The sequence below is a fragment of the Pseudarthrobacter phenanthrenivorans genome, from assembly GCF_036455295.1.
Taxonomy (GTDB): Bacteria; Actinomycetota; Actinomycetes; order Actinomycetales; family Micrococcaceae; genus Arthrobacter; species Arthrobacter phenanthrenivorans_C.
In genome coordinates, this window is record NZ_JAYXNX010000016.1 from 1 (window position 1) to 57,671 (window position 57,671).

General features: G+C 65.9%; 51 protein-coding genes (1 of these 51 running past the window's edge). 15 read left to right on the top strand and 36 right to left on the bottom strand.

Annotated features, from left to right (window positions below; translation table 11 throughout):
* Positions 1-146 precede the first annotated feature (146 nt).
* Both VXJ37_RS17220 and VXJ37_RS17225 read left to right on the top strand, forming a co-directional pair.
* Positions 147-899, top strand: a complete 753-nt coding sequence (locus VXJ37_RS17220; protein ID WP_331324267.1) for a DUF4191 domain-containing protein — start codon at positions 147-149, stop codon at positions 897-899.
* 120 nt (positions 900-1,019) lie between these two features.
* Entirely contained in the window at positions 1,020-1,373 is a 354-nt protein-coding gene (locus VXJ37_RS17225) for a DUF3817 domain-containing protein (protein ID WP_331324268.1), read from the top strand.
* Between the two features lie 93 nt (positions 1,374-1,466).
* Here the strand turns inward: VXJ37_RS17225 and VXJ37_RS17230 are convergent, their stop codons facing one another.
* On the bottom strand, positions 1,467-1,904 hold the full coding sequence (locus VXJ37_RS17230; RefSeq protein ID WP_331324269.1) for an RDD family protein: 438 nt from the start codon (positions 1,902-1,904) through the stop codon (positions 1,467-1,469).
* A 283-nt stretch (positions 1,905-2,187) separates the two neighbouring features.
* Here VXJ37_RS17230 and glnA (VXJ37_RS17235) point away from each other — a divergent pair, with 283 nt between their 5' ends.
* Positions 2,188-3,612: a type I glutamate--ammonia ligase gene (glnA, locus tag VXJ37_RS17235; protein WP_018763577.1), complete on the top strand. Its 1,425-nt coding sequence runs from the start codon at positions 2,188-2,190 to the stop codon at positions 3,610-3,612.
* A 275-nt stretch (positions 3,613-3,887) separates the two neighbouring features.
* Here glnA (VXJ37_RS17235) and VXJ37_RS17240 read toward each other — a convergent pair whose 3' ends face one another.
* From VXJ37_RS17240 to glnA (VXJ37_RS17250), 3 genes are read right to left on the bottom strand one after another with little or no spacing between them, the layout of a single operon-like run.
* Positions 3,888-4,424 (bottom strand): GNAT family N-acetyltransferase, encoded by a 537-nt coding sequence (locus VXJ37_RS17240; RefSeq protein WP_331324270.1) that lies wholly within the window; start codon positions 4,422-4,424, stop codon positions 3,888-3,890.
* Positions 4,414-7,425 (bottom strand): bifunctional [glutamine synthetase] adenylyltransferase/[glutamine synthetase]-adenylyl-L-tyrosine phosphorylase, encoded by a 3,012-nt coding sequence (locus VXJ37_RS17245; protein WP_331324271.1) that lies wholly within the window; start codon positions 7,423-7,425, stop codon positions 4,414-4,416. Before VXJ37_RS17245 ends, VXJ37_RS17240 begins: the two co-directional genes overlap by 11 nt.
* A gap of 9 nt (positions 7,426-7,434) precedes the next feature.
* A complete protein-coding gene (glnA, locus tag VXJ37_RS17250) occupies positions 7,435-8,775 on the bottom strand; it encodes a type I glutamate--ammonia ligase (protein WP_141160830.1) in 1,341 nt (446 codons plus the stop codon).
* Between the two features lie 275 nt (positions 8,776-9,050).
* On the opposite strand from glnA (VXJ37_RS17250), the gene panB reads away from it, so the two are divergent.
* On the top strand, positions 9,051-9,941 hold the full coding sequence (gene panB, locus VXJ37_RS17255) for a 3-methyl-2-oxobutanoate hydroxymethyltransferase (RefSeq protein ID WP_331324272.1): 891 nt from the start codon (positions 9,051-9,053) through the stop codon (positions 9,939-9,941).
* Between the two features lie 177 nt (positions 9,942-10,118).
* On the opposite strand, the gene VXJ37_RS17260 is transcribed toward panB, so the two are convergent.
* A complete protein-coding gene (locus tag VXJ37_RS17260; RefSeq protein ID WP_331324273.1) occupies positions 10,119-10,283 on the bottom strand; it encodes an SPOR domain-containing protein in 165 nt (54 codons plus the stop codon).
* A 118-nt stretch (positions 10,284-10,401) separates the two neighbouring features.
* Here VXJ37_RS17260 and map point away from each other — a divergent pair, with 118 nt between their 5' ends.
* Positions 10,402-11,280 (top strand): type I methionyl aminopeptidase, encoded by an 879-nt coding sequence (gene map / locus VXJ37_RS17265; RefSeq protein WP_331324274.1) that lies wholly within the window; start codon positions 10,402-10,404, stop codon positions 11,278-11,280.
* A 106-nt stretch (positions 11,281-11,386) separates the two neighbouring features.
* Positions 11,387-12,190: a polyphosphate--glucose phosphotransferase gene (gene ppgK / locus VXJ37_RS17270; RefSeq protein ID WP_331324275.1), complete on the top strand. Its 804-nt coding sequence runs from the start codon at positions 11,387-11,389 to the stop codon at positions 12,188-12,190.
* Between the two features lie 51 nt (positions 12,191-12,241).
* Here the strand turns inward: ppgK and nrdR are convergent, their stop codons facing one another.
* The 3 genes from nrdR to VXJ37_RS17285 form a co-directional block, all read right to left on the bottom strand.
* The gene (gene nrdR, locus VXJ37_RS17275) at positions 12,242-12,745 is read right to left on the bottom strand and encodes a transcriptional regulator NrdR (RefSeq protein WP_331324276.1); all 504 of its coding nucleotides are present in this window, start codon (positions 12,743-12,745) and stop codon (positions 12,242-12,244) included.
* 138 nt (positions 12,746-12,883) lie between these two features.
* Positions 12,884-14,260 (bottom strand): histidinol dehydrogenase, encoded by a 1,377-nt coding sequence (hisD, locus tag VXJ37_RS17280; protein WP_331324277.1) that lies wholly within the window; start codon positions 14,258-14,260, stop codon positions 12,884-12,886.
* Between the two features lie 4 nt (positions 14,261-14,264).
* The gene (locus VXJ37_RS17285) at positions 14,265-14,798 is read right to left on the bottom strand and encodes a hypothetical protein (RefSeq protein ID WP_331324278.1); all 534 of its coding nucleotides are present in this window, start codon (positions 14,796-14,798) and stop codon (positions 14,265-14,267) included.
* A 127-nt stretch (positions 14,799-14,925) separates the two neighbouring features.
* Between VXJ37_RS17285 and VXJ37_RS17290 the strand changes: the two genes are divergently transcribed.
* Positions 14,926-15,426, top strand: a complete 501-nt coding sequence (locus tag VXJ37_RS17290) for a flavin reductase family protein (RefSeq protein WP_331324279.1) — start codon at positions 14,926-14,928, stop codon at positions 15,424-15,426.
* An 88-nt stretch (positions 15,427-15,514) separates the two neighbouring features.
* Here VXJ37_RS17290 and dnaE read toward each other — a convergent pair whose 3' ends face one another.
* From dnaE to dinB, 23 genes are all read right to left on the bottom strand, one after another.
* Positions 15,515-19,075: a DNA polymerase III subunit alpha gene (gene dnaE, locus VXJ37_RS17295; protein ID WP_331324280.1), complete on the bottom strand. Its 3,561-nt coding sequence runs from the start codon at positions 19,073-19,075 to the stop codon at positions 15,515-15,517.
* 49 nt (positions 19,076-19,124) lie between these two features.
* A complete protein-coding gene (locus VXJ37_RS17300) occupies positions 19,125-20,051 on the bottom strand; it encodes an RluA family pseudouridine synthase (RefSeq protein ID WP_331324281.1) in 927 nt (308 codons plus the stop codon).
* Complete coding sequence (lspA, locus tag VXJ37_RS17305; protein WP_331324282.1) at positions 20,044-20,616, bottom strand: signal peptidase II; 573 nt, start codon at positions 20,614-20,616, stop codon at positions 20,044-20,046. Before lspA ends, VXJ37_RS17300 begins: the two co-directional genes overlap by 8 nt.
* 93 nt (positions 20,617-20,709) lie before the next feature.
* Positions 20,710-21,396 carry a DivIVA domain-containing protein gene (locus VXJ37_RS17310; protein WP_331324283.1) on the bottom strand — a complete coding sequence of 229 codons (687 nt, stop codon included), beginning with the start codon at positions 21,394-21,396 and terminating at the stop codon, positions 20,710-20,712.
* Between the two features lie 176 nt (positions 21,397-21,572).
* Positions 21,573-21,860 carry a YggT family protein gene (locus VXJ37_RS17315; protein WP_331324284.1) on the bottom strand — a complete coding sequence of 96 codons (288 nt, stop codon included), beginning with the start codon at positions 21,858-21,860 and terminating at the stop codon, positions 21,573-21,575.
* Positions 21,861-21,993: 133 nt separating this feature from the next.
* On the bottom strand, positions 21,994-22,524 hold the full coding sequence (locus VXJ37_RS17320; protein WP_141940879.1) for a cell division protein SepF: 531 nt from the start codon (positions 22,522-22,524) through the stop codon (positions 21,994-21,996).
* 90 nt (positions 22,525-22,614) lie between these two features.
* Positions 22,615-23,367 carry a YggS family pyridoxal phosphate-dependent enzyme gene (locus VXJ37_RS17325; RefSeq protein WP_331324285.1) on the bottom strand — a complete coding sequence of 251 codons (753 nt, stop codon included), beginning with the start codon at positions 23,365-23,367 and terminating at the stop codon, positions 22,615-22,617.
* Positions 23,360-24,049 (bottom strand): peptidoglycan editing factor PgeF, encoded by a 690-nt coding sequence (gene pgeF, locus VXJ37_RS17330; RefSeq protein WP_331324286.1) that lies wholly within the window; start codon positions 24,047-24,049, stop codon positions 23,360-23,362. Before pgeF ends, VXJ37_RS17325 begins: the two co-directional genes overlap by 8 nt.
* An 8-nt stretch (positions 24,050-24,057) precedes the next feature.
* Complete coding sequence (gene ftsZ / locus VXJ37_RS17335; protein ID WP_141940876.1) at positions 24,058-25,311, bottom strand: cell division protein FtsZ; 1,254 nt, start codon at positions 25,309-25,311, stop codon at positions 24,058-24,060.
* 185 nt (positions 25,312-25,496) lie between these two features.
* Entirely contained in the window at positions 25,497-26,420 is a 924-nt protein-coding gene (locus tag VXJ37_RS17340) for a cell division protein FtsQ/DivIB (RefSeq protein WP_331324287.1), read from the bottom strand.
* The gene (gene murC / locus VXJ37_RS17345; RefSeq protein ID WP_331324288.1) at positions 26,413-27,792 is read right to left on the bottom strand and encodes a UDP-N-acetylmuramate--L-alanine ligase; all 1,380 of its coding nucleotides are present in this window, start codon (positions 27,790-27,792) and stop codon (positions 26,413-26,415) included. Before murC ends, VXJ37_RS17340 begins: the two co-directional genes overlap by 8 nt.
* The gene (gene murG / locus VXJ37_RS17350; protein ID WP_331324290.1) at positions 27,789-28,889 is read right to left on the bottom strand and encodes an undecaprenyldiphospho-muramoylpentapeptide beta-N-acetylglucosaminyltransferase; all 1,101 of its coding nucleotides are present in this window, start codon (positions 28,887-28,889) and stop codon (positions 27,789-27,791) included. Before murG ends, murC begins: the two co-directional genes overlap by 4 nt.
* 6 nt (positions 28,890-28,895) lie before the next feature.
* On the bottom strand, positions 28,896-30,218 hold the full coding sequence (gene ftsW / locus VXJ37_RS17355; RefSeq protein ID WP_331324291.1) for a putative lipid II flippase FtsW: 1,323 nt from the start codon (positions 30,216-30,218) through the stop codon (positions 28,896-28,898).
* 2 nt (positions 30,219-30,220) lie between these two features.
* Positions 30,221-31,798 (bottom strand): UDP-N-acetylmuramoyl-L-alanine--D-glutamate ligase, encoded by a 1,578-nt coding sequence (murD, locus tag VXJ37_RS17360; RefSeq protein WP_331324292.1) that lies wholly within the window; start codon positions 31,796-31,798, stop codon positions 30,221-30,223.
* Positions 31,780-32,889 (bottom strand): phospho-N-acetylmuramoyl-pentapeptide-transferase, encoded by a 1,110-nt coding sequence (gene mraY, locus VXJ37_RS17365; RefSeq protein WP_331324293.1) that lies wholly within the window; start codon positions 32,887-32,889, stop codon positions 31,780-31,782. Before mraY ends, murD begins: the two co-directional genes overlap by 19 nt.
* Positions 32,886-34,349 carry a UDP-N-acetylmuramoyl-tripeptide--D-alanyl-D-alanine ligase gene (locus VXJ37_RS17370; protein WP_331324294.1) on the bottom strand — a complete coding sequence of 488 codons (1,464 nt, stop codon included), beginning with the start codon at positions 34,347-34,349 and terminating at the stop codon, positions 32,886-32,888. Before VXJ37_RS17370 ends, mraY begins: the two co-directional genes overlap by 4 nt.
* A 6-nt stretch (positions 34,350-34,355) precedes the next feature.
* Complete coding sequence (locus VXJ37_RS17375) at positions 34,356-35,987, bottom strand: UDP-N-acetylmuramoyl-L-alanyl-D-glutamate--2,6-diaminopimelate ligase (RefSeq protein ID WP_331324296.1); 1,632 nt, start codon at positions 35,985-35,987, stop codon at positions 34,356-34,358.
* Positions 35,988-36,082: 95 nt separating this feature from the next.
* Complete coding sequence (locus tag VXJ37_RS17380) at positions 36,083-37,888, bottom strand: peptidoglycan D,D-transpeptidase FtsI family protein (protein ID WP_331324297.1); 1,806 nt, start codon at positions 37,886-37,888, stop codon at positions 36,083-36,085.
* Positions 37,889-37,935: 47 nt separating this feature from the next.
* Positions 37,936-38,646, bottom strand: coding sequence for a hypothetical protein (locus VXJ37_RS17385; protein ID WP_331324298.1), 711 nt, complete (start codon positions 38,644-38,646; stop codon positions 37,936-37,938).
* Positions 38,643-39,635, bottom strand: a complete 993-nt coding sequence (gene rsmH / locus VXJ37_RS17390; protein WP_331324299.1) for a 16S rRNA (cytosine(1402)-N(4))-methyltransferase RsmH — start codon at positions 39,633-39,635, stop codon at positions 38,643-38,645. The genes VXJ37_RS17385 and rsmH overlap by 4 nt, the downstream gene beginning before the upstream one ends.
* Positions 39,636-39,803: 168 nt before the next feature.
* The gene (mraZ, locus tag VXJ37_RS17395; RefSeq protein WP_018763545.1) at positions 39,804-40,232 is read right to left on the bottom strand and encodes a division/cell wall cluster transcriptional repressor MraZ; all 429 of its coding nucleotides are present in this window, start codon (positions 40,230-40,232) and stop codon (positions 39,804-39,806) included.
* A 353-nt stretch (positions 40,233-40,585) separates the two neighbouring features.
* Positions 40,586-40,957, bottom strand: coding sequence for a DUF3040 domain-containing protein (locus VXJ37_RS17400; protein WP_331324300.1), 372 nt, complete (start codon positions 40,955-40,957; stop codon positions 40,586-40,588).
* Between the two features lie 250 nt (positions 40,958-41,207).
* On the bottom strand, positions 41,208-42,389 hold the full coding sequence (gene dinB, locus VXJ37_RS17405; protein WP_440589832.1) for a DNA polymerase IV: 1,182 nt from the start codon (positions 42,387-42,389) through the stop codon (positions 41,208-41,210).
* Between the two features lie 156 nt (positions 42,390-42,545).
* Between dinB and VXJ37_RS17410 the strand changes: the two genes are divergently transcribed.
* The gene (locus VXJ37_RS17410) at positions 42,546-43,070 is read left to right on the top strand and encodes a hypothetical protein (protein WP_331324302.1); all 525 of its coding nucleotides are present in this window, start codon (positions 42,546-42,548) and stop codon (positions 43,068-43,070) included.
* Positions 43,067-44,161, top strand: a complete 1,095-nt coding sequence (locus VXJ37_RS17415) for a polyprenyl synthetase family protein (protein ID WP_331324303.1) — start codon at positions 43,067-43,069, stop codon at positions 44,159-44,161. Before VXJ37_RS17410 ends, VXJ37_RS17415 begins: the two co-directional genes overlap by 4 nt.
* Positions 44,162-44,173: 12 nt before the next feature.
* Here VXJ37_RS17415 and VXJ37_RS17420 read toward each other — a convergent pair whose 3' ends face one another.
* Positions 44,174-44,527 carry an Rv2175c family DNA-binding protein gene (locus tag VXJ37_RS17420; RefSeq protein ID WP_331324304.1) on the bottom strand — a complete coding sequence of 118 codons (354 nt, stop codon included), beginning with the start codon at positions 44,525-44,527 and terminating at the stop codon, positions 44,174-44,176.
* A gap of 248 nt (positions 44,528-44,775) precedes the next feature.
* Here VXJ37_RS17420 and VXJ37_RS17425 point away from each other — a divergent pair, with 248 nt between their 5' ends.
* Complete coding sequence (locus VXJ37_RS17425) at positions 44,776-46,158, top strand: LysM peptidoglycan-binding domain-containing protein (RefSeq protein ID WP_331324305.1); 1,383 nt, start codon at positions 44,776-44,778, stop codon at positions 46,156-46,158.
* Positions 46,159-46,258: 100 nt separating this feature from the next.
* Positions 46,259-48,352, top strand: a complete 2,094-nt coding sequence (pknB, locus tag VXJ37_RS17430; RefSeq protein ID WP_331324306.1) for a Stk1 family PASTA domain-containing Ser/Thr kinase — start codon at positions 46,259-46,261, stop codon at positions 48,350-48,352.
* A 65-nt stretch (positions 48,353-48,417) separates the two neighbouring features.
* Here pknB and VXJ37_RS17435 read toward each other — a convergent pair whose 3' ends face one another.
* A complete protein-coding gene (locus tag VXJ37_RS17435; protein ID WP_331324308.1) occupies positions 48,418-49,809 on the bottom strand; it encodes a class II 3-deoxy-7-phosphoheptulonate synthase in 1,392 nt (463 codons plus the stop codon).
* Between the two features lie 96 nt (positions 49,810-49,905).
* The gene (locus VXJ37_RS17440; RefSeq protein WP_331324309.1) at positions 49,906-50,736 is read right to left on the bottom strand and encodes a lysophospholipid acyltransferase family protein; all 831 of its coding nucleotides are present in this window, start codon (positions 50,734-50,736) and stop codon (positions 49,906-49,908) included.
* Between the two features lie 111 nt (positions 50,737-50,847).
* Between VXJ37_RS17440 and VXJ37_RS17445 the strand changes: the two genes are divergently transcribed.
* The 3 genes from VXJ37_RS17445 to VXJ37_RS17455 are packed head-to-tail and all read left to right on the top strand — an operon-like array spanning position 50,848 to position 52,998.
* Complete coding sequence (locus tag VXJ37_RS17445; RefSeq protein WP_331324310.1) at positions 50,848-51,636, top strand: alpha/beta hydrolase; 789 nt, start codon at positions 50,848-50,850, stop codon at positions 51,634-51,636.
* Entirely contained in the window at positions 51,633-52,439 is an 807-nt protein-coding gene (locus VXJ37_RS17450; RefSeq protein WP_331324311.1) for an alpha/beta hydrolase, read from the top strand. The genes VXJ37_RS17445 and VXJ37_RS17450 overlap by 4 nt, the downstream gene beginning before the upstream one ends.
* Positions 52,426-52,998 (top strand): hypothetical protein, encoded by a 573-nt coding sequence (locus VXJ37_RS17455; protein ID WP_331324312.1) that lies wholly within the window; start codon positions 52,426-52,428, stop codon positions 52,996-52,998. The genes VXJ37_RS17450 and VXJ37_RS17455 overlap by 14 nt, the downstream gene beginning before the upstream one ends.
* Before the next feature lie 25 nt (positions 52,999-53,023).
* Here VXJ37_RS17455 and VXJ37_RS17460 read toward each other — a convergent pair whose 3' ends face one another.
* A complete protein-coding gene (locus tag VXJ37_RS17460; RefSeq protein ID WP_331324313.1) occupies positions 53,024-54,112 on the bottom strand; it encodes an ROK family glucokinase in 1,089 nt (362 codons plus the stop codon).
* Positions 54,113-54,283: 171 nt separating this feature from the next.
* On the opposite strand from VXJ37_RS17460, the gene VXJ37_RS17465 reads away from it, so the two are divergent.
* Positions 54,284-56,092 carry an AMP-dependent synthetase/ligase gene (locus VXJ37_RS17465; protein ID WP_331324314.1) on the top strand — a complete coding sequence of 603 codons (1,809 nt, stop codon included), beginning with the start codon at positions 54,284-54,286 and terminating at the stop codon, positions 56,090-56,092.
* A gap of 62 nt (positions 56,093-56,154) precedes the next feature.
* Here the strand turns inward: VXJ37_RS17465 and VXJ37_RS17470 are convergent, their stop codons facing one another.
* A protein-coding gene (locus tag VXJ37_RS17470; protein WP_331324315.1) for a pyruvate carboxylase crosses the window boundary here: on the bottom strand, positions 56,155-57,671 show its 3' end. Its footprint extends 1,882 nt past the window's final position; 1,517 of the gene's 3,399 nt are visible here — the last part of the coding sequence; the start codon falls outside the window, past its right edge; the stop codon is at positions 56,155-56,157.

Sequence of the window (57,671 nt, forward strand, 5' to 3'; positions counted from 1 at the left end):
CCAGGACTCCGGCACCACCCGCCAGGAAGCAGCCACCCTCCTGGCAGCACACTCCTGAGCCTCAATCCGTGAAGTGCCCAAGGGCCGGACACCGGAAGATTCCGGCGTCCGGCCCTTGGGTTTAAGTCACGTAGAATTGAGTCACTATGGCGAAATCCCCTGACTCCAGCAATTCCTCCTCCGCGGGCTCAAGCGCGGTGAAGCGCAGCATGTTCACGCGCAAGCCGAAGGAAGCAAAAGCCAAGAAGCCCAGCAGGCTCAAGCAGATCGGCGAGGTCTTCACTATGACCCGCCGCCACGATCCCATGGTTCCGTGGCTGATGCTGCTGGTGTTCCTGGGTGTCGTGGCTGTGAGCTTCCTGGTGGGCTTCCTGCTGGACAACTGGATCACGGGCCTGATCATCGGCATTCCGCTGGGCTTGCTGGCGGCCACCTTCATCCTCTCCCGCCGTGCCGAGCGCGCCGCATTCGCCCAGATCGAAAACCAGCCGGGAGCTTCGGGCGCTGCCCTGGGCACGCTCCGCCGGGGTTGGATCACCGAGGAGCAGCCCGTCGCTGTGAACCCGCGCACGCAGGATGCCGTGTTCCGCGCCGTCGGCCGTCCCGGCGTCGTCCTTGTCAGCGAAGGCCCTACCCACCGGGTGAAGCCGCTGCTGGATGCCGAGCGCAAGCGCCTGGCGCGTATCCTGCCCAACGTTCCCGTCCACACCATCCAGACCGGGCGCGGCGAAGGCCAGGTACCCCTGAGCCAGGTGGCCAAGCAGATGGGCAAGATGAAGAACGAACTGACCAAGCTCGAGGTAAGCACGGTTTCCAAGCGCATCGCCTCCATGGGCACCAGGCTTCCCATCCCCAAGGGCATCGACCCGTACAAGGCCCGTCCCAACCGCGGGCGTTAGCCACCAGGACGCCCCGGTACCGGCACAGCCGGCCACCGGGGCGTTTTTCTTGCCTCCGGACAGCTCCCGGACGCACTTCCGGCACCCAAAACCGCCCACCGACAACGACGGGACGTGACCATGCCCTTGAAGACACCGACCATCCGCGCCTTCCGCATCCTCGCGGTGGCGGAGGCATGCAGCTGGGCCGCGCTCCTGGCAGGGATGTACCTGAAGTGGATTGCGGGCACCACGGAACTCGGCGTCCAGATTGCCGGGCCCGTCCACGGTGCACTGTTCATCGCCTACGGGGTGGCTGCACTGCTGCTTTGGCGCCTCCAGCGCTGGCCGTTCCTGGTGGCCGTGCTGGCTGGAGTCTCCGCCGTGTTTCCCTTCGCCACTATCCTCTTCGAGCGCTGGGCCGGGCGGCGGGGGCACCTGACTGCCTCCGGGGCAGAGAGCACCGAAGCCGACTTCGAACCCAGCCGGGCATAGGCCCTGCTGGCCTAAAGCCTCCTGCTGTATCTTGCGCTGGCGTCGCTTCGCACTGCCGGAAGTCCGCGCGGCACCTAAGTGCCGGTCCCGGCGCTAGCGGCGGATGAGGAGGGTGTTCATCGCCTTGTCGTGGAGGCCGCGCTGGTCGGGATCGAAAATCACGGCGGGAATGACCAGGCACAACAGAACCGCCCTGACCAGTGCCGCGAGCGGCCCCGGAGTGCCGCCGCCCGGCCTGATCACGGCCATGCCCATGACACGGTGGCCGATGCTGTAGCCCAACGTTCCCACCAGCAGGATCTGCTCGATGGCAAAGACCGCAAGGGTGGCCCAGGAGTCCCCGCCGAAGGCAAAGTTACTGATCAGCAGTGCGATGCCCCAGTCGATCATGATCGCCGCGATCCTGCGCCCTGCGCGGGCAATGGAGCCGGGGCCGGACTCGGGAAGGCCCAGCCGCTCACCGGGATATTTCGAAATGCCGGAAGTGTCCGGTCCGGTGAGCCAGGACCCGATATCTTTGCGATCTACCACTGTCCAAGCTTACCGAGCCGCCGGACGCCACGCGCCCACACTGTGGATGGGACTCGACCGCACTGTGGACGGAAGATAGCGTGGTCATAGCAGGGTGATCTGTAACCTGCCCGAAACAATGCGGACACGGACGGGAAATGCCGCATCCATAGTCTGTTAGCAGTTTCAAGCAATCCCCCGGCAGGTACACGCAGCAGGGAAAACGATCGTTCTCCCTGCTTTTGGATTGCGCTGGATCATGTGGCTTGCATGCCAGATATTTACATATGCGTTAGGAGCATAGATGTTCAAGACTGCGGACGAAGTCCTCAAGTTCATCAAGGACGAAGATGTAAAGTTCGTCGATATCCGCTTCACCGATCTTCCGGGCGTCCAGCAGCACTTCAACGTCCCCGCCAAGAGTGTTGACGCCGACTTCTTCGTCAACGGCCAGCTCTTCGACGGTTCCTCCATCCGCGGCTTCCAGGGCATCGCCGAATCCGACATGCAGCTGATCCCGGACGTCACCACCGCGTTCCTGGACACCTTCCGCATGGAGAAGACCCTCGCGCTGAACTTCTCCATCGTCAACCCGCGCACCGGTGACCCCTACCACCGCGACCCGCGCGGCGTGGCCGAGAAGGCCGAAGCCTACCTGGCCTCCACCGGCATCGCCGACACCGCATTCTTCGCCCCCGAGGCCGAGTTCTTCGTCTTCGACAACGTCCAGTACCAGTCCTCCCCGCAGGGCAGCTTCTACAAGATCGACTCCGAGGAAGCCCACTGGAACACCGGCCGCGAGGAAGAGGGCGGCAACCTGGGCTACAAGACCCCCGTCAAGGGCGGTTACTTCCCGGTCTCCCCCACGGACAAGCAGGCTGACCTGCGCGACGCCATGTGTGTCGCCCTGGACGAGGCCGGCCTTGAGGTTGAGCGCAGCCACCACGAAGTTGGATCCGCCGGCCAGGCCGAGATCAACTACAAGTTCACCACCCTGACCCACGCTGCCGATGACCTGCAGAAGTTCAAGTACGTCATCAAGAACACCGCCGACGCCTGGGGCAAGTCCGTGACCTTCATGCCGAAGCCGGTCTTCGGTGACAACGGCTCCGGCATGCACTGCCACCAGTCGCTGTGGAACGGCGGCGAGCCGCTGTTCTACGACGAGAAGGGCTACGCCGGCCTGTCCGACACCGCCCGCTGGTACATCGGCGGCCTGCTGAAGCACGCTTCCGCCGTCCTGGCGTTCACCAACCCCACGGTGAACTCCTACCGCCGCCTGGTCAAGGGCTTTGAGGCCCCGGTCAACATGGTGTACTCGCAGGGCAACCGCTCTGCCGGTATCCGTATCCCCATCACGGGCTCCAACCCGAAGGCCAAGCGCATCGAGTTCCGCGCACCGGACCCCTCCTCCAACCCGTACCTGGCCTTCGCTGCCCAGCTGATGGCCGGCATCGACGGCATCCGCAACCGCATCGAGCCCCCGGCTCCGATCGACAAGGACCTCTACGAGCTCCCCGCCGAGGAAGCCAAGGACATCCCCAAGGCTCCGGGCACGCTCGAGGAGGCCCTGGAGGCCCTGCGCGAGGACAACGAGTTCCTGCAGGCCGGCGGCGTCTTCACCCAGGACCTCATTGACACCTGGATCGAGTACAAGTACGAGAACGAGATCCGCCCGCTGTCCCTGCGCCCGAACCCCTACGAGTTCGAGCTCTACTACGGCGTCTAGTCTGCAGCCTGCCCCGCAGGACAGCTGATACAGCGAAAGGCGGCCACCGGATACATCCGGTGGCCGCCTTTTGCGTTGTCCGCAGGGCCGTCAGGCCACGGACGAAGGCCGTAGGTGGGGGCCCGCCTCCAGACGTGCTGAGACCGGGAGCCGGACCCCCTGACGAATGCCCCCCGAGACGAAGACTGTCCAGCCTTCCCCCCAACAAGGTTGGAGAACACCGCCACCCACATAATCGGGCAAACGCTTGCTAAGCGCAATGCCGGCCCGGCGCGTTACGGCGGCGGCAGGGTGGCGAAGCTCCGGAACAGGGTCCGCTGCGGCCCCGCGGACCCACCCAGGTAACGCCCCGCATCGAGAAACCCGGCGCTGCGGTAAGCGGCCACGCCCGCATGGTTTTCTTCGTTGACGGAAAGTACGACGCCGGACTCGCCGCCCCTGTGCCGGACGGTGAGCCTGTGCGCGGCCTCCACCGCGGCGGTGGCCGCAAGGGTACCCAGCCCCCTCCCCTGGTGCCGGCCGTCGATAAGGAAACCACGCAGCAGCCACGCTGTCCGGTCATCAGGCCACCCGGCGAGGGCGGCGGCTCCGCTCTGGAGAGTCAAGAGGCCCACGGCGGCACCGCCGGATTCCACCACGTAGGGCCGGCGTGATTCTTCTGCCAGTCCTGCCAGGGCCATGCGCAGGGGGTCGCCCACGAAACGTTCCTGGCCGGGCAGCAGCGAAAGGTCCGCGACGGCCCCCAGTTGGATGGCGCGGGCATCTTCGTCCAGGTCCCGCAGGGAAATGAGCCAAACCCAGTCAGTGGCCATAGAAGACGCGATCAAAGACTGCCCTGGCCCGGCGGCTCACCCGCAGGTAATCCTCCTCCAGCACACCGGCCTGTCCCGGCTCGTAGCCGCACCAGCGCGCTACGGCCTCAAGGTCGCGGCGTGAGGACGGCAGGAGGTCCGAGGCCTTGCCGCTCCAGATGACGTTGGCGGAACGGATCCGGCTGGCGAGCCGCCAGGCCTTTGCCAGGAGCCCGGCGTCGGCGCCGTCCAGCAGTCCCAGACCCGCCGCGGCTGCCAGCGCCTCCAGCGTCGATGTGGTGCGGAGCTCCGGATGTTTCCCGGCATGCTGGAGCTGCAACAGCTGGACCAGCCATTCGACGTCGCTCAAGCCGCCGCGCCCCAGTTTCAGGTGGCGGGCCGGGTCGGCGCCGCGGGGAAGCCGCTCGGATTCAACGCGGGCCTTGATACGCCTGATTTCGCGCACGTCGTGTTCGGCAACCGACTCCGGGTAGCGGATGGGGTCGATGAGCTCGAGGAAGTCAGCCGCCAGCGCGTCGTCGCCGGCCATGGGGCGTGCCCGCAGCAGCGCCTGGGCTTCCCAGATCAGGGACCACCGCCGGTAATACTCGGCGTAGGAGTCCAGGGAGCGCACCATGGCCCCGTTCTTGCCTTCGGGCCGGAGGTCGGCATCGACCTGCAGCACGCGTTCGGCCATGATGGCCGGCTTCAGCGGCTGGGTGAGCAGGCTGGACACCTTGGCCACGATGCGGGCAGCCTGCTCCTGGGCCTCCGCTTCAGAGAACCCGGGAAGGGCCCGGTGGACGTACATGACGTCCGCATCGGAGCCGTAGCCGATCTCGCGGCCGCCCTGCCGGCCCATGGCCACCACCAGCACCGAGGTCTTGAGTGGTCCGTCGGCCGGGACGATCCCTTCCGCCACGCGCAGGGCGCCCAAGACGGCAGCGCGGTCCGTGTCCGCCAGGGCCCTGCCTACGGCCTCCTGGTCCAGGAGGCCGGCTGAATCGGCGATGGCGATGCGCAGGATTTCCCGCCGCCGGATCAGCCGGATCAGGCGCATGGCACTCTCGGGATCCTCGTGGCGGGACATCTTGGCAGTGATCTCCTGCCACTGGGCTTCAAAGCCCACCGGCACCAGGTCCTTGTCCTGTCCCAGCCACGCCACAGACTCCGGCGAAACTTCCAGGAGGTCTGCGATCAGGCGGGAATTGGAGAGCATGTGGCAGAGACGTTCGGCGGCGGCGTTGGAGTCGCGGAGCAGGCCCAGGTACCAGTGCGTTGTGCCCAGCGCTTCACTGATCCGGCGGAACGCGAGGAGGCCGGCGTCCGGGTCAACGCCTTCGGCGAGCCAGTCAAGCAGGATGGGCAGGAGCTGGCGCTGCAGGGCGGCACGGCGGCTGACACCGGCGGTCAGCGCCTCGATGTGGCGCATGGCTCCCTGCGGGTCCCGGTAGCCGAGGGCGGCCAGCCGGCCCTGTGCTGCTTCCGGCGTCAGCTTGGCGTCCTCGCTGCTGAGCTTGGCTGCGGAATTCAGCAGCGGGCGGTAGAAGATGCGCTCGTGCAGTTCACGGACCGAGCGCTTGGTGCGCTGCCACGTGGAAAGCAGGGAGTCGGGCGTGGGGCGCTCGTTGGAGAAGGGCCCCAGCACTGCCTTGGCCAGGGAGCGCAGGGCCGGTTCGGCCACCGGCATGAGATGGGTGCGGCGCAGCTGGAACAGCTGGATCCGGTGCTCCAGGAGCCGCAGGTAACGGTAGGCGTTGTCAAAGGCAGCGGCGTCTGAACGGCCGATGTAACCTCCGGCTGACAGGGCGGCGATCGCCGAGGTGGTGTCCCGGCGTCGTAAGGATTCATCCGCCTTGCCGTGCACCAGCTGGAGCAGCTGCACGGTGAACTCAACATCACGCAGTCCGCCGCGCCCCAGCTTGATCTGGCGCTGCTCCTCAGCCGCCGGAATGTGCTCGGTCACCCTGCGCCGCATGGCCTGGACAGACTCCACGAAGCCCTCGCGGCCTGCCGAGTTCCAAATCAGCGGTGCCACGGCATCCTCGTAGGCCCTGCCCAGAGCGGCATCACCGGCGATGGTGCGTGCCTTCAGCAACGCCTGGAATTCCCAGCTCTCGGCCCACCTGGCGTAGTACGTCTGGTGGGAGGCAAGGGTGCGCACCAGGGGACCCGACTTGCCTTCGGGCCGCAGGTTGGCGTCCACCTCCCACAGGCCCGGTTCCCGGGCAACGGACGAGATGGCCCGTGAAATGCCGCTTGCCAGCGCCGTGCCGATGGTGTTGGCGTGCGCGTCCTCCAGGCTGCCTGGGTCCACCACGTAGATGACGTCGACGTCGGAAATGTAGTTCAGTTCCCGGGCTCCGCACTTGCCCATGCCGATCACCGCCAGGCCAACGTCGGCGACGTCGGCGGCGCTGTGCTGCTCCGTGGCCTCCGCCCGCGAAACGGCGAGGGCAGCTTCGATGGCCGCAGCAGCGAGGTCCGCCAGTTCACCGCCCACCGACGGGAGGAAATCCAGCGGATCCGCCGCGCACAGGTCCTTGACGGCTAGGTCCACCAGTCCGCGGCGGTAGGCCGTGCGCAGGGCGGCGTAGGCGTCCACACCAGTGGCGGCGGCCACGGGCCGGGCGGCGCGGGGGTCGGCGCCGACGGACTGCAGGAGCGTAGCGCGCAACCGTTGCGGATCGGCGGGCAGGGGTTCGGGGCTGGCACGGACCCGGAACGCCTCCAGGTGCTCGGGGTGCCGGATGAGGAACTCCCCCAAGGCCTCCGAGGCGCCCAGGACACGGTACATCGGTTCGCTGGTCTCCGGTTCGGCGGCCGCCAGGTCCCGCAGCTGCGGGTGTTTCTCGATCAGCCTGACCAGCGATTGGAGGGCAGTGTCCGGACTTGCGGCGAGCTGCAGCCCGGCAAAGAGCCTGTCCTGGTCCAGGCCTTCGAGTTCGCGCGCAGCCAGGAACCGTTCGCCCTTTTCCAGGTCGCTGAATCCGGCCGCGATGAGGCGGCGTGCCAGGCTCACGCCGGGCACCTAGAGGATGCCGAGGTTGCGCTGCAGCTCGTAGGGCGTCACCTGCAGGCGGTAGTCCTGCCACTCGGCGCGCTTGTTGCGCAGGAAGTGCTCGTAAACCTGTTCTCCCAGGATCTGCGGCATCAGCTCGGAGTCCTCCATCGAACGGATGGCGTCGTGCAGGCTGGCCGGGAGCGGATCGTGGCCCATGGCACGGCGTTCGGCCGAGCTCAGCGACCAGACGTCGTCCTCGGCGGCTGCCGGAAGGTCGTAGCCTTCCTCGATGCCCTTCAGGCCCGCACCGAGCAGGACCGCGTAGGCCAGGTAGGGGTTGGCCGCGGAGTCGATGCCGCGGTACTCGATCCGGGCGGACTGGCCCTTGCCCGGCTTGTACAGCGGAACACGGACCAGAGCGGAGCGGTTGTTGTGCCCCCAACTCAGGTAGCTGGGGGCCTCGCCGCCGCCCCACAGGCGCTTGTAGGAGTTGACGAACTGGTTGGTGACAGCCGTGAACTCGGGAGCGTGCTTGAGGATGCCGGCAATGAACTGCCGGGCGGTCTTGGAGAGCTGGAACTCAGCACCGGCCTCGAAGAACGCGTTGCTGTCGCCCTCGAAGAGCGAGAAGTGCGTGTGCATGCCGGACCCGGGGTGGTCGGTGAACGGCTTGGGCATGAACGTGGCGTACGTGCCCTGCTGCAGCGCCACCTCCTTGATGACGGTGCGGAACGTCATGATGTTGTCGGCGGTCTGCAGTGCGTCCGCGTAGCGGAGGTCGATTTCGTTCTGGCCGGGGCCGGCCTCGTGGTGGCTGAACTCAACGGAAATGCCCACGGACTCCAGCATGGTCACCGCCGTGCGGCGGAAGTCCTGGGCCACGCCGCCGGGAACGTGGTCGAAGTAGCCGCCCTCATCAACCGGCACAGGCGCGCCATTCGGACCCGGCTCGTGGGACTTGAGCAGGTAGAACTCGATCTCCGGGTGGGTGTAGCAGGTGAAGCCCATGTCCGCGGCCTTGGCCAGGGTGCGCTTGAGCACGTTGCGGGGGTCCGCCGCCGAGGGCTCGCCGTCGGGAGTAAGGATGTCGCAGAACATGCGCGAGGTCTGCTCGGTCTCGCCGCGCCACGGCAGGATCTGGAAGGTGGCCGGATCCGGCTGGGCCAGCATGTCCGATTCGAAGACGCGGGCCAGGCCCTCGATGGACGAGCCGTCGAAGCCCAGGCCTTCCTCGAACGCTCCCTCCACTTCTGCCGGTGCAAGCGCCACGGACTTCAGCGAACCCACGACGTCGGTGAACCACAGGCGCACGAAACGTACGTCGCGCTCTTCGATCGTGCGCAGGACAAACTCTTGCTGGCGGTCCATGATGGCCTCTTCTCCGGTCAACGTCCATGCTCCGGGTCCGCACAAGGGGAAAGCCGGCAGCAGTTCATCAACACTGTACTAATCATTCGCCGCTCATGCTGAAGCCTGGTGCCTGCGTAACACAGCATTAACCTGCCGCGCCCTTGTCAGGTGCCCCCGGCCCCGTTTCCGGCGGCCTGCGGCGCCCTTCGGCCGGCCTCCGTTATGACGCTAATCACCGGCCCCGATGCGGAGCGCGGTAGCTAGTACGGCGGGTACCGCATTACGCTCATCCCATGGCCTCCAGCAACAGCTCCGACTCCAGCGCGTCCGCAGAAGTACCCGCACCGTACGGCAGCGGGCCCGGCACACCGGCTGCAGCCGAACGGAAGCCGGCGAAGGTCCGCATCCACCACTTGCAGCAGGCCAAGCGCGACGGCACCAAATTCGCAATGCTCACCGCCTACGAGCAGTACACGGCCGAGATTTTCGACGCCGCCGGCATCGAGGTGCTCCTGGTGGGAGATTCCGCCTCGAACAACGTGTTTGGCAACGAGACCAGCCTTCCGGTCACCGTGGACGAACTCCTCCCCCTGTGCCGCGCCGTAGCCCGCACTGCCAAGCGGGCCCTGGTGGTGGCGGACCTGCCGTTCGGCAGCTACGAGGTCAGCGCCGAACAGGCCGTGGGCGCCGGGGTCAGGTTCCTCAAGGAAGGGCTGGCCCACGCGGTAAAGATCGAAGGCGGAAAGTATTACGCACCGACGGTCCGGGCCATGGTGCAGGCGGGCATTCCGGTCATGGCCCACATCGGCTTCACCCCGCAGAGCGAACACGCGCTGGGCGGATACCGCGTCCAGGGCCGCGGCGACGACGCCCAGCGGCTGATCGACGACGCCCGCGCCCTTGCCGACGCCGGGGCATTCTGCGTGCTGATGGAAATGGTGCCGGCGGAAACGGCAGCCGCGGTGGACGCCGCCGTACAGGTTCCCACCGTGGGCATCGGCGCGGGCAAGGCCACCACCGGGCAGGTACTGGTCTGGCAGGACATGGCCGGCTTGCGGGGCGGCCGGATGGCCAAGTTCGTCAAGCAGTACGCGGACCTGCGCAGCACCCTGCTCGACGCCGCCACTGCATATGGTGAAGACGTCCGGTCAGGCGAGTTCCCCGGCCCGGAGCACTCCTTCTAGCCCTCTTTACACCGCCCCGAGGGCCCTGGAACAGGCGACCTGCCCGCAACCGGACGCGCACCTGGACGGCGTTTTGACGGTATTCCGGAAGCGGACGTCAAGGTGAGGCCGCCAGCGGCCGAGGCAGTCCGCGGAGGAATGCCGTCAAAACGGCCTTGCGCCCTGACGCCAAACTGTTCAGTCGTCGTCGCCCTTTTCCCAGGCCTCGTTGCGCGCCTTCACCTTCTCCATGGCGTGCTCAGCCTCCGCGCGGGTCTTGTACGGCCCAATGAGCTGGCTCCAGTCCGACAGCCGGTCCTCTTCCACCTCGTGGGTCTTGATGTTGAACCAGTACTCAGTCATCGTTGCTCCTCGTTCCGGCGACAGCGCACGGGGGTGACCCACGTAACACAAACACTTACGCGTGCCCTCCCCGCTTGTCGGTTGTTAGGCGTTCTGTCGTGCCTTATATGATCAATCTATGCCTTCCCTTGCCTCGACTGCACCCATTGGCACCCTCACCCCGGGTACCCTGAGTCCGCAGCGTCCCGTTCCGGCGTCCATCCCCCGTCCGGAGTACGTCGGCAAGACAGCCCCCGCCAAATTCACCGGATCCGAAGTCAAATCCCCGGAGACCATAGAAAAGATCCGGGTCGCCGGAAAGATCGCCGCACAGGCCATCGTGGAAGTCGGCAAGCACATCCAGCCAGGTGTCACCACCGATGAGCTGGACAAGGTGGGCCACGAGTTCCTGCTGGACCACCACGCCTACCCGTCCACGCTCGGCTACCGCGGGTTCCCCAAGTCCCTGTGCTCCTCGCTGAACGAGGTCATCTGCCACGGCATCCCGGACAGCACCGTGGTCCAGGACGGCGATATCCTCAACATCGACATCACGGCCTACATCAACGGCGTCCACGGCGACACCAACTACACCTTCCTGGTGGGTGACGTGGATGAGGAATCCCGGCTGCTGGTGGAGCGCACCCAGGAGTCCCTGAACAGGGCCATCAAGGCCGTGGCGCCGGGGCGCGAAATCAATGTCATTGGCCGGGCCATCCAGTCCTACGCCAAACGGTTCGGCTACGGCGTGGTCCGCGATTTCACCGGCCACGGCGTCGGGGAGGCCTTCCACACCGGGCTCATCATCCCGCACTACGATGCCGCCCCTGCCTACAACACGGTGATCGAAACCGGCATGGTGTTCACCATCGAACCGATGCTCACCCTGGGCACCGTGGAGTGGGACATGTGGAACGATGACTGGACCGTCGTCACGCGGGACCACAAGCGCACCGCCCAGTTCGAGCACACCCTGCTGGTCACCGAGGCCGGCGCCGAGATCCTCACCCTCCCGTAGTTCATCCCATGCCCCTCAGGCATGGCCGCCGGTGCAGACCGGCCACCTGTTACGGGCCCAAGCCGGCCCCTTTTTCCTGCCCGCCCCTGTTAAGAACGGAATCCCATTGGCCAAGAAGGACGAGAAGTCGCACAAGAACGCACCGCTGATCGGTATCGACATCGGTGGTACGGGCATCAAGGGCGGCATTGTCGACCTGAAGAAGGGCAAGCTCCTGGGCGAACGCTTCCGCGTGCCCACCCCGCAGCCGGCCACCCCCGAGGCCGTCGCGGAGGCCGTGGCCCTGGTGGTGGCGGAGCTCTCGGCACGCCCTGAGGCCCCCGAGGCCGGCTCACCCGTGGGGGTGACCTTTCCCGGCATCATCCAGCACGGTGTGGTCCACTCCGCCGCCAACGTGGACAAGAGCTGGCTTGATACGGACATCGATGCCCTCCTTACCGCCCGTCTTGGCCGGCCCGTGGAGGTCATCAACGACGCCGATGCCGCCGGCCTGGCCGAAGCCCGCTACGGTGCCGGCGCGGGTGTGTCCGGCACGGTCCTGGTGATCACCCTGGGGACCGGCATCGGCTCAGCGTTCATCTTCGACGGCAAACTCGTTCCCAACGCAGAGCTCGGCCACCTGGAGGTTGACGGCTTCGACGCCGAATCGAAGGCATCCGCCGTTGCCCGTGAACGCGATGGACTGACCTGGGATGAGTACAGCGTGCTCCTGCAGCGCTACTTCTCGCACGTGGAGTTCCTGTTCTCACCGGAACTGTTCATCGTGGGCGGCGGCATCTCCAAGCGCGCCGACGAATATCTTCCCAACCTCAAGCTGCGCACCCCGATTGTCCCGGCAGTCCTGCGCAACGAGGCAGGCATTGTGGGTGCCGCGCTGGAAATTGCCATCAAGCACCAGCTGTCCAAATAGCAGTGGTGCCGGTGGCGGCTGCGGCTTCCCCTCCGCTGCCGCCACCGGAGTTTAGAGGGGGCTCTTCTCGGAGTTCCTGGCCCCGCCGGCTGTACCCTTGGCGTCTTCCTCGGCCTCGTGGCGCAGCAGTGCGATGGCGGTCTCAAAATCCTCGAGGGACTCGAACGCCTGATACACGCTGGCGAAGCGAAGGTACGCCACCTTGTCCAGCTTCTGCAGCGGCCCAAGGATCACCAGCCCCACTTCGTGGGCGTCTATTTCGGCGGCACCGGAGGAGCGGATCTGCTCTTCCACTTCCTGGGCCAGCATGGCGAGGTCATCCTCGCTCACAGGGCGGCCCTGGCAGGCTTTGCGCACGCCGTTAATGACCTTGCTGCGGCTGAAGGGCTCGCCGACGCCGGAGCGCTTGATCACCGACAGGCTGGTGGTCTCGACGGTGGTGAACCGCCGGCCGCATTCAGGACACTGCCGGCGGCGGCGGATGGCCGAACCGTCATCCGCCATCCTGCTGTCCACCACACGGGAGTCGGGGTTGCGGCAGAACGGACAGTACATGGCGTTCCCCCTTTTCGCTTGTAGCGTGCAGCATCATTGGATGCCACCAGCACCGCCGGGGGGCGATGCCGTGGCATCCTTCAGTTTACGGGCATATCTGGGGTAATAACAATCCTGTAATTACTACATGTAGTAGTTTCACCCGTTGCTGCCCGGGAAACGTGCCGTGACGGCGTCCCCGTGGGCAGGCAGGTCCTCGGCGCGGGACAGGCTCACGATGTGCCCGCTGACCTCGGCCAGTGCGTCCCGGCTGTAGTTGATGACCTGGATGGCGCGCAGGAAAGTGGTCACGTTCAGCCCGGACGAGAAAGCGGCCGTGCCGCTGGTCGGCAGGACGTGGTTGGAGCCCGCGCAGTAGTCCCCGAGGCTGACGGGGCTGTAGTCCCCCACGAAGATGGCGCCTGCGTTGCGGATGCGCGCTGCCACGGCTGCTGCGTCCCGGGTCATGATCTCCAGGTGCTCGGCGGCATAGGCGTCGCAGGCCGCAATCCCCTGCTCCAGGCCGTCCACCAGCACCACGCCGGACTGTGGACCGGACAATGCCTCCTGTACCCTGGCGGCATGCTTGGTGGCTGCGGCCTGCAGCGCCAGTTCGGCCCGTACAGCCGTGGCAAGGTCCTCGGAGTCGGTGATGAGGACTGACGCCGCCTTCGGATCATGCTCGGCCTGGCTGAGGAGGTCCGCGGCGACCAGCGCGGGCTGCGCGGAATCGTCGGCCAGGATGGCGATTTCCGTGGTCCCGGCCTCGGAATCGATTCCCACCACGCCCTTAACCAGGCGCTTGGCGGTGGCAACGAAGATGTTGCCCGGTCCGGTCACCACGTCCACCGGTTCCAGGGCCGGTCCGGCTGCACTGGCTTCGATGCCGTAGGCGAAGGCTGCGATGGCCTGTGCGCCGCCAATGGCGTAGACCTCGGTGATCCCCAGCAGTGCTGCCGCGGCAAGGATCGTGGGGTGCGGCAGCCCGCCATACTCCTTCTGCGGGGGCGACGCCAGGGCAATCGACTCCACCCCTGCGGCCAGTGCCGGCACCACGTTCATGATCACCGACGACGGGTACACGGCAAGGCCGCCGGGAACGTACAGTCCCACGCGCGCCACGGGCACCCAGTTCTGGCTGACCACGGCGCCGTCGCCAAGTTCCACGTCAACATTGCGCGGACGCTGCCCGTCGGCGAATTTCCGTGCCCGGCTGATGGACTCCTCCAGCGCGGCCCGCACAGCAGGATCCAGCTGGTCCAGGGCGGTGGTGAGCGCTTCTCCGGGGACCAGCGGGTGCTCCTGCGCCACGCCGTCGAACCTCTCTGCCAGCTCAGACAAGGCAGCGAAGCCCCGGCCGCGTACGGCCGAAATGATCTGGAGGACCTTGTCCTCGGCATCGGCCACAGTCTGGCCTTTGGCACGGGGGACGGCAGCGCGGAGTGCGGCAAGGGTCAGGTTGCGGCCCCGAAGGTCGATGGTGCGGAAGTCGACGGCGGCTGTCACGGGGGCGGGAAAGTCCGGGGAAGTGGTCACCGGACTATTTTACGGGGCCGAGCATGGCCGGAGTTCCGCCATCGCCGGCGCCGGACTTCGTGCTGCCCGTGCCCACCAGTTCCAGGACAAAGACCGACACGGCCGTGGCGGCCGGGCCGAGCAGCAGCACCGGCCACGCGCGCAAGGAGAAGGCAATGCTGGCACTGGCGGACGTATCGACGGCGGGACCGAAAAGCCGGGCGACGAGGATGCCAGTCCCCCATGCCACCAGGCTGCCGGCTAACGCTCCCGCAAGGCCCGCCAAGAGCGCCGCCTGCGGTGACGGGCGCTTGCCGTCCGCCAGGAACACGGCAAGCAGGCAGCCGCCGAGCAGCAGGATGCCTGCCAGGGTCAGGTCGCGGGGCAGCCACACCACGGGAACGGTGCCGGAAGCCAGCGCCGGATCCCGGGTGATCAGGTTCAACCCGCCCGGGGCAAGAAGCCACCACAGCACGCCGGCCGGGATGCCCGCAACCGCCGGAACCAGCAGCAGGGACCAAGGCAGCAGGCGCCGGGCAGGGCGGGCCAAGTTTGTCATGCAACACACCTTAACAAAGGTTCCTGCAAGGACATGGGCCGCGCTGCTGCCGCAGGCTGTTTTACCGAGGCCGCCGGGGACCAATACGCTTGGAGGGAGAATTACGCCACCTACTGCAGGAGTTCCGGTGACCGACAACAGCGAGCCCTATGAGCAGACGTTCAGGGAGATGTTCCGCCGTCACGCCGCGGGCGTCGCCATCATCACCGTGAACTACCAGGATGAGCCGTACGGGTTTACTGCTACCTCCGTGGCCTCCCTGTCCGCCAAGCCGCCGCGTTTTACCTTCAACATGGCGCGCAGCTCCCGATCGTGGCCCGCCGTGGCCAACACCCAGTACCTGGGCGTACACATGCTGGGGCTGGAAAACCAGGAGCTCGCCGCGCGCTTCGCCCGGCCCGGCAACCGTTTCGAAGGCAACCACTGGGACATCGGGCCGCACGGCGTGCCCATCCTGAAGGATGTTGCCGGCTGGCTGATCGGCGAGGTGCAAATGAGGCTCTCGTTCGAGAACAACGCGGTGGTGGTGGTCCAGGTGGTGGATGGCCAGGTGGGCGGCGAGGGATCGCCCCTGCTGTACCACGGCGGCGCCTACGGGCAGCCGGTGCCGCTCGACTACGAAATCTGACCCCGGCAACACCGGCCGGGCTGTGAGACGCGGACGACGGCGGGAGGTGCTTCCCGGCGTCGTCCGCGTCTTTGCCAGGCGTCCCGGTTCAGGCGTCCAGGCAAGCCGGGCCCAGCAGGACCTTCAGGTCGCCGAACAGTGACGGGCTGGGGTTGACCCGGAGGTGGACGGGCAGGCCCATGATTTCGGTGCGGGTGTCGCCCTGCAGGTGCAGCCGGACTTCGGAGTTGCCCCGGTGGGTACGCAGCACGTCGCCCAGCTCGGTGACCACTGCTTCGGTGGCCTTGAAGGTGGGCATGGTGATCACCAGGGGTCCGTGCAGCCCCTCGCTGAGGTCCGGGACGGACAGCTCCATGCAGTTCAGGGTGATGGCGCCGTCGTCGCGCTTTTGCAGCCTGCCCTTGACCACCACGATCAGGTCTTCGGCAAGGACCGAGGCGATGGGCCCGTAGACCTGGCCGAAGAACATGACTTCGATGGAACCGCCCAGGTCCTCCACCTCCGCCCGGGCGTAGGCGTTGCCGCTGGCTTTGGCGATGCGCCGGCTGAGCGACGTGATCATGCCTGCGATGGTGATGATGGCCCCGTCCTGCGGACCGTCCTCGCCGAGGATGGTGGTGATGCTCATCTCGGCGTGCTGGGCCAGGAGGCCCTCCAGGCCCTGCAGCGGGTGGTCGGAGACGTACAGGCCCAGCATGTCGCGTTCGAAGGAGAGCTTGTCCTTCTTTTCCCATTCCGGCAGGTCCGGAATCTCGATGCTCAGGGAAGACGATTCCTCCCCGGCATCCTCGAAACCGGCGAAGAGGTCGAACTGGCCGATGGCCTCGTTGCGCTTGAGCGTAATGACGGAGTCGATGGCCTCTTCGTGGACCATGGCCAGGGCGCGGCGGTGGTGGCCCAGCGAGTCGAAGGCGCCTGACTTGATCAGGGACTCGATGGTCCGCTTGTTGCAGACCACGGCCGGGACCTTCATCAGGTAGTCCTTGAACGAGGTGAACGCGCCCTCGCTTTCGCGGGCCGCCACCATGGCCTCCACGGCGTTGACGCCCACGTTGCGGATGGCGCCCATGCCAAAGCGGATGTCGTTGCCCACCGGGGTGAAGTTGAGCGCGGACTCGTTGACATCCGGCGGAAGAACTGTGATGCCCATGCGCCGGCACTCGTTGAGGTAGATCGCGGACTTGTCCTTGTCATCGCCCACCGAGGTCAGCAGCGCCGCCATGTATTCAGGCGCATAGTGTGCCTTCAGGTACGCGGTCCAGTAGGAGATTACCCCGTACGCAGCGGAGTGGGCCTTGTTGAAGGCGTAGTCGGAGAAGGGCAGCAGGATGTCCCACAGGGTCTGCACGGCCTCCATGGAGTAGCCGTTGTCCTGCATGCCCTGGGAGAAGCCGGCGAACTGCTTGTCCAGCTCGGATTTCTTCTTCTTGCCCATGGCCCGGCGGAGGATGTCTGCCTGGCCCAGCGAGTAGCCGGCCAGCTTCTGCGCCACGGCCATGACCTGCTCCTGGTACACGATCAGGCCATAGGTCCCGCCGAGGATTTCCTTGAGGGGCTCCTCCAGCTCCGGGTGGATGGGGATGACCTCCTGGATGCCGTTCTTGCGCAGCGCATAGTCGGTGTGGGCGTTGGCGCCCATGGGGCCCGGGCGGTACAGCGCCAGAACGGCGGAGATGTCTTCAAAGTTGTCAGGCTTCATCAGCTTGAGCAGCGACCGCATGGGACCGCCGTCGAGCTGGAACACGCCCAGGGTGTCGCCGCGGGCCAGGAGCTCGTAGGACGGGGCGTCGTCGAGCTCGAGGTTTTCCAGGTCCAGGTCGATGCCGCGGTTCATCTTGATGTTCTCGAGGGCGTCGGAAATGATCGTCAGGTTCCGCAGGCCCAGGAAGTCCATCTTGATCAGGCCCAGGCCTTCGGACGTCGGGTAATCGAACTGCGTGATCACCTGGCCGTCCTGGAAGCGGCGCATGATGGGGATGACGTCGATGATGGGGTCCGAGGACATGATCACGCCGGCCGCGTGCACGCCCCACTGCCGCTTCAGGCCCTCGATGCCCAGCGCCGTCTCGAAGACCTTGGCAGCCTCCGGGTCCGTGGCGATCAGCTGCCGGAAGTCCCCGGCCTCGCTGTAACGCTTGGCCTCCGGGTTCTGGATGTCCGCAAGCGGGATGTCCTTGGCCATCACCGCCGGTGGGAGGGCCTTGGTCAGCGTCTCCCCCATGCTGAAGGGGTAGCCCAGGACGCGGGAGGAGTCCTTCAGGGCCTGCTTGGTCTTGATGGTGCCGTACGTGACGATCATCGCCACACGCTCGTCGCCGTACTTGCGCGTCACATAGTCGATGACCTCGGACCGGCGCCGGTCATCGAAGTCGACGTCGAAGTCGGGCATGGAGACGCGGTCCGGGTTCAGGAACCGTTCGAAGATCAGCCCGTGGCGCAGCGGGTCCAGGTCGGTAATGCGCATGGCGTAGGCCACCATGGAGCCTGCACCCGAGCCACGGCCCGGACCCACGCGGATGCCGTTGTTCTTGGCCCAGTTGATGAAGTCGGCGACCACCAGGAAGTAGCCCGGGAAACCCATGGAGGTAATGACGCCGAGCTCGTAGTCGGCCTGCTTGCGGACCTCATCCGGGATGCCGCCGGGGTACCGGTATTGCAGTCCCTTGTCCACTTCCTTGACCAGCCAGGAGGTCTCGTCCTCGCCTGGCGGGCAGGGGAACCGAGGCATGAAGTTGGCGTTGGTGTTGAAGGACACTTCGCAGCGCTCAGCGATCAGCAGGGTGTTGTCGCAGGCATCGGGATGGTCGCGGAAAAGCTCCCTCATCTCCCGCGGGGACTTGAGGTAGTAGCCGCTGCCGGAGAACGCGAACCGGGAACCGCCATTGTCATAGGTGGGTTCCAGCAGGGTGGAGCCGGACTGGATGGCCAGCAGCGCCTCGTGCGCCTTGGCGTCATGTTCGTGGGTGTAGTGGAGGTCGTTCGTGGCCACCAGCGGAAGGTTCAGGTCCTTGGCCAGCCGCAGCAGGTCGCCGGTGACGCGCCGTTCAATGTCCAGCCCGTGGTCCATCAATTCGCAGAAGTAGTTGTCCGCCCCGAAAATATCGCGGAACTCCGCCGCGGCCTCAAGCGCCTCGCGGTACTGGCCCAGACGCAGGCGTGTCTGCACTTCACCGGACGGGCAGCCCGTCGTGGCGATCAGGCCCTCGGAATAGGTGTTGAGCAGTTCCCGGTCCAGCCGCGGCCACTTGCCGAACACCGAATCGAGGGAGGCAATGGACGAGGCACGGAAGAGGTTCCGCATGCCCACGTTGTTATAGCTCAGGAGCGTCATGTGGGTGTAGGAGCCACCGCCGGAGACGTCGTCCTTGCGCTGGGATTCATCGCCCCAGCGAACGCGCTCCTTGTCAGTGCGCGCCGTGCCCGGCGTTACATACGCTTCGACGCCGATGATCGGCTTGATGCCCTTGGCCTGGGCTTTTTGCCAGAAGTCGAAGGCGCCGAACAGGTAACCATGGTCGGTCGTGGCGAGGGCCGGCATGCCGAGTCGTTCGGTTTCGTCGAACAGCTCACCCAGGCGGGCGGCTCCATCCAGCATGGAATATTCGGTGTGGGTGTGCAGGTGGACAAACGAATCATTGCTGGAACTCACCGCACCATTCTAAGCGCTGACCCCTCGCAGACAGGCCAGCCCTCCCGTGTCAGGCCTGTCCCGACTCCAGCACTTCCAGTGCATAGGCCAGGTCCTGCGGGTAGCCACTGGTGACTGTCACGCGCTCCCCTGTGACCGGGTGGTCAAACGAGAGCTCCCGGGCATGCAGCCACTGACGGGTAAGCCCGAGGTTGGCGGCAAGCCGCGGGTCGGCGCCATACGTGAGGTCACCCGCGCACGGGTGCCGCAGTGCGGAAAAATGGACCCGGATCTGGTGCGTGCGGCCGGTTTCCAGGTGGACTTCCACCAGGCTGGCCTTGCCGAATGCTTCGAGGACTTCGTAATGCGTTACCGAGGGGCGTCCGTCCTCGATGACGGCAAAACGCCAGTCGTGGCCGGGGTGGCGGCCAATGGGGGCGTCGATGGTTCCAGCCAGGGGATCCGGGAGGCCCTGCACCACAGCGTGGTACACCTTATCCACGGTGCGCTCCTTGAAGGCCCGCTTCAGGGCTGTGTAGGCCCGTTCTGATTTGGCCACCACCATCACGCCGGAAGTCCCGACGTCGAGCCTGTGGACGATGCCTGCGCGCTCGGGAGCGCCGGAGGTAGAGATGCGGTACCCGGCGGCGGCGAGGCCGCCCACCACCGTGGGCCCCACCCAGCCGGGCGACGGGTGGGCTGCCACGCCCACCGGCTTGTCGACGACGACGAAATCGTCCTCATCGAGCAGGATATTCAGGCCTTCCACAACTTCCTCCACGACTTCCAGCGGGTCCCGCCGTTCCGGAACGGTGACGTCCAGGACGTCCCCGGCAGCGAGTTTTGCCGACTTTCCCAACGCCTTGCCACGGTTCAGCACGTGGCCTTCGGCCAGCAGGGCCGCGGCGACTGAACGGGATACCCCCAGGATGCCCGCCAGGCCGGCGTCGGCCCGCGTGCCGCCGAACTCCTCGGCGACGACGATGCGTTCAGTCATGGCCAGGTTTGTCCTTGTGCCCGCTCCCGAGCCGGGTTCCGTCCAGGGCGATCCCACGGACGGTCAGGATGCAGATAATGGCGACGGCGGACACCACGGCGGAGTCGGCAATGTTGAAGATTGCGAAGTTGGGGAGTTGGATGAAGTCCACAACGTGCCCCAGGCCGAAGGACGGCTCCCGGAAGAGCCTGTCCGTCAGGTTCCCCAGGGCGCCCCCAAGCAGCAGTCCCAGGGCCAGCGACCACCAGGCAGAGCCCAGCCTGCGGACCTGCAAAAGGATCGCGATGGCCACGCCGGCCATGATGATGGAAAACACCCAGGTGACATTCTCGCCAATGGAAAACGCCGCACCCGAATTGCGGATGAAGTACCAGTGCAGAAGGGGCGGCAGCACGGGAATGCGCTCCCCTTCAACCATCGTGGAAGTGACCCAGAGTTTTGTCAGCTGGTCCAGGACGTAGGCAAAGAGCGCGAACCCGGTGAAGAGGGACAGCAGGACTGCCCGGCGGGGGCGGTGCGGGGGTGGGACAGGGCGTGCCGCGTCGGCAGCAAGTTCGTCAGTCATGGTGCTTTCAATTCGTGGATCTGGGCGTCAATGCCAAAAGCCGGCGGCCGAGGAATCCTCAGCCACCGGCTTTCAGAATACGTGCTGCCAGACTTAGTTGGCTTCGCTGACTTCCGGCGTCGCGACGGAGCCACGGGCTTCCAGGTCGCGGAGCTGGCCCTCGATGTAAGCCTTGAGGCGTGAGCGGTAGTCGCGCTCGAAGCCGCGGAGCTGCTCCACCTTGCGTTCCAGGACGGACCGCTGCTGCTCGAGCGCACCGAGGATCTTGCGGGACTTCTCCTGGGCGTCGTTGACGAGGCTGCTGGCTTCGATCTGCGCCTCAGCGATGATCTTGTCCTTCTGGGCCTGGCCGTCAGCAACGTGGCGGTCGTGCATCTGCTGCGCCATGGCCAGCAGTCCGGCAGCGGACTCGGCCGAGGCGGTAGCGGCAGCTGCGGGAGCAGCCGGTGCGGCGGCAGCAGGCGCGGCCGGCTGGACGTCCTTCTTCTTGCTGGCTTCGGCAGCCTTGGCTTCGGCCTCTGCCTTCTCGCGGGCCTCGTCCTTGTCGGCCTTGACTGGCGCGGGGACCTTCTCCACTACAGGCGCGGCAGCAGAGCTTGCCGGCACGCTGGAACCGGCTTCGGCGAGCTTCTTGCGGAGCTCGTCGTTTTCCTGGTTCAGGCGGCGGAGTTCAACGACGATTTCGTCCAGGAAGTCGTCAACCTCGTCCTGGTCATAGCCCTCGCGGAACTTGGTGGGCTGAAAGCGCTTGTTGACAACGTCTTCTGGCGTCAAAGCCATCTGGTCACCTCACTGGTCTGGTTAGTCAGTAGGCCTTCCGGCCGTCAAAACTACGGTACCTAAATTTGGTCTGCTTACTCTAATTCAACACTGCGGTGTCAAACGGGAGGTTTCTTCGCTTTACAGTAGCCGTTCACGGGGGCAACAGCCTGCATCGCTGGGTCTAAATCGGTAAATCAGGCCAGGCTCCTGGTGACGTTCATGGCGATGCTGACACCGATGAACAGGATCAGGAAGCCCAGGTCCAGGGAGACGCCGCCGAGCCGGACCGGCGGAATCAGCCGCCGCAATCCCTTGAGCGGCGGGTCGGTGATGGAGTACACGGCGTGCGCCACCACCAGGGCCGCACCGCGGGGGCGCCAGTCCCTCGCAAACATCTGCACCCAGTCGAATACGAGGCGGATGATGAGGGCGACGAAGAACAACAGCAGGGCGAGATAGAGAAGTCCGAAAACAATTCCCATGACTTATTTCATATCTCCAGGGTTCGTGCGGCGGACCACCCGGGTCTTCCGCTGTTGCACAGCTGTCGTCTTGTCTATTTCAGCACAGATGCCAGACAGGTGTCCCTGCCTGGCATCTGCAAAGCCCTGATGCTCAGCTTTGGTTGAAGAAACTGGCCTGCGTGTCGCTGGCCTTTTTGTCGTCACCGATCACTTCAACGTAGGACGGTGAGAGCAGGAACACTTTATTGGTCACACGCTCGATGCTTCCCCGAAGGCCGAAAACGAGTCCGGCGGAGAAGTCCACCAGCCGCTTGGCGTCAGCCTCGCCCATGTCGGTGACGTTCATGATCACCGGAATGCCGTCCCGGAAACTCTCACCGATGAGCTTGGCGTCATTGTAGGAACGGGGATGGATGGTCGTGATCTGCCGGAGACCGGTGTTCTCCTCGCGGCTCGAGGCCGCACGCTTAATTGGGGTCACAGGGGCGCGGTATTCCTCTTCGGGGGCGTAGGACGCCTCGCGGCTGACTTCGCGGACCGGCGCCGGAGCACGGCGTTCCTCGCGGTCAACTTCCATCGGTTCGTCCTCATCCTTACGTGTGGTCTGTTGCTCGGGCTCGTGATACTCATCGCCGTCGGCGAGCCCAAGATAGATCATTGTCTTGCGCAGAGCGCCGGCCATGGTCGACTCCTAATCGTGTCCCGTAAGCGGGCCGCCCAATGATTTGACAGCACTGGAGTCCCCCGCCCATCACTTCCAATAGGTCCGACGCTACCCCACGGCGGGACGGGAACCGAGAATATCGGAGCCTATTCTCAGGTGTGTCGCCCCGAACCTGATGGCGGCTTCCAGGTCCTGGCTCATGCCCGCCGAAATTGCCGTGGCGGCGGGGTACGTCCCGGCCAGCCGGGTGGAAACTACGGCCAGCTTTTCGAATGCAGGCTCCGGGGGTGCCCCCAGCGGAGCGACTGCCATCACGCCCATCAGGTCCAGGCCCTCAGAGCCGGCGATCCGTTCTGCCAGGAGGGGAACGTCGGCAGGGGCGGCCCCGCCACGGTGCGCATCCCCGTCGTCTTCAAGGTTGACCTGGATGAAGCAGCCCAACGGCCCGCGTCCGCTTGAGGCCATCTCGTGGCGCATGGCTTTCGCCAGCGCATCGACAAGCTGCGGCCGGTCCACCGAATGTACCGTGGCCGCGTAACGTGCCACCGACTTGGCCTTCTTGGTCTGCAGCTGGCCTACAAAATGCCAGGTGAGGGCAAGGTCGGCGAGTTCGAGGGCCTTGGCCGCCGCCTCCTGGTCCCGGTTTTCGCCCACATCCCGAATCCCGAGGGCGGCCAGCCGGCGGATGTCGTCGGCTGGATGGAACTTGGTCACCACGATCAGTGCCGGCGGCCGGTCCGCGCGCCCGGCGCTTTCGGCCGCTGCACTGATCCGCTTCCGCACTGCCGCCAGCCGCTCGGCGAGTTCGGCGCTCCGTGCATCGCCGCCCTGTCCGCGGCCGGCACCCGGCACGTCAGTCATGGCACCAGACCAGCCCCGCGAAGCGGCCGGTGTTCCGGTCGCGGCGGTACGAATAGAGCGTTTCCGTCTCAAGGGTGCAAGGCCCGGAGTACTCCACCTCCACCCCAACAGCCTCAAGCTGGTTCCGGGCACCGGCAGGGAGGTCCAGGGCGGGCGTTCCCCAGGACGTCGTACTCCGGGTTGCCGGAACCAGCGCGGATACCTCATCTCGCAACGCTGCCGGTACCTCGTAGCAGGACCCGCAGATCGACGGCCCCATCCAGGCCCGGATCCGGGAGGCGCCCAGCGCCTTCATGCTGTCCACCGCAGCAGGGAGGACGCCGTTAGCCACGCCGGGCCGGCCGGCGTGGACTGCGGCAAGCACCGGCCCGCTTCCGGACTCCCCCGCAAGAAGCACCGGAATGCAGTCGGCCACCATGACCGCCAGAGGCAGGCCTCGGGACACCATGCCATCAGCCACGGGGACCGGCGACTGCGCGTCCATCAGGGCAACTGTGGTGCCGTGAACCTGGTTCATGAACCGCAGGGCCTGCGGCTCCAGGCCGATGGACTGCTCCAGGCGCTTGCGGCGTTCCTGGACTGCAGCAGGATCATCCCCCACATGCAGTGCCAGGTTTCCCGTGCCTTCATCCGTGAATGCGGCCGACACCCCGGGCAGGATGTCGGCACGCCAATGGAACAAGCCGCTGCCTACTTCAGGAAGTCGGGAACATCCAGGTCATCCGGGTGGGTACCGGTCAGGTCCGGCTCCACCACGGAGGGCAGGTCGACGTCGAAGCCCGAGTCAGCAGGGACGGCCGAGGGGCGCTGCTGGCCCCAGTTGCTCAGCCCGGCGGCACCGACGCCGGCGTGGATCGGCTGGACGTTCTGCTGGTGGTTGCCGTTGCCCTGGTGGTTGCCACCCTGCGGGTGGGCCGAGGCAGGAGCGGCAGCCGGGGCGGCAGGACGCTGCGGGGCGGCCTGCGGCTGGGACTGGTCCATGGACGGCGAGGTGGCCTTGACGTCGTCGAACCCGGCGGCGATGACCGTCACACGGGCTTCATCGCCAAGGGCGTCGTCAATGACGGCACCGAAGATGATGTTGGCTTCGGGGTGGGCCACTTCCTGGACCAGCCGCGCGGCCTCGTTGATTTCGAACAGGCCCAGGTCTGAACCACCCTGGATGGAGAGCAGGACGCCGTGGGCACCGTCGATGGAGGCTTCCAGCAGCGGCGAGGCGATGGCGAGTTCCGCTGCCTTGACGGCGCGGTCTTCGCCGCGGGCGGAGCCAATGCCCATGAGGGCCGAGCCCGCGCCCTGCATGACGGATTTAACGTCTGCGAAGTCCAGGTTGATCAGGCCCGGCGTGGTGATGAGGTCGGTGATGCCCTGGACACCGGACAGCAGGACCTGGTCCGCGGAGCGGAACGCGTCAAGGACGGAGACGTTGCGGTCACTGATGGACAGCAGCCGGTCATTGGGGATCACGATCAGGGTGTCCACCTCGTCCCGGAGGGCGTCGATGCCTGCCTCGGCAGAGCCGGCGCGGCGGCGGCCCTCGAAGGTGAACGGCCGGGTGACAACGCCAATGGTCAGGGCGCCGAGTGAGCGGGCGATCCGGGCCACGACGGGGGCGCCGCCGGTGCCCGTGCCGCCGCCTTCGCCGGCAGTGACGAAGACCATGTCGGCACCGCGCAGGACTTCCTCGATTTCGTCAGCGTGGTCTTCGGCGGCCTGCTTACCTACCTCGGGGTTGGCACCTGCGCCGAGGCCACGGGTCAGCTCGCGTCCGACGTCGAGCTTCACGTCGGCGTCGCTCATGAGCAGGGCCTGGGCGTCGGTGTTGATGGCGATGAATTCAACACCTCTGAGGCCGACCTCGATCATGCGGTTGACTGCGTTCACGCCACCGCCGCCGATGCCGACGACTTTGATGACGGCCAAGTAATTCTGCGGAGCTGCCACGTTACGTGTCCCTTGTTCGTGTCTTATTGCGAAAACTGATGAAGAGCTTGAAGGCTGCAACCTTAACCTTCGAGTTGAAGGTTATAGTTATGTCAAGTAACTCTTGTCTGTGACGGTATTTCCTCTGGTTCCCACATTCAATAACCGGGTCCGCGTGTCGGATTAATACCGGGAAAGAAAGGGTGTCAGCGAGTCACGGGGTGCCGGGGCACACTGACATCGTAGACCTTGACCGGGTTCTTCGGGTCCGCCGGAGCCTTGAGGAGGGCGGCCAGAACCTTGGCCTTGAGCTCCTTCTCCGAGGCGTTGCCCCACACGATGGTCTGGCCGTCCACAAGCTTCAGCTCCACGGCATCCACCGACTGCGCGGACGCGTTGGACAACTTCGCCAGCACATCGGGCGGCAATGCCCCCAGGACCGCCGCGGTAGCGCGGAACAGGTCCTGGCCGATCGCCCCGGCGCCGCCGTCAATCACCGGCAGCGACGCGGACGTCGGATCGTCGGTGGTGGCCAGTTGGACGCCGTCGACGTCCACCAACTGGTACTTCTCCCCCTGCTTCACCAAGGCAACCGGCACTCGTTCATGCACTGCCACGGTGAGCGTGGAGGGCGGCCGGGCCTCCACGGATACGGATTTGACCTGGACCAGGGAGCCGAGCAGGCCCCGGACATCGTCCTCGCTGATCTGCGGCAGCGGCTTGCCGCGCAGCGGTTCGAGTGCAGCCTGCACCTGGGCGGGGGTGAGCAGGCGGGTCCCCGTGACCGAGATGGTCTGCAGGGCCAGGACGGGAGAATAAACCGCGGCGGCCAGGAGCCCGGCCACCAGCACAAACACCGTTACGACGGCGAGGATGACCTTCTTCCTGCGGCGCCGTCCCTTGGGTTCGGGGAACGCCAGGACAGTGGCACCGGAAGGTTTTTCCTCCCGCACGGGTTTCGGCGCCGCCGGCTCCGGGACGCTGCGCGAGGCTGTGATGACGTCGCCGCGGGCGGCACCGCCGGCGTCTTCGGCAGCGTCCTTCGGGGACCGGTGGCCGTTCCCCGCCGTGGGAGCTGGCCGGGCGTCCCGCTTGGGCGGTGAGTACGTGGGGCGGCGGGAGCTAGGCACGCAGCGCCTCCACGATCCGGGGTCCGTAGGCTGTCACGTCGCCGGCGCCCACTGTAAGGACAACGTCTCCGTCCACCGCAGCTTCAACCAGGGACCTGACGGCATCCCCGGGCCCAACCAGCCGGCCGCCGCCCGTGAGGTGGTCGGCGATCAACTGGCTGGTAACTCCGGGAATAGGGTCTTCCCTGGCGGGGTAGATGTCCAGGACAAGTGCGGTGTCGGCGAGATTCAGGGCGTCGGCGAACTCTGCGGCGAACTCCCGGGTCCGCGAAAACAGGTGCGGCTGGAATAGGACGTGCACCTTGTGGTCCCCTGCCACGGAGCGGGCTGCGGTAAGCGCTGCCCGGACCTCGGTGGGGTGGTGCGCGTAGTCATCGAAGACCCGCACGCCCCGTACTGTGCCCTTGAGTTCAAAGCGGCGGGAGGCACCGGAGAAATGTGCCAGGCCGTCGGCCGCCGCCGCTGGGTCCACGCCGAGTTCGAGGGCAACGGCAAAGGCAGCCGCCGCATTCAGGGCGTTGTGGCGTCCGGGAACCTGCAGCGACAACCCATAGCGCGCACCATCCCTGGTTGACACAGCCACCTGTCCGGGGCCGCCGTCGTCAAGCCTGACATCTGACGCTTCGCCGGTGCCGTACAGGAGCACACGGGTGTTGCCCCGCGCCTTGGTCCGCTCGGCGAGTGCCAGCGCGCCGGCGTCATCAGCGCAGGCCACCAGCAGGCCATCCGCTGGGAGTAAAGCGGTAAACCGGTCGAAGGACTGGTAAACCGCTTCTGCCGTGCCGTAGTAGTCCAGATGGTCGGGCTCCACGTTGGTGACGACCTCGATACGCGGCCGGTAGTTCAGGAAGGAACCATCGGATTCATCTGCCTCGGCAACGAAGATCGCGGCGGAACCGTGTGCGGCGTTTACCCCGATCGCCGGGATGTTGGCGCCCACGGCAAAGGAAGGATCAAGTCCTGCCGCACGCAGCAGCACGGTGATCATCGACGTCGTGGTGGACTTGCCGTGTGTTCCGGCCACGGTCACCACCGTGTCATCGCCCATGGTGGCTGCCAGCGCCTGGGACCGGTGCAGCACAGGCAGCCCGGCCTCCCGCGCTGCCGCCAGCTCGGGGTTGTCCTCCCTGATGGCCGATCCGGCAACGATGGTCTGCGCGTCCGCCACGTTGACGGCCGCGTAACCAACAGCGATGCGGGCGCCGGCCGCCGCGAGGTCGGCCATGACCGGCAGGTCCTTCGCGTCCGACCCGCTGACCGGAACACCACGGGCCACCATGATGCGGGCAACGGCGGACATGCCTACTCCGCCGATGCCGATGAAGTGCACCTTTCCCAGCGACTCAAGGCGGGGGGCGTTGTGGGGACTCATGCAGATACCGCTTCCAGGACAAGACCAGCCATGCGCTGGTCGGCATTTCGGATACCGAGCCGGTAGGACTTGGCTTCCATTTCGGCGAGCCTCGCTTTATCGGTGATCAGCGGAATCAGCTCACGCTCAACCCATTCCGGGGTGAAGTCCCGGTCCGCCACCAGCAGCGCTCCCCCAGCGGACACCAGGCCCGCGGCATTGAGCGCCTGTTCACCGTTCCCAATTGGCAGGGGCACCAGGACTGCGGGGACGCCCACCGCTGCGACCTCAGATACGGTCGCAGCCCCCGACCTGGCCAGGAGCAGGTCCGCCGCGGCGTAGGCGAGTTCCATCCCGTCGATGTACTCCACCTGCCGGTAGCCCTCTGCGGCGAGGGGCCGTCCGGCCTGGTCCAGGACGGTTTTGCCGCGTCCGGTGATGTGCAGGGTCTGGATGCCGGCATCAGCCAGCTGCGCGACCGCTCCCGCGATCGTCCGGTTGATGCTCAGCGCCCCGGATGAACCGCCCGTGACGATCAGGGTGGGTTGCTGGGGATCGAGGCCAAGCGCTTCGCGGGCGGCAGTGCGGGCTGACTTCCGGTCCAGGCCGGAAATCTCCTTCCGCATGGGCATCCCCACGTGCACGGCGTCCCGGAGCGGGGTACCCTCGAAGGCCACGGCCACCCGGCCGCGCAGGAAGGCTCCCACGCGGTTGGCGAGTCCGGGGCGGGCGTTCGCCTCATGGATCACGATTGGCACCCGCCGCTTCCGTGCAGCCAGGTACATGGGCGTGCAAACGTATCCGCCGACCCCCACCAGCACGTCGGCCCCGGCCTGGTCCAGGATGGCGCCGGCCTGCCGTACGGCGCCCGCCAGCCTGCCGGGCAGGCGGAGCAGGTCTGCGGAGGGCCTGCGTGGAAAGGGCACACGGTCGATCGTGGCGAGCTCCACGCCTGCGGCCGGAACCAGCCTGGTTTCCATTCCGGAGGGCGTGCCAACGGCCAGGATGGCGGCGTTGGGCGCTTGGCTGCGGATGGCGGCGGCGATGGCAAGCAACGGGCTGATATGGCCGGCTGTTCCGCCGCCCGCCAGCACGATGGAGGGGTTAGTGGGAGTCATCTGGGGTCAGGCACGCTTTCTGGAAATTTTTGGTTGGCTTGTATTCCGTCCTGCCAGGAACGGGAACTTCAGCAGCTTCTTGGGACGCATGGCCGGCGCCATCTGTTCCCGCGCCAGGGACAGGACCACCCCGACGGCGCACAGCGACATCAACAGGGCCGAGCCGCCGTAGGAAATAAAGGGCAACGGCACCCCGATGACAGGCATCAGCCCCGCGACCACGGACATGTTCACGGTGGCCTGGCCCAGCAGCCACACCATGATGGTGCCGGCGAGGACCCGGTGGAACAGGTCCTCCTGGGCTACCACCACGCGGTAGATGGCAGCACCGAGGATGGCGAAAAGAACCAGGACGACGACGGTCCCCACCAGGCCGAGTTCCTCACCGATGATGGCGAAAATGAAGTCGTTGTGGGCTTCGGGGATCCAGCTGTACTTCTGCCTGCTCTGCCCCAGGCCCACCCCAAGCCAACCTCCCGAAGCAAGGCCGTACATGCCGTTGGTGGCCTGGTAGTTCGCGTCGACGCCGTCCGCGCAGGATTGCCCGGTCCACCAGGAGGTGATGCGGCACATGCGGTTGGAGCTGGTTACCGCCATGACTGCCGTGCCTGCGGCTGCAACGAGGCCGGCGATGCCGAAGAGGTACAACGGAACGCCAGCGAAGAACAGGGCCGCTGCGACGATCATCATGATGATCATGGCAGTGCCAAGGTCGTTGCCCACCAGGATGAGGACAATGACGACGGCCGCCATGGGCACGGCAGGGACCAGCACGTGCTGCCACCTGCCAAGCAGCTTCCCTTTCCGTGCCAGCACCGTCGCAAGCCACAGGGCGAGAGCCAGTTTGGCCGCCTCTGATGGCTGGAAGGTAATGCCGCCCACGTCGATCCAGTTCCGGTTGCCGTTGATCTCGGCACCGACCACCTGCACCAGGGCGAGGAGCGCCACGGCACCCGCGACGGCGGGCCACGCGAGCCGCTTCAGCCAGACCACGTTGATGCGCGAGAGCACGAACATGGTGGAGATCCCGAGGGCTGCGAATACTCCCTGTTTCAGGGCGTCTCCGTACGGGGACTTGCCGGCGGCGATTGATTCAACGCTGGAGGCGGAGAGGACCATCATGATTCCGATGGCCGTCAGGGCCAGCGTGGCGCCAAGGATGAGGTAATACGTCGAGCCGCTCCGGGATTTTCCCGTCCCCTCCAGCGCCGACCAGAAGCGGCGGTAGAGCGTGCGCAGCCCTGCGGCGGCAGCAATCCGGCGGCGGGCGGTGGCAGTGGAGCCGGGGCGCGTCCTGCCGCTCTCGGGCCGCGTGGGCGTGCTGGCCATTGTTACTCCTCGCCGGTCTGGGCCTGCCCTTCCACCAGCTCTCGGACAGCGTTGATAAAAGCACCACCACGGTGAGCATAGGAAGAGAACTGATCCATGGAAGCAGCTGCCGGAGCCATCAGGACGGTGTCGCCGGATTCGGCGACCCGTGCTGCTGACGCCACGGCCCAGGACATGACCTGTTCTCCGTTGCCGGAGGGACCGGCAGGGGTTCCACCGGGCGCCGAAGCAGTCTGCACCTTTTCAGTGTCACCTGCCCCGGGTTCGATCACGGGGACATCGGGCGCGTGTCGCTGGAGGGCTTCGCGCAGTGGCGCGGTGTCCGTTCCTATCAGGACCACAGCCTTGAACCGTGCCGCGTGCTCCCTCACCAGGTCCTCATAGCTCACGCCTTTGGACAGGCCGCCGGCAATCCAGACCACGTTGTTGAAGGCGGACAGGGAGGCAGAAGCTGCGTGGGGGTTGGTGGCCTTGGAGTCGTTCACCCAAAGGACACCGTTCAGGCGGGCCACGGGCTGGATCCGGTGGTCGCCGGGGACGTAGTCCACGATGCCCTGGCGCACAGCCTTCGCGTCCACGCCGTAAGCGCGCACCAGGCCTGCGGCGGCCAGGGCGTTGGCCACCATGTGGCGCGGTGCAAGCGGCCCAAGGTCTCCCATGGAGGCCAGTTCGGCAGCGCTGTTCCTGCGCTCCTCGATGAAAGCGCGGTCCACCAGCAGCCCTTCCACCACTCCAAGCATGCTGATGGCCGGCGTGACCGTAGTGAAGCCGACCGCCCGGCAGCCCTCCACGACGTCGGCCGCTTCCACCATGCGTTCGGTTTCCACCTGCTCGGCGTTGTAGATGCACGCCTTCTGCGTCCGTTCGTAGACTTTGGCCTTGTCAGCCAGGTACGAATCGTACGATTCGTGCCAGTCCACGTGGTCCTCGGCCACATTGAGGCACACGCTGGCGATGGGCGAGACGGATTCAGCCCAGTGCAGCTGAAAGCTGGAGAGTTCGACCGCGAAGACGTCGTACTCCACCGGATCGCGAAGGGCGTCCAGGATGGGAGTCCCCACGTTGCCCACGGCGATGGCTTTAAGGCCGGCGGCACGTAGCATCGATTCGGTCAGTCCCACCGTGGTGGTCTTCCCGTTCGTACCCGTAATGGCCAGCCAGTCTGCCGTCTTCCGGCCTTCCCGGACCCGCACGCGCCAGGCCAGTTCGACGTCGCCCCAGACCGGGATGTGCGCACGTGCAGCTGCTGCCAGCAGCGCCTGGTCCGGGCGCCATCCCGGCGAGGTAACGATCAGTTCAGGAAGTTCGCCGTCGATGCGCGGGATGTGCGTGACCGCGTCCGGGCCCAGCAGCACGTCCGCTGCGCCAACGATCTTCAAGGTGTCCGCGTGTGCCCGCGCTTTTTCGCTGGTGGCCGCATCAACCACCACGACGCGTGCGCCGAGCTCGATCAGGGTGTCTGCCGCCGCGAAGCCCGAGACACCGATTCCGGTGACGACAACGCGCAGGCCGGCCCAGTCGGAGTCCCAGGAGACGAGGTTTTCCAGGCGGTGGGAAACGGTCACAGCAGTACAACCCATTCAGCGTAGAAGATGCCCAGTCCGACGGCGACGAAGAGGCCGCCCAGGATCCAGAACCGGACTACGACCGTCACCTCGGCCCAGCCCTTGAGTTCGAAGTGGTGCTGCAGCGGAGCCATCTTGAAGACGCGCTTACCGCCCGTGGCCTTGAAGTAGCCCACCTGGATGATGACGGACAGGGTGATGAGCACGAACAGGCCACCCACGATCCCCAGCAGGAGTTCGGTGCGGGAGAGGATGGCGAAACCGGCAACGGCACCGCCGATGGCAAGGGAACCGGTGTCGCCCATGAAGATCTTTGCCGGCGAGGTGTTCCACCAAAGGAAGCCCACCAGCGCTGCACTGAGGATTGCGGCCAGGAGTGCCAGGTCCAGGGGGTCCCGCACGGAGTAACAGCCGCTGCCGGCTTCCCGCGGGGAACCGCAGGCCTGGTTGCTCTGCCATATTCCCATCAAGGTATATGCACCGAAAACCATGATGGACGCGCCGGCGGCTAGGCCGTCCAGGCCGTCGGTGAGATTCACGCCGTTCGTCGCGGCGGTGACGATCAGGTTGGACCAGATGACAAACAGGATGGCGCCCAGGACAGTGCCGCCAAAGGCCAGGTCGAGCCACGGCAGGTCCCGCACCAGGGAGATTTTCGTTGACGCCGGGGTCAGTCCGGCACCATTGGGGAAGTTCAAGGCCAGGATGGCGAAGATGATGCCCACGGCGGCCTGCAGGATGAGCTTGGCCTTCGCGTTGAGGCCCAGGCTCCGCTGGCGTGAGATTTTGATGAAGTCATCGAGGAAGCCCACCAGGCCCATGCCCACCATAAGGAACAGCAGGATGAGCGCCGATGCGGAAGGCCCGGGCGAGTCCGGGTTCATCATCAGCATGATGAGGTGGGTAAGCCCGTAGCTCAGCAGTACGGCCGCAACCACCACAGTCCCGCCCATAGTGGGCGTCCCCCGTTTGGTGTGGTGCGATGTTGGCCCGTCATCACGGATGAACTGGCCGTAGCCGCGGCGCACCAGGAGGCGGATGAAAAGCGGGGTGCCCACCAGGGCACACAGCAGGGCAAGGCCTGCGCCGATCAGCAGAGCAATCACAGCAGAGTGCTCCTTTCGTCGGCAGGGGTCGGGGCTGGGGGTAATGCTATCCGATCGCCCAAATGGCGAAGTCCAACGCTGTTGGAAGACTTGAACAGCACCAGGTCCCCGGGTTCGAGTTCTGCATCAAGGATGCCGTGGGCCTCATCCACCGTTTCCGCGAAGAGGCATTCGTCGCCCCAGGAGCCTTCCTGGACGGCGGAGACATAGAGGGCTCGGGCTTCCCGGCCCACTACCAGCAACCGGGAGATGTTTAGCCGGACCACCTGGGTCCCCACGGCAGTGTGCTCGCGGATGGAATCGTCGCCGAGTTCCAGCATGGCTCCCAGGACTGCCCAGGTACGGCGGCCGCGCCCAAGGTCGGCCAGGGTCCGAAGGGCTGCGCGCATGGATTCAGGGTTGGCGTTGTAGGCATCGTTGATGATGGTGACGCCGTCCGGACGTTCAGTCCGTTCCATCCGCCATCGGCTTGCCGCGGCCTGGTTGCTCAATGAAGCGGCGATGTCGTCGCCCGGCACTCCTGCGGCGCACGCGGCTGCTGCAGCTCCCAGCAGGTTACCTGTGTGGTGTGCTCCGATGAGCCGGCTGCTCACATGGCGGGGGGCAGAGCCGTCGGGGAGCAGGAGGTCGAATTCGGGACAGCCTGTGGCGTTGGTGTCGGCGTTCAGTGCCTGCACCTGGGCGTCGGGGCGTCCTTCCGCGGAGAAGCCGAGGACTGCAGCCGTGGTCCGGCTGCGCATGGCCGCGACGCGTTCGTCGTCGAGATTGATGACCGCGGTTCCGTGGGCGGTCAGGCCTTCCACCATCTCGCCCTTCGCCAGCGCGATGTTCTCCACTCCCCCGAACTCGCCGGCATGGGCGGTGCCTACTGCCAGGACCACTCCAATGTCCGGCTTGACCATCTCGGCGAGGTAGCGGATGTGCCCGATGCCGGTGGCCCCCATTTCGATGACCAGGTAGCGGGTGTCCGTGTCTGCACGGAAGACCGTGAGCGGGACGCCAACCTCACCGTTGTAGGAGCCCTGGGGCGCCACGGTGTTGCCCTGCGTGGAAAGGATTCCGGCGAGCAGGTCCTTGGTGGTGGTTTTGCCGGCGGAACCGGTGATGCCGACGCATGTCAGCTGGCTTCCGGCTTCTGCCCGGGCAGCACGGATGCGGCGCACGGCTTCTGCCGCGAGGTCCCCCATGGCCAGGACTGCGTCGGCAACCACGATCGAGGGGTAGGCGGTGCCGTCCGGTGCTGTGACGGGACGCTCCACGAGGGCCAGGACGGCACCCGCCGCAAATGCGGCGCCAACGAAGTCATGGCCATCGGCAAGCTCGCCGGGCTTTGCGACGTAAAGCGAGCCCTGGGTGGCTTCGCGTGAATCCGTCACCACCGAGAGGGGCGTAATTCCGGGATCGGCGTCCAGGCGCCCGCTGGTGATTTCGGCGATTTCCGCCGCAGTAAATGCAATCATCTCGGTCTAGGACTCTATCCGGTCGGCTGGGAGAACGTTGAATCCCCTGGCTGTCAAGGCGGTGCGCAGTTCCACCCGGTCGTCCAGGGCAAGGTTGACGCCCTTCACTTCCTGCCACACCTCATGGCCGCGGCCGGCGACCAGGATCGTGTCCTGCGGCCGGGCCAGGGCAACTGCGCGGCGGATCGCTTCGTCGCGCGGGAAGACCTCCAGCAGCTCCGCCGCCAGGGACTCCTCCTCGATGGCACGCCGGGCGCCCGCCAGGACGTCGGCGCGGATTGCTGCCGCGTCTTCGTCGTGCGGGTCGTCGTCGGTGATGATCACGGTGTCGGCGAGCCGGGCAGCGATGGCTCCCATCGCCGGCCGCTTGCCCTGGTCCCGCTGCCCGGTGGCTCCGAAGACCACGATCAGCCGGGAGTCCGGTTCGGCCGATCGGACGGCTTCCAGGGCCCGGGCCAGGGCGTCGGTGTTGTGGGCGAAGTCCACCACGGCGGCAGGTTGCCGCGCAATCAGTTCCATGCGTCCGGGTACGGCCACCGTGAAGGGGTCTGCGCTGTCCAGCGCCGCCTGGAGGTCACCCGGTTCGACTCCTGCAGCAAGCACCATGAGCGCCGCCAGGGCGGCGTTGGCCACATTGAAGCTGCCGGGCAGCCCGGTGTGGATGTCCAGGACAGTGCCGCCGGGTCCGGCCAGCGTAAAGCGGGTGCCAAGGCCCTCCGGTACCGCCCCGGTGACTGTCCAGTCCGCCGGGGTGCGCCCGCTGGTGCTGAGCGTGGTGATTGGCACCGCGCTGCTGCCGGCCAGGCGCTGGCCCCACTCGTCGTCGACCGTGACGACGGCCGTCCGGGCGCGTCCGGGCGTGAAGAGCTCCGCCTTTGTGGCGAAGTACTCCCCCATGGTGTTGTGAAGGTCCAGGTGGTCCTGGGTTAGGTTGGTGAAACCGGCGACGTCGAACAGCAGCCCATCAACACGCTGGTAGGAAATGGCGTGGGAGGAGACCTCCATGGCTGCGGCGTCCAGCCCGCGCTCTTTCATCAGGGCGAGCAGCCCATGGACCTCGGGTGACTCGGGCGTGGTGAGAAGGCTGGGGATGGCTTCCGCGCCGGCGAGGATCTCTATGGTCCCGATCAGGCCGGTCCGCTGGCCCAGCGCGCGCAGCAGCGAGGTGATGAAGTAGGTGGTGGTGGTCTTCCCGTTGGTCCCGGTGACACCGAAAAGCCGCAACGGGCGGTCGTCGGCCGCCTGGCTCTGGTAGATCATGGCCGACAGCGGTCCAACGTCGTTGCGTGGCCTGTCCACGACCAGCACGGGCACGGGGGTGTCCGCGGACAGGGCAAGCAGGCGCGCCCCGGCGTCGTCCGTGAGAACGGCAGCCGCGCCCGCGGCGACCGCGTCCGTCACGAAGTCCGCCCCGTGCCTCGTGGCGCCGGGAAGCGCGACATACAGGTCCCCGGGCTCAACCGTCCGGGAGTTGATGGAGATGCCGGTTATTTCCACGCCGGCGCCCGGGGCGGGGACGGCTACGCCCAGGGCCTGCCCGACGGCGGACAGCGGCACGGCCGCCACGACAGCGGGCCTGAAGCGGCCGGGGTTCTGGTTCCGGGCAGTGTCGCTTCCGGGCGTGGGTAATTCTGGCAAGGGGCTCTCCGATGGTGCTAGTACATGCCCGGCCTGGTTGGCGCCGGGCACTGTGGTGCGCTGGATGCTGCTGGTACTTCCGGCGAAGCGCGCGGCTACTTGGCGTACTGCGGCAACCTGACCGGCTCGCCGGTCGAAGGCTGGACGTTGTAGGTCCGCAGCGTCTGGCTCATGACCGACCGGAACACCGGCCCGTTGGTGATGCCGTAAATGCTGCCCTTCGGCCGCTGGAGCACCACCTCCACAATAAACCGCGGATCATCCATCGGCGCCATTCCCACGATGGAGGCCGTGTAGCCGCAGTAGCCCGGCTTCCCGTCGTCGCAGGGTGATTCCGACGTACCGGTCTTGGCTCCCACCCGATAACCATCGATGCCCGCGTCCTTGATTTCACCCTCGGTGACGGCGCTTTCCAGGATGTCCTTGACCTGGTGGGCCGTATTGTCGGAGACAACCCGCCGCGATGGCTGGGCCGGCACTTTCTCCTCGGTGCCGTCGGGGGAAATGTAGGAGTCAATCAAGCGTGGCTGCAGCATGACGCCGTCGTTGGCGATGGTTTGGTAGGCCCGGACGGTCTGCAGCGTGGACTGGGACACGCCCTGGCCGAAGAGCACCGTGTACTGCTGCCGTCCGTCCCACTGGTCAGGCGGCGACAGGATGCCTGAAGCCGTCGCGGGAAGTCCAATGTCCGGCGCCTCGCCGATTCCGAACTTCTTCAGCCAGTCGTAGCGCTGTTCCTTGCTCAGACGCTGTCCGGCCATCACCGTTCCGGTGTTCATGGAGTATCCGATGATGCCCGCCAGGGTCCGTTCCTCGGTCCCGTGCGTGAACGCGTCGCTGAAGGTCTGGCCGTCCACCGTGTAAGTGGGCGGAATGGTGAATTTGTCCAGGGGGCTGGCAAGGCCTTCATCGATGACCGACGCCGCGGTGATCATTTTTTCCACTGATCCCGGTTCGTAGGCTGCCGTGACCGAGCGGGTGCCGCGGTCCTTCGCTGCGACCAGTCCGGGGTTGTTGGGGTCCGGTGCGTTGGTGTCCGCCAAGGCCAGCAGGTTTCCCGTCTTGGCATCCATCACAATGATGACGCCCCATTCGGCGCTGAGTTTGTCCGTCTGGCTCTGGATGGCCTGCTGCGCGAAATACTGAAGATCGGAATTAAGGGTGAGCTTGACGTCCTTGCCGTTCTGGGGCGGGGTTAACTCGTCGAGGCCCACGGGAATGCGGAGCCCATCGGCGCCGATCTCAAAGACGCGCTTGCCGTCCTTGCCCTTCAGCTGGTCGTCCTGGGTCTGCTCAATGCCTGCCAGCCCAGTGGTGCCGTCCTGCAGGAAGCCCACCACGCCCCCGGCAACAGCACCGTTCGGGTATACCCGCTTGCTGACGCCTTCGGCGACGATGCCGGGCACCTGCAGCTTGGAGATGCGGTCCTCGACGTCCGGCTTTACTTCCTTGGCCACGATGAAGTAGGGCTGATCGCCGGTTACGGCGTTCCGGACAGCGTTCGTGTCCATGCCGAGCGCCGCGGCAAGTTCTGTGATGGCCTGGTCACGGCTCACGTCAACCAGTTTGTCGTGGCCGTCGGCCTGGGGTTCGTACCGCTTATAGGAGTCGGTCTTGGTGTTGACGCGCTGGTCCACGACGATGTTGTAGCGGATCACACTGTTGGCGAGGACGGTTCCGCGGGAATCAAGGATGCTGCCCCGCTCCGCAGGCAGGACTGCGGACGTCATCCGGCTGTTCAGTGCGGCTTCCGCCATGCCTCCGACGTCCAGCCCCTGGACCAGGAACAGTTTGCCGCCCACCACCAGCAACAGGGTGAGCATGAGGCCCAGTCCCAGGCGCAAGCGCTTCGTGGCGTTGGGTGCCTTGCTGTTTCCTGACTTGCCGGTCGTCTCCGCCACCGTGATATTCCTTGCTGCTCGACGCTGGTGCGTGTCCTGCCTGTGGTCTACTGACCCGGGGCCTTCTGCTGGGGTGCCGGTACGGAACCGCCGTGAAGTTCGGGGGCGTGAGCCGCCGCTGCGGCTGCGGCCTTATCAGCGGCCGCCTTCTGCGCAGCAGCAGCCTTATCGGCGGCCGCCTGGGCAGCGTCGGCCGGGCCGGCCGCGGGAGAAGCATTGCCTGCCCCCGAAGTGGCGGCCTTGTCCGCAGCTGCACTCGTGGACGCCGGCGGCACGTTGAGCTGGCCAGCAACCGCAGGTGACGGGATGACGGCTCCCGGTGCTGCGCCCTTGACTGCAGGGACCGCCTTTCCGGTCACCGACAGCGTGGACAGGTCGATCTGGCCCTTGACCGCCGACGGAACCATGCCCAGCTCAGTGGCCTTGGCCGCCAGGTTCTGCGGAGCCTGGAAATTCTGCACCTGCTGGGTGAGATCCTGGTTGGTCTTGGTCAGGCTGCTCTGTTTGGCGCGCAGCTCGACCAGCTGGTACTGCGAGGTGGAGACCGAGATATTGAGGACCAGCACCGCAACCAATGCCACCGCAAGCATGCCAAAGCACAGCACCACGAAAGGGGCGCGGCGTTTTCGCGGTGCCGTGCGGACTACGGAGAGCGGTGTACGGCCCTTCCGGGTGCCGCCCGGTTCGCCTGCCGGCCTGGGATCGGCCGCCGAACTGCCGGAAACGATGGGAAAGTTCTTGACGGCGGCGGTGCTCATGCAGCTCTCCTGGCTCTGATTCGTTCTGCCGCGCGCAGCCTGGCGGAGGCAGCGCGCGGGTTTTCGGCGATTTCGACGGCGGTGGGCACCTCGGTGCCCTTAGTCAGGGTCTTGAGTTCGGGCTTGTGTTCTTCCAGTTCGACGGGGAACCCGAGCGGAGCGGAAGATTTGGAACGAGCCTGGAAAACGCTTTTGACGATCTTGTCCTCCAGCGAGTGGTAGGACATGACCACGATGCGGCCGCCAAGGGCCAGGGAATCGACGGCGGCAGGCACTGCCCTTTCCAGGACGTCGAGTTCTTCATTGACTTCGATGCGAAGGGCCTGGAAGGTCCGTTTGGCCGGATGTCCGCCGGACTTTGCAGCAGAAGCGGGAACAACGGCGCGGATTTGCTCCACCAACTCGCCGGTAGTGGAGAATTTTTTGGCGGCACGCGCCGTGACAATCCTGTTGGCGATGCGTCCGGCGAACTTTTCCTCGCCCCACTTGCGGATGATCCGGACGAGGTCTTCTTCGCTGTAGGTGTTCACTACGTCGGCCGCAGTCTGGCCACGGCTGGTATCCATGCGCATGTCCAGCGGGGCATCGAACGAGTAGGCGAAACCACGCTCGCGCTCGTCAAGCTGCAGGGAGGAGACGCCGAGATCCATCAGGATCCCGTGTACCTCGGACACCCCCAGGTCTGCCAACACGTCCTGGATCTCGTCGTACACCGCGTGGACGAGGTCCGTCCGGGCGGCGAAAGGAGCCAGGCGCTCCCCTGCGAGGGCAAGCGCTTCCTCGTCACGGTCGATACCGATGAGGTGGAGGTCCGGAAACCTCTGGAGCATGGCTTCAGAGTGCCCACCCATGCCCAGGGTCGTGTCCACGGCAACAGGCGTCTCGCCACGCAGCCGTGCGGCTTCAAATCCCGGTGCCAACAAATTGATGCACCGGTCGCGGAGGACCGGCACATGGCGTTCGGACGTGGGCTTGGGTCGTTCGGTCATGCCTGGTCCTTTCCCGCCGTCGTTGTCACCTGCTGCGCTTCTGGGACCAGATCCCCATCCGCACCTACCGTCCCGCCTGCCTGGCTCCGGGGAAGGTGAGCCAGGTTGGCAGCCGATGGGCCGGCTGGAGATCTCGTCCAAGAAACCCCTGCCGCCCTACTCCGGGATTCAGAGAATGCCCGGAATGGGATCGTCAGTTTCGGAAAAGGCTGTTTCCTTCTCCGCGAGGTATTCATTCCAAGCCTGGGCGTCCCAGATCTCGGCGCGGGTACCGGCGCCGATCACGGCAAGTTCCCTTCCGAGTCCTGCATACTCCCGGAGCGCCGGTGGAATGGTCACGCGCCCCTGCTTGTCAGGTACCTCGTCAGAGGCTCCAGAGAGAAATACGCGGATATAGTCACGCGCCTGCTTGGAGGAAATTGGTGCCTCCCGCATCTGCTCGTGGACCCGTGCAAATTCCTTCTCACTGAAGACGTAGATGCAACGTTCCTGGCCCCTTGTGAGCACCAGTCCGCTGGCAAGCTCCTCCCGGAACTTAGCGGGGAGAATGATCCGTCCCTTTTCATCCAGACGCGGCGAGTGAGTGCCCAGAAACACTGGCCCACCGCCTGTCCGCCGTCAGGAACTGCACATCCCCTATGTTGCAACCACCCTCTTATGTCCTCCACATTACTCCACTTTCCACCACAGTCAACGCAATCGGGCCCCCACGCGCGCCTAAATGTGGGAAAAGATGCTGCAAACAGCCCGATTTTCCGCGGTGGTGGAAAGTGGAGGGATTTTTCCCAATAGGGGGTCCACTGGGGAGGCCACGAAACCCTGCGGGCGGGGCAACTCATCGTCAGAACGGGCTTAAACACGAAAAGACCCGCCGAAGCGGGTCTTTTCGCGCACTTCCCGATTACATGGGGAGCGGAATGGAGGAGCCGGGAACCTGGAGGCGCGGACGCTTAGGGCTCGCCCCTGCGGCGCTCGTCCCAACGCTCTTCAAGGCTGCTCATGAATGAGCTGCGCTGCTTGCCGGACTTTCCCCCGCCGCCCTTGGCGCCGGTTCTTCCGCGGGAACTTCGCAGGGTGGCAAAGTAGACTCCACCACCCATCACCACGAAGCCCAGTACGCCCACAAAGATGTTCTGGAGGGTGACACCGACCAGCAGCAGGAACACGCCGGCAAGTGCACACAGGACTCCAATGACCACATGCCTCGTGGACCATGAACGCCCCGGGTCCGAACCCATTGAGTTCGCAAATTTCGGGTCGTCCTCGTGAAGCTGCTTTTCAAGCTGCTCAAGCAGCTTCTGTTCGTGCTCCGACAGCGGCATCACGACCTCCTTTTGTAGGCCAACGTCCGGGCTGATCCCAGCCACTACTTCTACTCCGTAGAACGCCTGCTGTTGCTGGAAAGTTCCCGCTTTGCCGACGGTGGCCAAAGCAGATTCCAGCATGCGCCGCGGGAGCGGGAGCATGTCCAAGAGGGTCCGGCAGTAAGTCCATTCACTCGAAAACTATGTATCTCCAAGGATAGATTGTTGAGGGCTGAACTGAAAGACGGCAATGACTTGGGCGAAGGCCTCAGGCGGGCTGGTCGGCCCCGTCCCCGGCCCGGTTTTCCGGCTCCATCAGCCGTGCGGGCAGGACGGACTGGTTGCCGAACTTCCGCGTGACCAGGTCCAGCGCCTGTTCCGCCGCCCTCCAGTTCTCGTCCCTGCGGTCGATGCTGAGCTGAAGCGATGTCCGGGCCGCTTCCTCAAGCTGCTCCGCCCTTACCCCCACCAGCCGGACGGCCATGGCCCTGGGCCCCAGGGACTCGAGCAACTGAAGTGCCACTCCGTAGATCAGCTGGGCGCTGTCCACCGGCGTCTGCAGCGTCCTGCTGCGCGTGATGGTGGAAAAGTCGGCAAAGCGCAGTTTCAGGGCAACGGTCCGGGCCACCATGCCGGAACTGCGCAGCCGGCCCGCAGTACGGTGCGAAAGCCGCAGCAGTTCGCGGCGAAGAAGCCCGTCGTCATCCGTGTCCGTCGCAAAGGTCTCTTCTGCCCCGATGCTTTTTTCAAGACGCACCGGCGTCACCGGGCGGGGATCAATGCCCGAGGCAAGGCGGTACACATGTTCCCCCGCAGCTCCCAGCACCCTCTTTAAAGAGGACACGGGGGTGGCTGCCACATCCGCAACTGTCCTGATTCCCATCTTTGCCAAGACCTCCCCGGTCTTGGCGCCCACACCCCACAGGGCACCCACGGGAAGGCTGTGAAGATAGGGCACTGTTTCGTCCGGACCGATCATCAGCAGCCCGTCGGGCTTGCAGCGGGTGGAGGCAATCTTCGCAACGAACTTGGTTTCCGCGATTCCCACGGACGCGGTGATGCCCAGTTCTGCAGCCACGCGCCGCCGGACCAGCTCCCCAATTCCCCTGGGCGGCCCCAACCGCCGAATAGCGCCGGTGACGTCCAGGAAGGCCTCGTCCACGCTGAGCGGCTCGACCAGACCCGTGATGGACTCGAAAATGCCCATCAGCTGCCCGGACACCTCGTAGTACAGCTTGTGCCGGGGCTCAATGACCACTGCCTGCGGGCACATCCGCATCGCAACGGCCATAGGCATGGCGGACTTAACGCCGAAGGCGCGGGCCTCGTAAGATCCCGAGAGGACTACCGAGCGCTCACCCGGAAAGCCGACGATGACAGGCTTGCCGCGAAGCTCCGGCCGCGTCCGCAGCTCCACGGAAACAAAGAAGGCATCCATGTCCACGTGCATGATGCACGTGCGCCGCCCGCCGGTAAGGCGCGCGGCGGATGACTGGTTTGTACCTGCGGGCCCCACGACTGCAATCCTAGCCGTTTGGCAGGACCCCGCAGGAGGCTGGCTAAACTGGAGGCTGGTTCCGCCAACAACACCAGGAGGAAAGTCTCTGTGACGGCTATTGGAAACTACAAGCCAGCTGGCCTGGCCGCGCTTGCCGCCGTCGTGGCGATGGCTCTGGCCGCATGCAGCCAGGCCCCGTCCGGGCAGGCAGAGCCATCCCAGCCGGCGTCAGTCGCCGCCACCCAATCCACGCTCACGGCATCCCCAAGCCCCTCGGCATCGCCCAACACGTCAGCAACCGTGGGCGCGGTGGTGCAAGGCTTTCCGCAGCAGCTCCTGCCCCTGATGACCGGAGCAACTGTGGTTTCCAGCAGCTTCGACAAAGCCTCATCGCCCGCTACGGCCGCGCTCGTGGGGACGGTGAAGGCCCCCACCGCCTCCGTCATCGATTTCTACACCAAAACGTTGGAAGGGGAAGGGTTCAAAGCCGTTCCCGGTGACAAGGTGGGGACGCTGGCCTCCAAGGATTTCGTCCGCGGAGACGCCGAGACCGTTAACCTGTCCGTGGTTGAAACGGATGGCGTGTCCACATTCACCATTGGCGCCAATGTGGCAGCTGAGTCAGCCAAGTGACGGCCGCGGAGCAACTGCGCAATGAACAAGCCGACTTCGTAGCGGGGGTGGCCGGCGAGCTGACCGGCTTCCTGACTACGCGGCAGTCCGTGATGGCCGGCATTTCCCCGGACATCGAACCCATCATGGGCTCCATCTCCAACCTGGTCACCGGCGGAAAGCGCCTCCGTGCACTGATGTGCTACTGGGGCTGGCGCGGCGCCGGCGGCGGGGCGGGGGCAAGCGAAGTGGTCACTGCCGGTGCCGCGCTCGAGCTGTTCCAGGCTGCAGCACTCATCCATGACGACATCATCGACCGTTCTGACACCAGGCGGGGCGGTCCAAGCGTGCACCGCAGGTTCACCCAGCTGCACACTTCCCAGGGATGGGCGCTGGACAGTGAACGGTTCGGGCAGGCGGCGGCCATCCTCGCCGGTGATCTGTGCCTGTCCTTCAGCGAGGAGGCCTTTACCGACATCGGTGAACGGGCTGCCTCGGGAAGCAGGGCGCGGCTGATATTCAACCTCATGCGTGCCGAGGTTATGGCCGGCCAATACCTGGACATCCTCGAAGAAGTGGCCGGCCCGGTCCGGGACCGGGCCGGCGCCGTCAGCAGGGCACAATCCATCATCCGCTTCAAGAGCGCAAAGTACTCCACCGAGCACCCTCTGGCTTTGGGCGGTGCCCTCGCCGGCGCTTCGAATGATCTGCTCCGCGGCTATTCGGCATTCGCCCTTCCCCTCGGCGAAGCCTTCCAGCTCCGCGATGACGTCCTCGGCGTCTTTGGTGATCCCCTGACGACCGGCAAGCCGGCCGGCGATGACCTGAGGGAAGGAAAGCGCACCGTACTGGTGGCCCTTGCCCTGGACCAGGCCTCGCCGGAAGAATCTGCATTCATTGATGCCAGCCTGGGCAGCCCCGACTTGTCGGAGGCTGACATCCTTGAGATCCGGCGCATTATCGAAGATTCGGGAGCCCTGCAGGCCACCGAGGTGCTGATCAGCGAATTCGGTGCTGCCGCGTTCGATGCCCTTGAAGGACTTCCTTTGGACGAGCTGCCCAAAACAGCTCTGAAGCGGCTGGCCGAAGCAACGGTCAGCCGCACCTCCTGAGAGCCGGGTGGCTCACCAGGCCAGCGTTTGGGCCCTTCTCCGGATTTCGGTCTTGCGGCCTTCCCGCAGTGCGTCGATGGGGCGCCCGCGCAGGGACTCGTCTTCGGTGAACAGCCACACGATCAGGTCCTCATCGGAGTAGCCCGCATCCGCGAGCACCACGATCGTCCCCTTAAGACTGTCCACAACCTGGCCGTCCTGGATGAATTCCGCAGGAACCGACCGAATTTTCCGTTCCCCGACCCTTAATGCCGCCAAGGCACGTTCATCGATAAGGCTGTGCACTTTGGTGACTGAAACATCCAATAAACGGGCGACGTCGGGCAGCGGCAACCACTCGCCCACCAGGTTTTCTACATTACTCACGGATCAAGGGTGCCACGCTGGCCGTCCCGGCGCCTAGCCGGGTTAATTCAACCGGCCCCCGACCTGCGGACACTCCCGGAAAGAGGGCATTACAGGGAATCCCAAAATTCTTGTGCTAATCGCAAATTCGTGAGAGATTCTCATTGATCACAGTTGTAACACGAATAACTTAAGTCACAGTAGTATCAAGAACGACAGCGGCCTCCCCGTCCGCTCCGCACCCGCAGTTGAGAAGAGGATCTTTTCCGATGACGATGTCCCGCTCGCCCAAGCAGCCCCCCAAGCCGAGTCTGCCGATGATCGCCGCCACCACTGCGGCGCTGCCAGCGGTCGTTATGTCCTCCCTCGCCCTGGCCCAGCCTGCCCTGGCCGTACAGCCGGCGCGGAGCATTCCCAGCAGCCTGGCAGCGGCAATGAAAGCCCAGGCCGCTGCTGAGGCGGCGGGCTCAGTGATACCTGCCGCTTTCGTCTCAACGACTATTCCCGCAGCGTTCCAGCCGGCGCAGCCGGCTGCACCTGCGGAGTACACAATTGTCCGCGGTGATACGGTGAGCGCGATTGCCGGCCGTTTCGGCCTGGACACCGGGGAGATCCTCAAGCTGAACAACCTGCAGTCGAACACCATCATCTACCCGGGACAGAAGATCAAGCTGTCCGGCTCACCCGCCCCCGCGGCCCCTGCTCCGGCGCCCGCCCCGGCAGCGCCGGCTCCGGCGCCCTCAGGCGATGCCAGCTACACCGTGAAGCCCGGCGACACCCTGGGCGCCATCGCGGCACGGCACAACGTGGCACTTTCGGACGTCTTTGCGTGGAACAACCTCTCAATGCGTTCCATCATCTACCCGGGACAGAAGATCAAGGTGGGCGCCGGCGATTCCACTCCCCCAGCCCCAGCCGCGGCCCCTGCACCTGCACCTGCTCCGGCACCCGCCCTGGCAAACACCTCAGCGCCCGCGGCCGGCTCTTACACCATCAAGGCCGGTGACACGCTTTCCGCCATTGCATCCCGCAATGGGGTCAAGCTCGCCGACCTGCTGGCGGCCAACAAGCTGAGCATGTCGACGATCATCTACCCCGGCAGCAAGCTGGTGATTCCCGGCGGCTCCGCGCAGCCGGCAGCAGCGCCGCAGCCGGCAGCCGCTCCCCTGGTGCCCAGTACCTTCCTCGGATTCAGCTACCCCGCCGCCGTTGTCAGCTCGGCCAATGCGAACAAGGCACTGCTGAACGCTTCGCCTGTTCCCTCACGGGATGAAATGAAGAACATCGTCGCCGACACAGCGCGGCGCATGGGCGTGGATCCGTCGCTGGCACTGGCATTTGCGTACCAGGAATCCGGCTTCAACCAGCGGTCCGTCTCACCCGCCAATGCAATCGGCACCATGCAGATCATCCCGAGCTCCGGCCAGTGGGCATCGGACTTGGTGGGACGGAAGCTGAACCTCCTGGATCCCTATGACAACGCCACCGCCGGCGTGGCCATCATCCGCCAGCTTCTGGCAACCAGCAAGGACCAGGACACCGCCCTTGCCGGTTATTACCAGGGCCAGTACTCGGTGAGCAAGTACGGCATGTACGACGACACCAAGGCATATGTCGCCGCCATCAAGGCGCACCAGAAGAACTTCCAATAGCCTCTTCCACTGGCCACGCCAGTGCGGCGGGTCCGAACCGTTACCGGTTCGGACCCGTTTTCGTTTCGGACGCCTTTTGCTGCGGGATTAGGATCGTAAGGTGCAGGAAGACGTGTCAGACCCAGTTGCAGGGACGCTGGTGGACAGCCGCTATGCAGTCACTTCCAGGCTTGCCCGAGGCGGCATGTCCACCGTCTACCTCGCCGTGGACCAGAGGCTGGACCGCGAGGTGGCGCTCAAAGTGCTGCACCCGCACCTTGCTTCCGATGACAACTTTCTCGACAGGCTGGGCCGGGAAGCAAAGGCGGCCGCGCGCCTTTCACATCCGCACGTGGTGGGTGTCCTGGACCAGGGCCACGACGGAAACACCGCGTACCTGGTCATGGAGTACATCAAGGGCCATACGCTTCGGGACCTGCTCAGGGACAGGGGTGCGCTGACTCCCCGACTGGCCCTGGCACTGATCGACCCCGTGGTGGAGGGCCTCGGCGCTGCCCACGCAGCCGGCTTCATCCACCGTGATGTGAAGCCCGAGAATGTCCTGATCGCCGATGACGGCAGGATCAAGATTGGCGACTTTGGACTGGCCAGGGCGGTCACCAGCTCGACCAGCACCGGGGCTCTGCTTGGAACTCTGGCCTATATCTCGCCGGAGCTCGTCCTCGGCAAGCCGGCAGACGCCCGCAGTGACGTCTACTCCGTGGGCATCATGCTGTACGAGATGCTCACGGGCCGGCAACCGTTCGAGGGCGAGGTACCCGTCCAGGTGGCTTACCAGCATGTCAACGGCACCGTGGGACCGCCGTCGCTGCTGGTGCCCGGGCTGGCCGGCGAGGTGGACGAACTGGTGCAGTGGTGTACCGCCAACGACCCGGAAAACCGGCCCGTTGACGGGAATGCGCTGCTCCAGGAACTCCGGCACATCCGGACGAACCTCACGGATGCGGAACTGGACCTGCAACCACCTGCAGCAGCGGCCGCCGCACCCCAGCACCAGACGGAGGTCCTGGCCCGGGCCAGCAATCCAACCACCGTGCTGCCTCCGGGGCGGCCGGCGGCGCCCGCTTACCTGCCCGGACAATCCTGGCAGGTGCCGGACCGGACGGCAGAGGAACATGGGGCGCCCCAGGTCCGCCATCAACAGCGTGGCAGCCTGACGGTGCCCGACGACGACGAGGCCGACATCGGCTGGCCTCCCCCGCCGCCGCGGCTGGGCAAGAGGGCCCAGCGCCGGGCTGACCGGGATAGCGAAAGGCTCCGCGCCGCGGCCGCAGCCACTCCCGTGCGTACGCTGCGTGAAGGGAACCCGCGGCGCCGGGGCGTCCTCTGGGTAGTGGTCCTCATCATTGCCGCTCTACTGGCAACCGGCGCCGGATGGTTCTTCGGCATGGGGCCCGGTGCTGCAGCTGCCGTCCCTGCGGTGGCCAACAAGACCGTGGCACAGGCGCAGCAGTTACTCAGCGGAGCGGGCTTCCACTCCAACACCAGCGATGTCTTCGACGACGAGGTTCCCACCGGGCTGGTGGTGGGCAGCGAACCCGCCGCCGGGACCGAGATCCGGAAGTTCCAGCCTGTCTCCCTGCTGGTGTCGAAGGGTCCCCAGCTCTTCCCGTTGCCGAATCTCACCGGCGGCACCCTGGACGCGGCGAAGAATGCGCTCAACGCGGCGGAGATGGCGCTGGGGACCGTCTCCGAAAGGTTTGACGAGAACGCACCTGCGGGCGCCGTCCTGTCCCAGGATCCCGCTCCCGGCATCCCCGCGCGCCATGGCACGCCCGTGGCCCTCGGGGTCTCCAAGGGTCCACAGCCCATCCCTGTTCCCGAAGTCATTGGAAAGCCCAGGAACGACGCAGTGGCTGCGGTCCAGGCAGCCGGGCTGACAGCTGAGGTGGCTCCGGATGAAGTGTTCGACCGGAACGTCCCTGAAGGTGCCGTCGTCAGCCAGTCCCCTGCCAACGGGACCCTGAACCGGGGTGGTACGGTCACGCTGACCATTTCCAAGGGACCAAGGATGGTCAAGGTTCCCAGCTATATCGGGAAACAGGCATCAGACGCACGCAAGGCGCTGGAGGCTTTGGGCTTCCAGGTCCGGGTCAACAACATCCTGGGCGGTTTCTTCGGGACGGTCCGGGACCAGTCGCCGGTGGATCGCGAGGTACCGGAGGGTTCCGTCGTCACCATCACGGTGGTATAGCGAAGGGGGCCGGCAGCGCCGGCCCCCGTCAGTCCGGACCGCTGTCCGGGTGTTTGGCTAAAGTCCTAGTGCTTGGCGAGGGCGCCGGCCACCAGGAAGGCCATTTCGAGTGACTGCATATGGTTCAGGCGGGGATCGCAGACGGACTCATAGCGGTCCAGGAAGGCGTCCTGGTCAATCGGGTCCGCGCCGCCCAGGCACTCGGCCACGTCGTCGCCGGTCATCTCAACATGCAACCCGCCCGGTACCGTCCCCAGGCCATGGTGCACCTCGAAGAAGCCGCGCACTTCGTCGATGACGTCGTCGAAGTTGCGCGTCTTGTAGCCGTTGGGCGAGGTGACCGTGTTGCCGTGCATGGGATCAGTGACCCAGAGGACCTGCGCTCCTGAGGCAGTGACCTTTTCGACGACGGCCGGCAGCTTCTCCCGGATGTTGCCGGCGCCCATGCGCGTGATGAAGGTGAGGCGCCCCGGCTCGCGCTCGGGGTCCAGCTTGTCGATCAGGCGCAGGGCATCATCCCCGGTGGTGGACGGGCCAAGCTTCACGCCGATGGGGTTGCGAACCCGGGAGAGGAAATCGACGTGGGCATGGTCCAGTTCCCGGGTACGCTCCCCGATCCACAGGAAGTGCGCGGAAGTGTCGTACGGGAAGCCGGTACGGGAGTCGATGCGCGTCAGGGCACGTTCGTAGTCCAGCAGCAGTGCCTCGTGGCTGGCGAAGAACTCGACGCGCTTCAGGGCCTCAAAATCTGCGCCGCAGGAATCCATGAACTTGATGGCCCGGTCGATGTCACGGGCAAGTGACTCGTAACGCGCGTGGGCCGGGTTCTCCGTGAAGCCCTTGTTCCACTGGTGCACGGAGCGCAGGTCGGCGAAACCGCCCTGCGTGAAGGCCCGGATGAGGTTCAGCGTGGAAGCGGAGGTGTGGTACGCGCGCAGCATCCGGGAAGCGTCGTGGCCCCTCGACTCAGGCGTGAAGTCGTACCCGTTGACGATGTCGCCGCGGTAAGCGGGCAGGGTTACGCCGTCCCGGGTTTCGTCGTTGGAGGAACGGGGCTTGGCGAACTGGCCGGCCATGCGGCCCATCTTGATGACGGGCATCGCTGCACCGTAGGTCAGGACTACGGCCATCTGGAGGATCGTCTTGACGCGGGCGCTGATCTTATCCGCCGTGGCGGCGTCGAAGGTTTCGGCGCAGTCGCCGCCCTGGAGCAGGAATGCCTTGCCCTGGGCGGCAGCGGCCAGCCGCTCGCGCAGCACATCCACTTCACCTGCGAACACCAGGGGCGGAACGACTGACAATTCCTTCACGGAAGCCTCAAAAACGTCCTGGTCCTGCCAGCTGGGCTGCTGGGAGATGGGAAGGTCCCGCCAGTTGTCCAGTCCCGGATAGTTGGCGGCTCCGCTCTGGGCGGTGCTGGACAGCGAAAAGGCGGGTTTTGCAGATAGCTCAGTCACCCTCTAAGACTAGCGGCAGGGCGGCACCGGCGGGCACCGGCCCGTCACGCTCCCCACTCCCGCCGTCACAACCATGGCGGCGGGCAGGAGGTGCAGCTATCCAGCGGCTGTTGTCCCGGCGTCGTCCTCTCCAACCGGGTGCGCGGACGCCGGGCTGCCATTGGCCGCAGCCTCGTCCTGCACGAACTCGCCCTGGGCGGCCACCGGGGCCGCAAGGGGTTCGGCCGCAGCCTGCGGTTCCCCGGGTTTCCCGGCGAGCCGAAGCTTAACCACGGCCGCGTATTCATCCACGTACTCCTGCCCCGAAAGGCGCATCAGCCGGGCCATGATCTCGTCAGTGACCTTGCGCTGGACCGTCCTGTCCCCGGCCTGGTCCCGGTACTGGCTGAAGTCGAGGGGCTCGCCGAAGATCATCCCGATCCTGCGGATGTTGGGCAGCCGCTTGCCAATGGGCTGGACCTTGTCGGTCCCGATCATGGCAACGGGAATGACGGGCACACCCGCCTGCAGCGCAAGCCTGGCCACGCCCACTTTTCCGCGGTACATCCGCCCGTCCGGGCTTCTGGTGCCTTCCGGGTAGATGCCGAGCAGGCCCCCGGCGTTGAGCACTTCCATGCCGGCGTTCAGCGACGCGGCTGAGGCGGCGCCACCGGAGCGGTCCATGGGGAGCTGGTTGGTCAGGCGGAAGAAGGCCGCCGTCAGCCTGCCCTTGATACCCGTGCCGGTGAAGTACTCCGACTTCGCCAGGAAGACCACGGGCCGGCGCACCATCAGCGGCATGAAGATGGAATCGGAAAACGACAGGTGGTTGGAGGCGATGATGGCCGCCCCCTGCGCCGGAATATTGTCCAGGCCTTTGACCCACGGCCGAAAAAGCAACTTGATCACCGGACCGAGGAAGATCCTCTTCATGACCCAATAGAACACGTGGTGAACCTCTCCGGAAGGCAGCCCCCAAGCCCTGCATCGGGCCTGGCCAGCGAATCAATGCAACCCTACTCTAGTGAGAATTGACTGGAACAGTGACACGATGGAGTCATGACTGAAAGCAGCACTGCGCCCCGTCCTGCCGCTTTCAACCATCCGGGCCACGGAGCCAATGCCCGCATAGGGGTGGCCATCTGCCACGGCTTCACGGGCAGCCCACTGAGCATCATGCCGTGGGCGCAGCACCTGGCAGACCTGGGGTACGCCGTCTCGGTCCCCCTGCTGCCCGGCCACGGAACCGACTGGCGGCAACTCGCATCCACAGGCTGGAAGGACTGGTACGGGACCTACGAGAAGGCATTCCTTGAACTGGCGGGGCGGACGGACGCCTGCTTCACCGCCGGCCTGTCCATGGGCGGGGCCATCGCGCTGCTGGCGGCAGCACGCCACCCGGCGGCAGGGGTGAGCGTGGTCAATCCGGGCCTGAGCTTCTATGACCGGAGGGTCCGGGTCATCGCTCTGCTCAAGTACCTCCAGCGGACCACCGTCCCGATCCAGGAGGACCAGACCAACGCGCCGGCAACCAACGATGGCGACTACTCGCTGACTCCGCTGGCCGCGGTTCACGAATTGAAGAAGCTGTTCGCCGTGACGGTGCGGAGCCTCCCCCGGGTGGACGCTCCCGTCCAGGTCTTCAAGTCCCGCACTGACTCGGTGGTTCCGCCCACGTCCCTTGCGCTCCTTCGAAAGAGGCTGGGCGCAAGGCTCACCGATGTGGTGGACCTTGCCAGCAGCGGGCATGTGGCTACTCTGGACGTTGACGCGCCCGCCATCTTTGCCAGGTCGGGGGAATTCGTCGACTCCCACGCCAACCGCACCACCCCATTGGAGACGCCATGACGTCCGGCCCTGACCACAGCCCGTTCAGCAGCGCCTTCAGCGGCGAAGGCCACCGCGCCGGCGTGGTCCTTTCCCATGGGTTCACAGGAAGCCCGCATAGCCTGCGTGCGTGGGCGAACGCATTCGCCGGGGCCGGTTTCGCCGTCCGGATGCCGTTGCTTCCCGGCCACGGAACGACATGGCAGGATCTTGCCCGCACGCGGTGGCAGCAGTGGCACGGTGCCCTGGATGCTGCGTTCCTGGAACTCGATGCCGAGTGCGACCAAGTCTTCGCGGCCGGGCTCAGCATGGGCGGGGCGCTGGCCCTCCGCATCGCCGCTACCCGCCCCGTGGCCGGCGTGGTCCTGGTGAATCCCGCGTTGGTGGTCGACGATCCCCGGGCGCCGCTGGCCGGAATCCTCAAGCTGGTCCTGAAAAGCACCCCTTCGATCGGCAACGACATCCTGAAGGCCGGCATGGATGAAGGCGCCTACGCCCGCACTCCCGTAGCGGCCGCCCACGAGCTGAACAAGATGTTCAAGGACACAGTCCGGCTCCTTCCCAGGGTCACGGCGCCCGTCCAGGTGTACCGCTCTGCCGTGGACCATGTGGTGTCCGATTCCAGCATGGCCGCCCTGCGGCGCGGGCTGGCAAACGCTCCCCTTGAGGTCGTCCGGCTCGAAAACAGCTACCACGTGGCTACCCTGGACAACGATGCAGACCAGATCTTTGAGGGGTCTGTGGAGTTTGTTCAGAGGGTGTTGCAGGATACGCCGGGCGCCCCGACGGAAAGCGGTCAGGAGGTCCGCAGTGAACAGGCCTGACTCCGAACAGCCGGACCAGGGTGCCAACCAGGACGACGCCGTATGGCTGGACCTGGTGGCGCGGCTGGAATCCGACACGGTGGCGATCCGCCCGGATCCACCGGGGGCCACTCAACAGCGGTCCCCCGCCGACGCCACGGAGGCCCCCGAAACACCCGGGGCGCCATCCTTCCGGGATTTCGATCCCCTGGGCCTGGCGGGGATGCCGCCGGCGGAAATGTCCGCGGCTGACCGCCAGGCGGAGGCACGCCGCGGGCGGGAAACCGGAGACGGAGGCCAGTCCACCGACCGTCCAAGGGACTATGAACTGGACGACGACGGCGACGAGTTCGTGCCGGAGGAGCCGCCCAGCCTCGCCGGCACCGCCCCCCTGACCATGCTCGCCTGGCTAGGTGCCGTAGGGGGACCGGTGGCGCTGTTGCTGTCCGCCATGTTTTGGCGTTCGGCACCCATGCTGGCCATTATCGGCATCGTTGCCGTGTTCGTCCTCGGCGCCGTGTACCTGATCATGAAACTGCCCCAGGAAAAGAACGGAGACGACGACGGCGCACGGGTCTAGCGGCGCAGCCCCCTGTCCCCCGCCGTCACCTGCGGACGCGGCTGCTGACGCGCGAAAGGTCGGCAGCGCCGATCAGGCCGGCGTTGGGACCCAGCGCCGCGAGCTCAATCCCCGCCGCCGGGCGGAAGCCGCGGCCGGTCAGGTTGCGGGCAAACGCCTTGCGGGCCGGCTCCACCAGCAGGTCCCCGGCTGAGCAGAGACCGCCGCCGATAACGAAGAGACCCGGATCAAGGGCTGCGGCCAGGTTGGCCAGGCCAAGCCCAAGCCATTCGCCGACCTCTTCGATCAGTTCCCGGGAGGCACGGTCGCCGGCCAGTGCGAGTTCGGTCACGATCGCCCCGGTGATGGCTTCCGGGTGTCCATCCACGGCGGCCAGGAGGTCCTGCGCCACGGGCGAGTTGGACCGGGCCAGGAGCCTGGCTTCCCGGCCCAGGGCGTTGCCGGAGGCATACTGTTCCCAGCATCCGCGGTTACCGCATTCGCAGCGGTGGCCGCCCGGCATGATGATCTGGTGGCCGAACTCCCCTGCCACTCCGAACCGGCCGCGCTCCACCCTGCCGTCCATCACCATGGCGCCGCCGATTCCGGTGCCCAGCGTTATGCAGACGAGCCGGTCCTCTCCCTGCCCCGCGCCGAAGCGCCATTCGGCCCAGGCTGCGGCATCGGCGTCGTTGGTCAGGAGCACGGGACGGCGGAGCAGCCGCTGGAGGTTTTCACGCAGCGGCTCGTTGCGCCATGCCAGGTGCGGGCTGAACAGGACGGTTCCACCGGCAAGGTCCATCCAGCCGGCAGCGCCGATGCCGACGGACCAGATGCGGTGCCCCTGGCCCAGTTCCTCCACCAGCTCGACAATGACCTGCTCCACCGCGCGGGGATCCGTTCCCGGGGTGGACCGGCGTGCCTCGCTGAGGATGCGGCCCTCGGCATCCACCACGCCGGCTGCCACCTTGGTTCCCCCGATGTCTATCCCGATCGCGAGGCCCTTGCGGCCCAGGCGAAGGTGGCCGCCACTGCCCCCATGAAGCTGCCCGGCGCGGTAGGTGGCCGGACGGCGGCGCCAGGGGGCGGGTCTTTTCAGGGGGCCGGCCTGATCGCCGGACAAGGCTCCGTACATAGTGCACCATTCTAGGCGCGCAGCTGAATTGTCTTGACATATGCCGGCGGCCGACAGGCGCATTGACGGCTAAGTTACTCGCCAGTAGGTTTATGTACTGCACTGTTCCGCCAGGGGTATTAGTCTTTAGGCAACCCCCTGCGCGGGACTTCAGATATCAAAGGAGCTATAGTGCGCGAATTCAGTGTTCCGCCCCTGGTCGTTGTCCCGCCTGAAACGAACATCACCGATCTGGTGCTGCGGCAGGCGGCCAAGCCCAGCGATCCGGCACTGTTTTCACGCCTGGATTCCGCGGGCTCGTGGCACAACGTGCCGGCCACCGAGTTCCTGGCAGACGTCAAAGCCCTGGCCAAGGGTCTGATCGCCAGCGGAGTGGGGGCCGGGGACCGGGTTGGCATCATGTCCCGGACCCGCTATGAGTGGTCCCTGGTGGACTTCTCCATCTGGTTCGCAGGTGCCGTTTCCGTTCCCATCTACGAAACGTCCTCCCCCTCCCAGGTCGCATGGAACCTGGGCGATTCCGGCGCGGTCGCAGCCTTCGCCGAATCTGCCCACCACGAGAACGTGATCCGCCAGGCCGTCACTGCCGAGGGACTCACTGCTGTGCAGCATGTGTGGCAACTCGAAGGCCAGGGCCTGGACAGCCTGAGGGAGGCCGGGCGCGACGTCAGCGACGAAGAACTTGAGGCCCGCCGCAGCGCAGCGGGCCTGCGTGACGTGGCCACCATCATCTACACCTCCGGCACCACGGGGCGCCCCAAGGGCTGCGAACTGACCCACGGCAACTTTGTTGAACTCTCGGACAACGCCCTGGCCATCATCGGCGAGATCGTCCACGAGAAGGCCAAGACCATCATATTCCTGCCGCTGGCCCACGTGTTTGCCCGCTACATCTCGGTGCTCGCCATGGCGGCCGGCACCACCGTCGCCCACACCCCGGACATCAAGAACCTCCTGGGTGATCTGCAGAGCTACGAACCGACGTTCATCCTTGCTGTGCCCAGGGTGTTCGAAAAGGTCTACAACTCCGCCCTGACCAAGGCCGAGGACGGCGGCAAGGGCGCCATCTTCCACAAGGCAGCCGAAACTGCCATCGCCTTCTCAAGGGCCCGGCAGGAAGGACGCGTGGGCCTGGGCCTGAAACTCCGCCACGCGCTGTTCGACAAGCTGGTTTACGGGAAGCTGCGGGCCGCCATGGGCGGACAGGTCGCCCACGCAGTTTCCGGCGGCGGCCCACTGGGCGAGCGCCTGGGACACTTCTTCCAGGGTATTGGGATGCAGGTGCTGGAAGGTTACGGCCTGACGGAGACCACGGCCCCCATTACGGTCAACACCCCGCAGCGGATCAAGATCGGCTCCGTGGGCAAGCCGCTTCCCGGCAATGCCGTAAAGATCGCCGACGACGGCGAGATCCTTGCCAAGGGGGTCTGCGTCATGCGGGGCTACTACGGGCGGGACGACCTCACTGCCGAGGCATTCACCGACGGCTGGTTCCACACGGGGGACATTGGACAACTGGATGAGGAAGGTTTCCTCCGTATCACCGGCCGGAAGAAGGAAATCATTGTCACCGCCGGCGGCAAGAACGTCATTCCGGCTCTGCTTGAGGACCAGATCCGCGCCGACGCCCTGGTATCCCAGGTCCTCGTAGTGGGCGACAACCGGCCCTTCATCGGAGCCCTGGTGACCCTGGACCAGGATGCACTGCCGGGCTGGCTCCAGCGCCACGGCCTTCCCACCGACACCACACTGGAACAGGCGGCGCAGAACCCTGTGGTCAAGGCGGCAGTGCAGGACCTCATCACGGCGGCCAACACCTCGGTCTCCCAGGCCGAAGCCATCAAGTCCTTCCGCATCGTCCCGGCCGACTTCACGGAAGCCTCCGGCCATCTGACCCCCTCCATGAAGGTAAAGCGGGCCCAGGTGATGAAGGACTTCGAAAGCGTCATCGAAGAGATGTATTCCGCCCCGCGTCCCTGATACGGCACAACAACGAAAGGGTCCCCCGCAACGGGAGGACCCTTTCGGTGTGTCTGGACTTCTTACTGCTCGATGACCAGGAGCAGGTCTCCGCCCTGGACCTGTTCGACGGCGGAGATGGCGAGGCGGGAGACCTTGCCGCCTACCGGCGTCGTAATTGATGCTTCCATCTTCATGGCCTCGATGGTTGCCACGGTGTCTCCGGCATTGACGGTGTCGCCCGGCTTGACCGTGACCGTGACGGCGCCGGCGAACGGTGCGGCCACCTGTCCGGGCTGGGCCGGATCGGCCTTCTCGGCGGCCTTGACGTTGCTGACCACGGAGCGGTCGCGGACCACCACGGGCCGGGACTGGCCGTTCAGGGTGCACATGACGGTCCGCATGCCCTTTTCGTCCGGTTCCGAGACAGCTTCGAGGGAGGCGATGAGGCGGACTCCGCGCTCCAGCTGGATCTCGTGCTCGGTGCCACGCTGGAGGCCGTAAAGGTAGTCACGGGTGTCCAGCACGGAGATGTTGCCGTACGTCTCCACACTCTTCAGGTAGTCCTTGGTGGGTCCGTCAAAGAGGAGGCGGTTCAGCGTGTGCTGGCGGGTCTTCGAGTCGGACTTCAACGCCGCGCTGTCCTCGGCGCTGAGTTCGACGTCGCGGACCTTCACGCTCCTGCCCTGCAGGGCCTTGGTGCGGAAGGGCTCGGGCCAGCCTCCGGGCGGATCGCCGAGTTCGCCGGACAGGAAACCGATGACGGAGTCGGGGATGTCGTAGTTCTGGGGGTTGGCTTCGAAATCAGCGGGATCAGCATTGAGGCCCACCAGGTGCAGGGCAAGGTCGCCCACCACCTTGGAGGACGGGGTCACCTTCACCAGGTGGCCCAGGATGCGGTCCGCCGCGGTGTACATATCCTCGATCGCCTCGAACCGCTCGCCCAGACCGAGAGCCATGGCCTGCTGGCGCAGGTTGGAGAGCTGGCCGCCCGGGATCTCGTGCTTGTACACACGCCCGGTGGGGCCGGGCAGCCCGGACTCGAACGGCGCATAGACCCGGCGGACCGCTTCCCAGTACGGCTCAAGGGAGCTGACCGCATCCAGGCTCAGTCCGGTGTCCCGGGGTGTGTGGGCCAGTGCGGCAACAAGGGCCGACGCCGAGACCTGGCTGGTGGTGCCGGCCAGGGATGCGGATGCCACGTCCACGGCGTCCACGCCGGCGTCGACAGCCGCCAGCAGGGTGGCCAGCTGGCCGCCGGCGGTGTCGTGGGTGTGCAGGTGGACGGGCAGGTCGAAGCGTTCACGCAGGGCCGCGACGAGCTTGGCCCCGGCGGCAGGCCGCAGCAGCCCCGCCATGTCCTTGATGGCCAGGATGTGGGCTCCGGCGTCGACGATCTTCTGCGCCAGCCCCAGGTAGTAGTCAAGCGTGTAGAGCTTCTCTTCCGGGTCCAGCATGTCACCGGTGTAGCAGAGGGCTACCTCGGCGACGGCGGTGCCGGTGGCCCGGACTGCGCGGATGGCCGGAGCCATCTGGCTGACGTCGTTCAGCGCGTCGAAGATCCTGAAGATGTCGATGCCGGTCGCCGCTGCCTCGTTGA

Excerpts from the sequence above, each read along its gene's own strand:
- murG (WP_331324290.1), bottom strand. The coding sequence starts at position 28,889 with ATGACTCCCACTAACCCCTCCATCGTGCTGGCGGGCGGCGGAACAGCC.
- lspA (WP_331324282.1), bottom strand. The coding sequence starts at position 20,616 with ATGACTGACGAACTTGCTGCCGACGCGGCACGCCCTGTCCCACCCCCG.
- rsmH (WP_331324299.1), bottom strand. The coding sequence starts at position 39,635 with ATGACCGAACGACCCAAGCCCACGTCCGAACGCCATGTGCCGGTCCTC.
- VXJ37_RS17285 (WP_331324278.1), bottom strand. The coding sequence starts at position 14,798 with ATGACAAACTTGGCCCGCCCTGCCCGGCGCCTGCTGCCTTGGTCCCTG.
- VXJ37_RS17260 (WP_331324273.1), bottom strand. The coding sequence starts at position 10,283 with ATGACTGAGTACTGGTTCAACATCAAGACCCACGAGGTGGAAGAGGAC.
- VXJ37_RS17220 (WP_331324267.1), top strand. The coding sequence starts at position 147 with ATGGCGAAATCCCCTGACTCCAGCAATTCCTCCTCCGCGGGCTCAAGC.
- VXJ37_RS17460 (WP_331324313.1), bottom strand. The coding sequence starts at position 54,112 with ATGTACGGAGCCTTGTCCGGCGATCAGGCCGGCCCCCTGAAAAGACCC.
- ftsW (WP_331324291.1), bottom strand. The coding sequence starts at position 30,218 with ATGGCCAGCACGCCCACGCGGCCCGAGAGCGGCAGGACGCGCCCCGGC.
- VXJ37_RS17370 (WP_331324294.1), bottom strand. The coding sequence starts at position 34,349 with ATGATTGCATTTACTGCGGCGGAAATCGCCGAAATCACCAGCGGGCGC.
- dinB (WP_440589832.1), bottom strand. The coding sequence starts at position 42,389 with ATGCACGTGGACATGGATGCCTTCTTTGTTTCCGTGGAGCTGCGGACG.
- VXJ37_RS17445 (WP_331324310.1), top strand. The coding sequence starts at position 50,848 with ATGACTGAAAGCAGCACTGCGCCCCGTCCTGCCGCTTTCAACCATCCG.
- VXJ37_RS17225 (WP_331324268.1), top strand. The coding sequence starts at position 1,020 with ATGCCCTTGAAGACACCGACCATCCGCGCCTTCCGCATCCTCGCGGTG.
- VXJ37_RS17400 (WP_331324300.1), bottom strand. The coding sequence starts at position 40,957 with ATGCCGCTGTCGGAGCACGAACAGAAGCTGCTTGAGCAGCTTGAAAAG.
- VXJ37_RS17310 (WP_331324283.1), bottom strand. The coding sequence starts at position 21,396 with ATGGCTTTGACGCCAGAAGACGTTGTCAACAAGCGCTTTCAGCCCACC.
- glnA (WP_141160830.1), bottom strand. The coding sequence starts at position 8,775 with ATGGACCGCCAGCAAGAGTTTGTCCTGCGCACGATCGAAGAGCGCGAC.
- VXJ37_RS17385 (WP_331324298.1), bottom strand. The coding sequence starts at position 38,646 with ATGAGCACCGCCGCCGTCAAGAACTTTCCCATCGTTTCCGGCAGTTCG.
- VXJ37_RS17315 (WP_331324284.1), bottom strand. The coding sequence starts at position 21,860 with ATGGGAATTGTTTTCGGACTTCTCTATCTCGCCCTGCTGTTGTTCTTC.
- map (WP_331324274.1), top strand. The coding sequence starts at position 10,402 with ATGCCTTCCCTTGCCTCGACTGCACCCATTGGCACCCTCACCCCGGGT.
- glnA (WP_018763577.1), top strand. The coding sequence starts at position 2,188 with ATGTTCAAGACTGCGGACGAAGTCCTCAAGTTCATCAAGGACGAAGAT.
- murD (WP_331324292.1), bottom strand. The coding sequence starts at position 31,798 with ATGGGTTGTACTGCTGTGACCGTTTCCCACCGCCTGGAAAACCTCGTC.
- VXJ37_RS17325 (WP_331324285.1), bottom strand. The coding sequence starts at position 23,367 with ATGACTGACGTGCCGGGTGCCGGCCGCGGACAGGGCGGCGATGCACGG.
- VXJ37_RS17450 (WP_331324311.1), top strand. The coding sequence starts at position 51,633 with ATGACGTCCGGCCCTGACCACAGCCCGTTCAGCAGCGCCTTCAGCGGC.
- murC (WP_331324288.1), bottom strand. The coding sequence starts at position 27,792 with ATGAGTCCCCACAACGCCCCCCGCCTTGAGTCGCTGGGAAAGGTGCAC.
- panB (WP_331324272.1), top strand. The coding sequence starts at position 9,051 with ATGGCCTCCAGCAACAGCTCCGACTCCAGCGCGTCCGCAGAAGTACCC.
- VXJ37_RS17300 (WP_331324281.1), bottom strand. The coding sequence starts at position 20,051 with ATGACTGAACGCATCGTCGTCGCCGAGGAGTTCGGCGGCACGCGGGCC.
- nrdR (WP_331324276.1), bottom strand. The coding sequence starts at position 12,745 with ATGTACTGTCCGTTCTGCCGCAACCCCGACTCCCGTGTGGTGGACAGC.
- VXJ37_RS17425 (WP_331324305.1), top strand. The coding sequence starts at position 44,776 with ATGACGATGTCCCGCTCGCCCAAGCAGCCCCCCAAGCCGAGTCTGCCG.
- VXJ37_RS17320 (WP_141940879.1), bottom strand. The coding sequence starts at position 22,524 with ATGGCCGGCGCTCTGCGCAAGACAATGATCTATCTTGGGCTCGCCGAC.
- VXJ37_RS17240 (WP_331324270.1), bottom strand. The coding sequence starts at position 4,424 with ATGGCCACTGACTGGGTTTGGCTCATTTCCCTGCGGGACCTGGACGAA.